The sequence below is a fragment of the Rhizobium leguminosarum genome (genome assembly GCF_004123835.1).
Lineage (GTDB): Bacteria > Pseudomonadota > Alphaproteobacteria > Rhizobiales > Rhizobiaceae > Rhizobium > Rhizobium leguminosarum_M.
This window is the reverse complement of sequence record NZ_MZMU01000003.1, coordinates 336,620-392,873: the sequence shown is the minus strand read 5'-3', so window position 1 is coordinate 392,873 and position 56,254 is coordinate 336,620. Positions and strand designations below refer to the sequence as shown.

The 56,254-nt window shown below is 62.5% G+C and carries 52 protein-coding genes, 2 tRNA genes, 1 pseudogene and 1 riboswitch (2 of these 56 cut by a window edge); of the genes and pseudogenes, 29 read left to right on the top strand and 26 right to left on the bottom strand.

Translation table 11 applies throughout. The features are described from left to right. The 4 genes from B5P46_RS05660 to B5P46_RS05645 form a co-directional block, all read right to left on the bottom strand. Positions 1-907, bottom strand: the beginning of a protein-coding gene (locus tag B5P46_RS05660) for a 3-hydroxyacyl-CoA dehydrogenase NAD-binding domain-containing protein (protein ID WP_129417852.1). Its footprint begins 1,307 nt before the window's first position; the window shows 907 of its 2,214 coding nt (coding positions 1-907); its start codon is at positions 905-907; its stop codon lies beyond the left edge, outside the window. Positions 908-922: 15 nt separating this feature from the next. After that, entirely contained in the window at positions 923-1,306 is a 384-nt protein-coding gene (locus B5P46_RS05655) for a cupin domain-containing protein (RefSeq protein ID WP_129417851.1), read from the bottom strand. 2 nt (positions 1,307-1,308) lie between these two features. Continuing rightward, positions 1,309-2,517 carry an acetyl-CoA C-acetyltransferase gene (locus B5P46_RS05650; protein WP_129417850.1) on the bottom strand — a complete coding sequence of 403 codons (1,209 nt, stop codon included), beginning with the start codon at positions 2,515-2,517 and terminating at the stop codon, positions 1,309-1,311. 100 nt (positions 2,518-2,617) lie between these two features. Further along, positions 2,618-4,414 carry an acyl-CoA dehydrogenase C-terminal domain-containing protein gene (locus B5P46_RS05645; protein WP_129417849.1) on the bottom strand — a complete coding sequence of 599 codons (1,797 nt, stop codon included), beginning with the start codon at positions 4,412-4,414 and terminating at the stop codon, positions 2,618-2,620. Positions 4,415-4,682: 268 nt separating this feature from the next. Here B5P46_RS05645 and B5P46_RS05640 point away from each other — a divergent pair, with 268 nt between their 5' ends. From B5P46_RS05640 to B5P46_RS05610, 7 genes and pseudogenes are all read left to right on the top strand, one after another. Further along, the gene (locus tag B5P46_RS05640) at positions 4,683-5,384 is read left to right on the top strand and encodes an SDR family NAD(P)-dependent oxidoreductase (RefSeq protein WP_129417848.1); all 702 of its coding nucleotides are present in this window, start codon (positions 4,683-4,685) and stop codon (positions 5,382-5,384) included. A 3-nt stretch (positions 5,385-5,387) separates the two neighbouring features. Continuing rightward, positions 5,388-5,495: pseudogene (locus tag B5P46_RS05635) on the top strand (VOC family protein); the annotation flags it as partial. Between the two features lie 335 nt (positions 5,496-5,830). Continuing rightward, positions 5,831-9,613: a peptidoglycan-binding protein gene (locus B5P46_RS05630; protein WP_129417847.1), complete on the top strand. Its 3,783-nt coding sequence runs from the start codon at positions 5,831-5,833 to the stop codon at positions 9,611-9,613. Between the two features lie 558 nt (positions 9,614-10,171). Beyond that, entirely contained in the window at positions 10,172-11,095 is a 924-nt protein-coding gene (locus B5P46_RS05625) for a sulfite exporter TauE/SafE family protein (protein WP_003545257.1), read from the top strand. Continuing rightward, positions 11,095-11,895 (top strand): TIGR02186 family protein, encoded by an 801-nt coding sequence (locus B5P46_RS05620; RefSeq protein ID WP_129417846.1) that lies wholly within the window; start codon positions 11,095-11,097, stop codon positions 11,893-11,895. Before B5P46_RS05625 ends, B5P46_RS05620 begins: the two co-directional genes overlap by 1 nt. Before the next feature lie 201 nt (positions 11,896-12,096). Next, a complete protein-coding gene (locus B5P46_RS05615; RefSeq protein ID WP_129417845.1) occupies positions 12,097-12,654 on the top strand; it encodes a dihydrofolate reductase family protein in 558 nt (185 codons plus the stop codon). Positions 12,655-12,961: 307 nt separating this feature from the next. Then, entirely contained in the window at positions 12,962-13,543 is a 582-nt protein-coding gene (locus B5P46_RS05610; protein WP_129417844.1) for a transglycosylase SLT domain-containing protein, read from the top strand. An 80-nt stretch (positions 13,544-13,623) separates the two neighbouring features. On the opposite strand, the gene pdeM is transcribed toward B5P46_RS05610, so the two are convergent. From pdeM to B5P46_RS05595, 3 genes are read right to left on the bottom strand one after another with little or no spacing between them, the layout of a single operon-like run. Continuing rightward, the gene (pdeM, locus tag B5P46_RS05605; RefSeq protein ID WP_206735311.1) at positions 13,624-14,358 is read right to left on the bottom strand and encodes a ligase-associated DNA damage response endonuclease PdeM; all 735 of its coding nucleotides are present in this window, start codon (positions 14,356-14,358) and stop codon (positions 13,624-13,626) included. Positions 14,359-14,418: 60 nt separating this feature from the next. Beyond that, a complete protein-coding gene (locus B5P46_RS05600; protein WP_129417843.1) occupies positions 14,419-16,929 on the bottom strand; it encodes a ligase-associated DNA damage response DEXH box helicase in 2,511 nt (836 codons plus the stop codon). Positions 16,930-16,976: 47 nt separating this feature from the next. After that, a complete protein-coding gene (locus B5P46_RS05595; RefSeq protein WP_129417842.1) occupies positions 16,977-17,609 on the bottom strand; it encodes a YitT family protein in 633 nt (210 codons plus the stop codon). A 132-nt stretch (positions 17,610-17,741) separates the two neighbouring features. Between B5P46_RS05595 and B5P46_RS05590 the strand changes: the two genes are divergently transcribed. After that, positions 17,742-18,242 (top strand): RrF2 family transcriptional regulator, encoded by a 501-nt coding sequence (locus B5P46_RS05590; RefSeq protein ID WP_003545245.1) that lies wholly within the window; start codon positions 17,742-17,744, stop codon positions 18,240-18,242. 22 nt (positions 18,243-18,264) lie between these two features. Then, positions 18,265-18,726 carry a carboxymuconolactone decarboxylase family protein gene (locus B5P46_RS05585; RefSeq protein WP_129417841.1) on the top strand — a complete coding sequence of 154 codons (462 nt, stop codon included), beginning with the start codon at positions 18,265-18,267 and terminating at the stop codon, positions 18,724-18,726. Between the two features lie 487 nt (positions 18,727-19,213). Here the strand turns inward: B5P46_RS05585 and B5P46_RS34285 are convergent, their stop codons facing one another. The 3 genes from B5P46_RS34285 to B5P46_RS05575 all read right to left on the bottom strand — a co-directional run bounded on the left by B5P46_RS34285 (position 19,214) and on the right by B5P46_RS05575 (position 21,259). Continuing rightward, positions 19,214-19,381 carry a hypothetical protein gene (locus tag B5P46_RS34285; protein WP_164986447.1) on the bottom strand — a complete coding sequence of 56 codons (168 nt, stop codon included), beginning with the start codon at positions 19,379-19,381 and terminating at the stop codon, positions 19,214-19,216. 97 nt (positions 19,382-19,478) lie between these two features. Next, positions 19,479-20,114: a YitT family protein gene (locus B5P46_RS05580; protein WP_064250744.1), complete on the bottom strand. Its 636-nt coding sequence runs from the start codon at positions 20,112-20,114 to the stop codon at positions 19,479-19,481. Between the two features lie 212 nt (positions 20,115-20,326). Then, positions 20,327-21,259 carry a class I SAM-dependent DNA methyltransferase gene (locus B5P46_RS05575; RefSeq protein ID WP_129417840.1) on the bottom strand — a complete coding sequence of 311 codons (933 nt, stop codon included), beginning with the start codon at positions 21,257-21,259 and terminating at the stop codon, positions 20,327-20,329. Between the two features lie 202 nt (positions 21,260-21,461). Here B5P46_RS05575 and B5P46_RS05565 point away from each other — a divergent pair, with 202 nt between their 5' ends. The 3 genes from B5P46_RS05565 (at position 21,462) to B5P46_RS05555 (ending at position 23,659) form a co-directional block, all read left to right on the top strand. After that, positions 21,462-21,728, top strand: a complete 267-nt coding sequence (locus tag B5P46_RS05565; RefSeq protein ID WP_129417839.1) for a DUF6460 domain-containing protein — start codon at positions 21,462-21,464, stop codon at positions 21,726-21,728. 1 nt (position 21,729) lies between these two features. Then, entirely contained in the window at positions 21,730-22,227 is a 498-nt protein-coding gene (locus B5P46_RS05560; protein ID WP_129417838.1) for a CAP domain-containing protein, read from the top strand. 85 nt (positions 22,228-22,312) lie between these two features. After that, on the top strand, positions 22,313-23,659 hold the full coding sequence (locus B5P46_RS05555; RefSeq protein WP_129417837.1) for an MATE family efflux transporter: 1,347 nt from the start codon (positions 22,313-22,315) through the stop codon (positions 23,657-23,659). On the opposite strand, the gene B5P46_RS05550 is transcribed toward B5P46_RS05555, so the two are convergent. Both B5P46_RS05550 and B5P46_RS05545 read right to left on the bottom strand, forming a co-directional pair. Next, a complete protein-coding gene (locus B5P46_RS05550) occupies positions 23,635-24,723 on the bottom strand; it encodes a quinone-dependent dihydroorotate dehydrogenase (RefSeq protein WP_129417836.1) in 1,089 nt (362 codons plus the stop codon). The genes B5P46_RS05555 and B5P46_RS05550 overlap by 25 nt on opposite strands. Continuing rightward, positions 24,720-25,073 carry a DUF952 domain-containing protein gene (locus B5P46_RS05545; RefSeq protein WP_129418839.1) on the bottom strand — a complete coding sequence of 118 codons (354 nt, stop codon included), beginning with the start codon at positions 25,071-25,073 and terminating at the stop codon, positions 24,720-24,722. The genes B5P46_RS05550 and B5P46_RS05545 overlap by 4 nt, the downstream gene beginning before the upstream one ends. A gap of 119 nt (positions 25,074-25,192) precedes the next feature. Between B5P46_RS05545 and B5P46_RS05540 the strand changes: the two genes are divergently transcribed. From B5P46_RS05540 to B5P46_RS05520, 5 genes are all read left to right on the top strand, one after another. Continuing rightward, positions 25,193-25,591 carry a hypothetical protein gene (locus B5P46_RS05540; protein ID WP_129417835.1) on the top strand — a complete coding sequence of 133 codons (399 nt, stop codon included), beginning with the start codon at positions 25,193-25,195 and terminating at the stop codon, positions 25,589-25,591. A gap of 91 nt (positions 25,592-25,682) precedes the next feature. After that, positions 25,683-26,330, top strand: coding sequence for a response regulator (locus B5P46_RS05535; RefSeq protein ID WP_129417834.1), 648 nt, complete (start codon positions 25,683-25,685; stop codon positions 26,328-26,330). 123 nt (positions 26,331-26,453) lie between these two features. Continuing rightward, positions 26,454-27,131 carry a S24 family peptidase gene (locus B5P46_RS05530; protein WP_129418838.1) on the top strand — a complete coding sequence of 226 codons (678 nt, stop codon included), beginning with the start codon at positions 26,454-26,456 and terminating at the stop codon, positions 27,129-27,131. Positions 27,132-27,142: 11 nt separating this feature from the next. Next, positions 27,143-27,853: a thermonuclease family protein gene (locus tag B5P46_RS05525; RefSeq protein ID WP_129417833.1), complete on the top strand. Its 711-nt coding sequence runs from the start codon at positions 27,143-27,145 to the stop codon at positions 27,851-27,853. A 102-nt stretch (positions 27,854-27,955) separates the two neighbouring features. Beyond that, positions 27,956-28,369 (top strand): tellurite resistance TerB family protein, encoded by a 414-nt coding sequence (locus tag B5P46_RS05520; protein WP_129417832.1) that lies wholly within the window; start codon positions 27,956-27,958, stop codon positions 28,367-28,369. Between the two features lie 24 nt (positions 28,370-28,393). On the opposite strand, the gene B5P46_RS05515 is transcribed toward B5P46_RS05520, so the two are convergent. Continuing rightward, a complete protein-coding gene (locus B5P46_RS05515) occupies positions 28,394-29,269 on the bottom strand; it encodes a transporter substrate-binding domain-containing protein (protein WP_129417831.1) in 876 nt (291 codons plus the stop codon). Between the two features lie 741 nt (positions 29,270-30,010). Between B5P46_RS05515 and B5P46_RS35480 the strand changes: the two genes are divergently transcribed. Both B5P46_RS35480 and B5P46_RS05500 read left to right on the top strand, forming a co-directional pair. After that, positions 30,011-32,002 carry a methyl-accepting chemotaxis protein gene (locus B5P46_RS35480; protein ID WP_129417829.1) on the top strand — a complete coding sequence of 664 codons (1,992 nt, stop codon included), beginning with the start codon at positions 30,011-30,013 and terminating at the stop codon, positions 32,000-32,002. Between the two features lie 496 nt (positions 32,003-32,498). Then, positions 32,499-32,777: a hypothetical protein gene (locus B5P46_RS05500; RefSeq protein ID WP_129417828.1), complete on the top strand. Its 279-nt coding sequence runs from the start codon at positions 32,499-32,501 to the stop codon at positions 32,775-32,777. A gap of 23 nt (positions 32,778-32,800) precedes the next feature. On the opposite strand, the gene B5P46_RS05495 is transcribed toward B5P46_RS05500, so the two are convergent. Together B5P46_RS05495 and B5P46_RS05490 are read right to left on the bottom strand one after the other, a co-directional pair. Next, positions 32,801-32,874 (bottom strand) — tRNA-Gly (locus tag B5P46_RS05495). Between the two features lie 59 nt (positions 32,875-32,933). Beyond that, positions 32,934-34,028 (bottom strand): 2'-deoxycytidine 5'-triphosphate deaminase, encoded by a 1,095-nt coding sequence (locus tag B5P46_RS05490; protein ID WP_164986454.1) that lies wholly within the window; start codon positions 34,026-34,028, stop codon positions 32,934-32,936. Between the two features lie 73 nt (positions 34,029-34,101). After that, positions 34,102-34,180: riboswitch (SAM riboswitch) on the top strand. Positions 34,181-34,222: 42 nt separating this feature from the next. On the opposite strand from B5P46_RS05490, the gene B5P46_RS05485 reads away from it, so the two are divergent. Together B5P46_RS05485 and apaG are read left to right on the top strand one after the other, a co-directional pair. Further along, positions 34,223-35,407 carry an O-succinylhomoserine sulfhydrylase gene (locus B5P46_RS05485; protein WP_129417827.1) on the top strand — a complete coding sequence of 395 codons (1,185 nt, stop codon included), beginning with the start codon at positions 34,223-34,225 and terminating at the stop codon, positions 35,405-35,407. Between the two features lie 240 nt (positions 35,408-35,647). Further along, the gene (gene apaG, locus B5P46_RS05480; RefSeq protein ID WP_024321046.1) at positions 35,648-36,040 is read left to right on the top strand and encodes a Co2+/Mg2+ efflux protein ApaG; all 393 of its coding nucleotides are present in this window, start codon (positions 35,648-35,650) and stop codon (positions 36,038-36,040) included. Between the two features lie 402 nt (positions 36,041-36,442). On the opposite strand, the gene B5P46_RS05475 is transcribed toward apaG, so the two are convergent. The 3 genes from B5P46_RS05475 to B5P46_RS05465 all read right to left on the bottom strand — a co-directional run bounded on the left by B5P46_RS05475 (position 36,443) and on the right by B5P46_RS05465 (position 39,682). Beyond that, positions 36,443-37,435, bottom strand: a complete 993-nt coding sequence (locus B5P46_RS05475) for an Hsp33 family molecular chaperone (RefSeq protein WP_129417826.1) — start codon at positions 37,433-37,435, stop codon at positions 36,443-36,445. A 90-nt stretch (positions 37,436-37,525) separates the two neighbouring features. Next, positions 37,526-38,440, bottom strand: a complete 915-nt coding sequence (gene argF / locus B5P46_RS05470) for an ornithine carbamoyltransferase (RefSeq protein WP_064648672.1) — start codon at positions 38,438-38,440, stop codon at positions 37,526-37,528. 42 nt (positions 38,441-38,482) lie between these two features. Next, positions 38,483-39,682: an aspartate aminotransferase family protein gene (locus B5P46_RS05465; RefSeq protein ID WP_129417825.1), complete on the bottom strand. Its 1,200-nt coding sequence runs from the start codon at positions 39,680-39,682 to the stop codon at positions 38,483-38,485. A gap of 421 nt (positions 39,683-40,103) precedes the next feature. On the opposite strand from B5P46_RS05465, the gene B5P46_RS05460 reads away from it, so the two are divergent. Further along, positions 40,104-40,637, top strand: a complete 534-nt coding sequence (locus B5P46_RS05460) for a GcrA family cell cycle regulator (protein WP_011650336.1) — start codon at positions 40,104-40,106, stop codon at positions 40,635-40,637. A gap of 459 nt (positions 40,638-41,096) precedes the next feature. On the opposite strand, the gene phoB is transcribed toward B5P46_RS05460, so the two are convergent. The 7 genes from phoB to phoR all read right to left on the bottom strand — a co-directional run bounded on the left by phoB (position 41,097) and on the right by phoR (position 49,028). Beyond that, positions 41,097-41,780, bottom strand: coding sequence for a phosphate regulon transcriptional regulator PhoB (gene phoB, locus B5P46_RS05455; RefSeq protein WP_010068798.1), 684 nt, complete (start codon positions 41,778-41,780; stop codon positions 41,097-41,099). 132 nt (positions 41,781-41,912) lie between these two features. Further along, the gene (gene phoU, locus B5P46_RS05450) at positions 41,913-42,626 is read right to left on the bottom strand and encodes a phosphate signaling complex protein PhoU (protein WP_003545180.1); all 714 of its coding nucleotides are present in this window, start codon (positions 42,624-42,626) and stop codon (positions 41,913-41,915) included. A 43-nt stretch (positions 42,627-42,669) separates the two neighbouring features. Then, complete coding sequence (gene pstB / locus B5P46_RS05445) at positions 42,670-43,485, bottom strand: phosphate ABC transporter ATP-binding protein PstB (protein ID WP_129417824.1); 816 nt, start codon at positions 43,483-43,485, stop codon at positions 42,670-42,672. 15 nt (positions 43,486-43,500) lie between these two features. Next, a complete protein-coding gene (gene pstA / locus B5P46_RS05440; protein ID WP_129417823.1) occupies positions 43,501-44,823 on the bottom strand; it encodes a phosphate ABC transporter permease PstA in 1,323 nt (440 codons plus the stop codon). Beyond that, positions 44,820-46,301: a phosphate ABC transporter permease subunit PstC gene (gene pstC / locus B5P46_RS05435; protein ID WP_129417822.1), complete on the bottom strand. Its 1,482-nt coding sequence runs from the start codon at positions 46,299-46,301 to the stop codon at positions 44,820-44,822. Before pstC ends, pstA begins: the two co-directional genes overlap by 4 nt. 271 nt (positions 46,302-46,572) lie before the next feature. Further along, complete coding sequence (locus B5P46_RS05430; protein WP_129417821.1) at positions 46,573-47,607, bottom strand: substrate-binding domain-containing protein; 1,035 nt, start codon at positions 47,605-47,607, stop codon at positions 46,573-46,575. A gap of 197 nt (positions 47,608-47,804) precedes the next feature. Further along, a complete protein-coding gene (phoR, locus tag B5P46_RS05425; RefSeq protein WP_129417820.1) occupies positions 47,805-49,028 on the bottom strand; it encodes a phosphate regulon sensor histidine kinase PhoR in 1,224 nt (407 codons plus the stop codon). A 243-nt stretch (positions 49,029-49,271) separates the two neighbouring features. Here phoR and ppk2 point away from each other — a divergent pair, with 243 nt between their 5' ends. Further along, positions 49,272-50,153: a polyphosphate kinase 2 gene (ppk2, locus tag B5P46_RS05420; protein ID WP_129417819.1), complete on the top strand. Its 882-nt coding sequence runs from the start codon at positions 49,272-49,274 to the stop codon at positions 50,151-50,153. A gap of 27 nt (positions 50,154-50,180) precedes the next feature. On the opposite strand, the gene B5P46_RS05415 is transcribed toward ppk2, so the two are convergent. Then, the gene (locus B5P46_RS05415) at positions 50,181-51,365 is read right to left on the bottom strand and encodes a regulator (protein WP_129417818.1); all 1,185 of its coding nucleotides are present in this window, start codon (positions 51,363-51,365) and stop codon (positions 50,181-50,183) included. 285 nt (positions 51,366-51,650) lie between these two features. Between B5P46_RS05415 and B5P46_RS05410 the strand changes: the two genes are divergently transcribed. The 6 genes from B5P46_RS05410 to B5P46_RS05385 all read left to right on the top strand — a co-directional run. Continuing rightward, on the top strand, positions 51,651-52,610 hold the full coding sequence (locus tag B5P46_RS05410; protein WP_129417817.1) for an NAD(P)H-dependent flavin oxidoreductase: 960 nt from the start codon (positions 51,651-51,653) through the stop codon (positions 52,608-52,610). A 122-nt stretch (positions 52,611-52,732) separates the two neighbouring features. Then, positions 52,733-52,808 (top strand) — tRNA-Thr (locus B5P46_RS05405). A gap of 715 nt (positions 52,809-53,523) precedes the next feature. Beyond that, positions 53,524-54,285 (top strand): DUF5343 domain-containing protein, encoded by a 762-nt coding sequence (locus B5P46_RS05400; RefSeq protein ID WP_129417816.1) that lies wholly within the window; start codon positions 53,524-53,526, stop codon positions 54,283-54,285. After that, positions 54,282-54,875, top strand: a complete 594-nt coding sequence (locus B5P46_RS05395; RefSeq protein ID WP_129417815.1) for a Swt1 family HEPN domain-containing protein — start codon at positions 54,282-54,284, stop codon at positions 54,873-54,875. The genes B5P46_RS05400 and B5P46_RS05395 overlap by 4 nt, the downstream gene beginning before the upstream one ends. A gap of 168 nt (positions 54,876-55,043) precedes the next feature. After that, the gene (locus tag B5P46_RS05390; protein ID WP_129417814.1) at positions 55,044-55,412 is read left to right on the top strand and encodes a hypothetical protein; all 369 of its coding nucleotides are present in this window, start codon (positions 55,044-55,046) and stop codon (positions 55,410-55,412) included. Positions 55,413-55,671: 259 nt separating this feature from the next. Then, positions 55,672-56,254: the beginning of an MDR family MFS transporter gene (locus tag B5P46_RS05385; RefSeq protein ID WP_129417813.1), read on the top strand. Its footprint extends 908 nt past the window's final position; only the first 583 of its 1,491 coding nucleotides appear in the window; the start codon lies at positions 55,672-55,674; its stop codon lies off the right edge, out of view.

Sequence of the window (56,254 nt, the reverse complement as noted above, 5' to 3'; positions counted from 1 at the left end):
AACGGATCATCAAGAAGGCTTCGCGGGTCTGCAGCACCTCGGTGAAATAACGCTGCTCGATCTTCAGGCCGGTGTCGAACGGCACCTGCAGGCCTTCGTAGACGCATTTCAGGATGGCAAGGGCTGCCGGATAATTGCCCGATGTTTCCCTGCGCAGGATCGCCGGGGCGGCCGGCCAGAGCTGGGCAGAGGCCGGCGTCCAGATGCCGCCGCCGGGCGCCTTGAAGCCCTTCTCGTCCCAGGGGGCGACCGGCTTCAGGCCATCCTTGATCATCTGCTTGGCGGCGGGGATCAGCTGATCCGGCTCGACCACCTGATGCACGAGGTTCATCGCCTTGGCGCGGGAGCCGGTCAGCGACTGGCCGGTCGTCATCATCTGCAGCGCATCCTGGGCGTTCGCCAGCCGCGGCACACGCTGCGTGCCGCCGGCGCCGGGGAAGATACCGACCTTCACTTCGGGCAGCGCGATCTTGACGCTCTTGGCATTGGAGGCGACACGGCCGTGGCAGGCGAGCGACAGTTCGAAAGCGCCGCCCATGCAGGTGCCGTTGATGGCTGAAACCCAGGGCTTGCCCGATGTTTCGAGCTTGCGGAACAGGCCGCTCATGCGGCCGACCAGACCGAAGAGGTTCTGCACGGCCGTCTCGGGGCTCTTTGCCTTCTCCTCCTGGTAGGAACTGAACATCGACTTGATCATCGACAGATCGGCGCCGCCGGAGAAGGAGGATTTACCCGAGGTGAAAACGACGCCCTTGACGGCCGCATCGGCGGTCGTGGCGTCGATGATGGCGTCGAGTTCGGCCATCACCTCGGCGGTGAAGACGTTCATCGATTTGCCGGGCATGTCCCAGGTGACGAGAGCGATGCCGTCGGCGTCGGTTTCGAGCGTGAAATTGGTGTAGGTCATTGGGTTCCTCCCCGATCAAGCCGGCAAATGGCTGCGCTGCGCGTCTAAGGTCTTCGTCTTTTCGGTGACGACATCGCCGGTATGTTTGGTCTGCGACGGCTCGAAAAGCACGATCCAGCATTCCTCTTGCGCCACCGGGTTATGCTCGACGCCCTTCGGCACGACATGAAAATCACCGGCCTTCAGTTGCACATGCGGGCGGTCGCGATATTCGATGGTCAGCGACCCCTTCCAGATCAGAAAAAGCTCGTCCTCGTCGCGGTGGGAATGCCAGGCGAGCTGGCCCTGGACCTTGGCGAGCTTGACGCTCTGGCCGTTGAGATCGGCGATAACGCGGGGCGACCAGTGCTCGGTGACCTCGGCATATTCGGTTTCGATCGTGCCGGTGTTGAAGCCCATCGTCAGACCCTTTCGATAACCGTTGCCGTGCCCATGCCGGCGCCGATGCAGAGCGTCACCAGCGCGGTGTTAAGGTCGCGGCGTTCAAGCTCGTCCAGCACCGTGCCGAGGATCATGGCGCCGGTGGCGCCGAGCGGATGGCCCATGGCGATGGCGCCGCCATTGACGTTGATCCTGTCATGGTCGATGTCGAAGGCCTGCATGTAGCGCAGCACCACGGCAGCGAAGGCCTCGTTGAGTTCGAAGAGATCGATGTCGGACAGGCTCATGCCGGTCCGCTTCAACAGCTTCTCGGTGACGTCGACAGGCCCGGTCAGCATCAGGGCCGGATCGGAGCCGATATTGGCGAAGGCCTTGATGCGGGCGCGCGGCTTTTTGCCCATGCTCTCACCGCCGGCCTTGGAGCCGAGCAGGACGACGCCGGCGCCATCGACGATGCCGGAGGAATTGCCGGCATGGTGGACATAGTTGATGCGCTCGATCTCGGGATGGGCCTGGATGCCGACCGCCTCGAAGCCGCCCATCTCGCCGGGCATCTGGAAGGACGGATTGAGGGAGGCGAGCGCCTGCATGTCGGTGCCGGGGCGCATATGCTCGTCCTTATCAAGGATCGTCAGGCCGTTCTGGTCCTTGACCGGAATGACCGACTTGTCGAACCAGCCCTTTTCCCAGGCATGGGCGGCACGCTTCTGGCTCTCGACCGCATAGGCGTCGACATCGGTTCTGCTGAAGCCGTATTTGGTGGCGATCAGATCGGCCGAGACGCCCTGCGGCATGAAATAGGCCGGGAAATTTACCGAAGGGTCCATGAACCAGGCGCCGCCGGACATGCCGAGACCGACGCGGGACATGCTTTCGACGCCGCCCGCGATGACGATATCGTCAGCCCCTTGCGCGATCTTGCCGGCGCCGAAATTGACCGCATCGAGACCGGAGGCGCAGAAGCGGGAGATCTGCATGCCGGGCGCCTTGGTGGAGTAACCGGCTTCGAAGGCGGCGGCCTTGGGGATGACGGCGCCGGCATCCATGACCGGATCGACGCAGCCCATGATGATGTCGTCGACCGTTTCCGTATTGAGGCCGTTGCGCTCGCGGATCGCTTCCAGCGTCTTTGCCGCAAGGCGGACGGAGGGCACCTCATGCAGGGCGCCGTCCTTCTTGCCGCGGCCGCGCGGCGTACGCACGTGGTCGTAAATGAAAACCTCGGTCATTGTCTCATCTCCCTGACGGCAATCTATCCTGCCTCAAATCTTGGAGGGAGGAGAAAAGACCCCTCCCCAACCCTCCCCACAAGGGGGAGGGAGAACCGGCTCAAAACGCTTCGGCGGCCAGTTCCATCATCGTGTCGGCGCCGGCCTCGATGCGGGCCTTGCGCAGCGTGGTTTCCGGCATGAGCCGCTCCATGAAGAATTTCGCTGTGATCAGCTTGTTCTTCAGGTAATCCTCGCGGGCGGCATCGCCGGATGCAAGACCGTCCTCGGCGGCTTTGGCCATCTTCGCCCACATATAGCCGAGAATGACGAGCCCGAAGAGGTGCATGTAATCGGTCGAGCCGGCGCCCGCGTTGTCGGGCTTGGCCATGGCGTTCTGCATGAACCACATGGTCGCGCCCTGGACGTCGTTCAAGCCCTTCTTCAGATGCTTGGTGAAGAAGGAGAGTTTTTCGTTGCTGCGGTTCTCCTCGCAGAAATCGCCGATCTCCTTGAAGAGGGCCATGGCGGCGCGGCCGCCGTTCAAGGCGAGCTTGCGGCCGACGAGATCGAGCGCCTGAATGCCGTTGGCGCCTTCATAGATCATGGCGATGCGGGCATCCCGCACATATTGGCTCATGCCGTGCTCTTCGATATAGCCGTGGCCGCCGAAGACCTGCTGGGCCATGACGGCATGATCGAAGCCCTTATCGGTCATCACGCCCTTGAGGATCGGGGTGACGAGGCCGAGAATATCGTCGGCCGTCTGGCGCTCCTTCTCGTCGCTAGCGCGGTGGGCGATATCGGACTTGAGCGCGGTCCAGAGCAGGAAGGCGCGGCCGGCCTCGTTGAAGGCGCGGATGGTCATCAGCGTGCGGCGAATATCCGGATGGACGATGATCGGATCGGCCTTCTTGTCCGGCGCCTTGGGGCCGGACAGCGAGCGGCCCTGGATGCGGTGGCGGGCGTAGCTGGCGGCATTCTGATAGGCGATCTCGGAAATGGCGATGCCCTGCAGGCCGACCATCAGGCGAGCCTCGTTCATCATCACGAACATGGCGTTGAGGCCGCGGTTTTCGGCGCCGATCAGGAAGCCGGTCGCCTCGTCGTAATTCATCACGCAGGTGGCGTTGGCGTGGATGCCCATCTTGTGCTCGATCGCGCCGCAGGAGACAGCGTTGCGGGCGCCGAGCGCACCGTCCTTGCCAACGAGGAATTTCGGGACGATGAACAGCGAAATGCCCTTGGTGCCCTCGGGCGCACCCTCGATGCGGGCGAGCACCAGATGGACGATATTGTCGGCCAGGTCGTGTTCGCCGGCGGAGATGAAGATCTTCTGGCCCGATATCTTGTAGCTACCATCAGCCTGCGGCACCGCCTTGGTCCGCAGCATGCCGAGATCGGTGCCGCAATGCGGCTCGGTCAGGTTCATGGTGCCGGACCATGCGCCGTCGACCATCTTCGGCAGATAGGTGGCCTTCTGCTCATCGGAACCGTGGACGAGGAGTGCCGCGATCGCACCCTGCGTCAGGCCCGGATACATCATCAGCGACATGTTGGCGGCCGACGTATATTCGCCGACGGCGGTATGCAGCGTATAGGGAAGGCCCTGGCCGCCGAATTCTTCCGGCACGGCAAGGCCGATCCAGCCACCTTCGCGATAGGCTTTATACGCCTCCTTGAAGCCCTTCGGCGTCGAGACGCTCGCATCGTCGTGACGCGTGCAGCCTTCCTGGTCGCCGGAATAGTTCAGCGGAAAGAGAGCTTCCTCTGCAACCCTTCCGGCCTCGCCGAGGATCGCTTCGATCATATCGGGGGTCGCATCGGCAAAACCCGGCAGATTGTTGTAGCGTTCGAGACCCAGCACGTCGTTGAGGACGAAGAGCGTATCGTTCACCGGGGCCTTGTAGACTGGCATCTCTCAAATTCCTCCCATTCGGCTGACCGGGTCGCGCCGGCCTTGGGCACTGTCTTACAAAATATTGACGTTTGCGTAAACGTCAAATTTTGCGCTTGCGACGTCTTTCTTGAAAAAATTCGAGAGCACGAATCCGCCGCGATGACGCACTGAGGAGCAGACGCCATCTCATCTTGCTTGTCCATCGCAGAACAGAGTATCGGCCGGGCAGTGGCGCAAGTCGTTCCGACGTCTTACGTCTGTCGGACGATCCATCGAGGAAGACATCATGACCGACTTTCCCTATGAGAGCGCGCTCATCGTCGGCGCGGGCTCCGGCATCAGCGCATCGCTTGCCCGGCGCTTGTCGGCGCAGGGCGTCAAGGTCGGGCTCGCCGCCCGCAATATCGAGAAACTGCAAGGGCTCATCGAGGAGACCGGCGCCAGCGCCTTTACCGCCGACGTCACGCAGCCGGCGAGCGTCGCAGCACTGTTCGAAGAGGCTGCCGCCGCAATCGGCGGGCCTGACGTGGTGATCTTCAATGCCAGCGCTCGTCAGCGCGGCCCGCTCGCCGAACTCGATCCCGCCGAGGTCGAGAAGGCCATCGCGACCACCGCTTTCGGCGGGTTCCTGGTGGTGCAGCAGGCAGCGCGGCGGATGATCCCGCGGGGCCGCGGCGCCGTCCTCATCACCGGCGCGTCGGCAAGCGTGAAGGGCTTTGCGCAGTCGGCCCCCTTCGCGATGGGCAAGTTCGCCTTGCGCGGCCTTGCCCAGAGTGCAGCCCGCGAACTCGGGCCGATGGGCATCCATGTCGCGCATTTCGTCATCGACGGCGCGGTGCGCTCACAGATTCGGCCGGACCGGGTGGAGAAGCCGGATGGCACGCTGCTGCCGGATTCGATCGCCCAGACCTATATCGACGTGCTTCGCCAGCACCGCAGCGCATGGTCGCTGGAGGTGGAAGTCCGGCCCTGGACGGAGAGCTTCTGAGCCCTGCCGGCGGGCGGCTATCGCTACGAATATTACGATATTCCCGACACCGATCTCGGCCAGGTCTTCGTCTATGGCCCTGACGGCGTGAAGATCGAGCTGCAATATCCAGGCCGGCCTGAGCGCGAGCGGCCATTCGATATGACGCGTTCGGGGGCAATTGCCGCCAAAAACGGCGTTTGGAACACAAACGTTAAAAAATTCCCATCGGCATTAACGGCTTGTTTACCACGTTTCGTGAAAGGTGCGGATTGAGCAGTAGTGATCCGCATCCTTTCCCCAGTCTCGCGTTCCCTTAGGATGCCGCTACATCGTTCAGCTTGAGGAAAGTCTAATTGACTATCGTCTTATGAATGGTGCGCTCCGGTCCGCTTAAAGCGGGCAGCAGACGAAAAGCCAAAGATCGAGCTCTGACGAGAGGTCGAGCAGTCGAAGCGAGCAAGAAGATGAACGGATCGCGATCAAATCCTTCCCGACAGTCCGACAGGACCTCGCTCGATGCGCTGAACCGCACGATCGAAGGGCTGGAGGCGCGCATCGAAGGGCTGATGGGCAGCGGGCGCGAACAGCGGCCGCGCACGGCAACGGCCGAGCGCGATCCTTATGCCGCTTCCCATGCTCCCCGGCCCGCAAAGGCCCCGCCCGAGCCGCGGCCGGATCCGCTCGCCGAAATTCGTCAACGCCAGCGCGCGCTTGAAGCCGGCCGCGAGCGGCCTTACGCACGCGAGCAGGCTCCGCAGCTTCGTGAACCTGCGCCACGCGCCGCTGCCCCAGTGCCGGCACCCGCCTTCCGCGCGGGCGACGACACGATGACGGAGATCGCCCAGGCGCTCGTCAATCTGCGGCAGGACCTGAAGCGCGACATTTCCGAGGGCGTCACCCGCGAGATGAACGCGCTGCGCGCCGAGCTGCGCGAAATCAAGACAAATGCCGGAGACGGCCGCTTCGCCGACGATATGCGCGCCGATATGGGCCGCCTTGCCCAGAGCATCACCCAGCTGACCGGCCGCTCCGTCGCACCCGAGGCTGCCGGCCTTCGCGAGGATTTCGAAGAGCTGCGCTCATTGATGGACGGGCTGGCGCGCGAAGAGTCGCTGCGCCATTTGGAAAACCGCTGGGATGGCTTCGAAAACCGGCTTGCGGCGCTCGATACCGAGGGGTTGCAGGAAGAGCTCGTTTCGCTCGCCTATCGGCTCGACGATATCAAGCGCCATATCGGCGGAATGGGCGAAAGCCCTGCTGTTCGGGCGCTGGAAGACAAGCTCATCTCAATCGCCACGGCGATGGAGCATTTCGGCAATATGATCCAGCCGCACGACCGGGTCATGTCCGAGCAGTTCGCCGCCATGGACATGCGGCTCGACGAGATCAGCCGGGCAATCGCGGCAAGCGGCCGCACCGCCACTGCGAATGATCCGGGTCTGATGCAGCGGCTGGAAAGCCGGCTTGCGGCGCTCGCCGACCAGATCGACCTGATGAGCCATGATGCGGCCGGCCGCGTGAACCCGGCCGACGAGCTGGCGATGCGGCTGGAGGCGCTGACGGGACGCGTCGAGGAACTGACGAAGGCGGAATCGACGTCGCGGCTCGACGAACGGCTGGAACATCTTTCCTATCTGCTGGAGCGCACGCAGGAGACTGCGCCGCAGGCCGACCTCACCGGCACGCTTTCCGACATTTCCCGCAAGATCGACGCGCTTGAGAACGGCGCCGTCAACGATGTGCTGGCCCAGCGGCTCGACCATCTCGCCCGGCGCATCGACGAGATGGCCCATCAGCAGCAGGCGCCGGCACCGGCCGCGGTAGTCGACGACGGCGCCTTCCTGCGTCTCGAAGGACGGCTGAGCGACATTGCCGCCCGGCTGGAAGAGAGCACATCGGCAGCGCCGACCGATCCGCGGGCGCTGAAGAACCTCGAAGACCAGATCGCCAATCTTTCGGCGCTGATGAGCGCGCCGCGCGAAAGCGCTGTAATACCCCCCGAACTCGACCAGCGCATGGGCGCGATCGAAGATTACATGGCGACGAGCGATGAATATATCATCGAGGCCGCACGCCAGGCGGCAGAGGCCGTCGTCGAAGCCTATTCGCGCCATGGCGGCCCGCAGGGTGTCATGCCCGCCGCCGACATGTCGGCGCTGACGGCGCTGGCCGAGGATCTGCGCCACCTCGAGGATCTCAGCCGCGACAGCGAGGAACGCACGCACAAGACTTTCCAGGCGCTGCACGAGACGCTGGTGCATATCGCCGATCGGCTCGACGGCATGGAAGATCGCGGCCGGCCGGCCGCGCAGATGCCGATCGCCGACGTCGATTTCGATGTCGATCCCTATGCGCTGATGGTGGCCGAAGCCGAGATGAACAGGACGCCGGCCGCTGCCCCGACAGCGAAGGCTTCTCCTGTTATCCGCACGGCCGAGGTCGCCGCCGAACCTGCCGCCCCGGCGCAAGCCACCGCCATGAGCGGAACGAGCGCGATCGCCATCGAAGCCGCGACCAGGACAACGGAGACAGCAGCGACATCGGCAGGGACACAGACACCGGCAAAGGCCAGCCTGCTCGCCAACCTCGGCAAGCGGCTGCTGCCCGGCAAGAAAGCCGAGAGCCGGGCGACCGAACGTCCGATGATCGACCCCGCGCCGTCGATTGACCCCACCGACGTGGTGCCGACCGATGCGGCAAACGAACTGCTCGAGCCCGGCTCGGGCGCGCCTGACGTTAAGAAGATCCTTGAACGGGTTCGCGCCAGCCAGAGTGCGGCGCGCGGCAAACCTGCCGGCGAAACCGATCGCGCCGATTATATCGCTGCCGCGCGCCGTGCGGCGCAGGCTGCCGCGATGGAGGTGGATGCCAATCCGAAGCAGGCAGCCGTCAAGGCCGAGAAGAAGGGCGCGAATGCCGAAAAGGCCGGCAAGACTTCTGACAAGACGGGCAAGACCAGCGCCTTTTCGCGCTACCGTCGGCCGATCCTGCTGGCGGTCGGCGCCGTGCTGCTCGCCATCATGGCCTTTCCGCTTGCTCGAACGCTGACGAGCGGCGAGCGCGCGCCGCAGCCGCCGGCGGAAGTCTCCGCGCTGACCGGCGCGGCGGAAAACCCGTCGCCGGCCTTGCCTGAAGCAACACCCGCCCAGCCGGATGCCGCCGCTCTCGGAACGACCGCTCCGGCAGCGGATGCTGTACCGCCCGCCGCCGAACAGGCGCAGCCGCAAGCGACCCCGCCGGTTGCCGGCGAGCATCTGACCGACGTGACGCCGCTTGATGGCGAAGGGGCTGCGACATTTTCCCCTCCCGCCCCGTCCGGCGCAGCACAGGAGACATCGGGCTTCGTTCCAGCACCCGCACCGCAGGCGGCCATCACCATTCCCGACACCGTCCAGCCGAAATCGCTTGCCGATGCGGCGAGCGGCGGCGATGCGCTGGCGCTGTTCGAAATCGGCGCGCGTTATTCGGACGGTCGCAACGGCATGACGGTCGATCAGAAGCAGGCCGCAGGCTGGTACCAGCTTTCGGCCGACAAGGGCTTTGCGCCGGCCGAATACCGGCTCGGCAGCATGTACGAGAAGGGCAACGGCGTCGAACGCGACATCGCCAAGGCGAAGGGTTTTTACGAGCAGGCGGCAAACCAGGGCAATGCCAGCGCCATGCACAATCTCGCTGTCCTCTACGCCTCCGGCGCGCTCGGCCAGCAGGATTATGCGACGGCCGCCTCTTGGTTCACCAAGGCTGCGAACCTCGGCATCACCGACAGCCAGTTCAACCTGGCGATCCTCTGCGCACGCGGCAACGGCGTTCCGGCGGATCTCGAAGAATCCTACAAATGGTTTTCAATCGCCGCCAAGGCCGGCGACAAGGATGCGGCGCAGAAGCGCGACGAAGTGGCCAACGCCATGAAGCCCGACCAGCTCGAACGGGCACGCGCCAAGGCCGATCTCTGGAAGGCGGAGCCGGTCGACCATCGCACGAACGCCATCGACATCCCCGATGAATGGGCAGGCACCGGCGCGAAGACGGCGAGCGTCGATATGAAAAAGGCGATCCGCAACATCCAGGCGATCCTCAACAATAACGGCTTCGACGCCGGCGTGCCGGACGGCGAAATGGGCGCGAAGACCGTGACGGCGATCAAAAACTTCCAGAAGTCCGTCGGGCAGGAGCCGGACGGCAAGGTGACCGATGCGACCGTGAAGGCACTGCTCGAACGCAACAAGCAGGGCAGCAAGGCAATCTGAGGCGCGGCCTCTCGACTCCCTCTTCTCCCCTCGGGGAGAAGGTGCCCGTAGGGCGGATGAGGGGGCCGCAAAGCTGGTCTTTTCCTCATGCGGGCTTCGACCATATCGGCATCGTTTCGACCATCGGCGTGCCGGAATAGGTGAATTACGTGAAGGATGTGCCGTGTGGCCCCCTCATCCGCCTGCCGGCACCTTCTCCCCGAGGGGGAGAAGAGGAGATGCGGCGACCTCTCCATTCCCCGCTCACGTCTCGCAAGGCCCAACACCGGTAGGTTAAGGTGAGAGGCAGCTATCGGCGCGGGCCTGGCGGCACTATGCCGCAAGGCTTTTTCCAATTTTGCCGTCGCCTGTCACAAAACCTGAAAAAAGCCGGATTATGCCCGGACATATCGATCCGCGCATCCGGCGAATCCTGCCACCGATCTCTCCGTCAATCTCTATGGCTAATCACGGGGCCGATCGAAAGCCTCTGGCAACGATTTCACAGTATGGTGCGCATTCGAACGGGGACGTGCCAAGAAACCGCCCGGCAGGAGCGGTCATCATTCGGGGTCGGCTGTGACAATCTATCTGCCCATCGCAGAATTGTCGGTGAACATCTTCATCATTCTCGGCATGGGGGCGGCCGTCGGATTCCTGTCTGGAATGTTCGGCGTCGGCGGCGGTTTTCTCATCACGCCACTGTTGATCTTCTACAACATCCCCCCCGTCGTCGCCGTCGCGACCGGCGCCAACCAGGTTGTGGCGTCGTCGATATCGGGCGCGATCACGCATTTCCGGCGCGGCTCGCTCGACGTCAAGCTCGGCACGGTGCTGCTGGTCGGCGGCCTTGCGGGTGCGACGGTCGGCATCTGGATCTTCTCTTTACTGCGCGCCATCGGCCAGCTCGATCTCATCATCTCGCTGATGTATGTCATCTTCCTCGGCACCGTCGGCGGACTGATGCTGCTCGAAAGCGTCAACGCCATGCGGCGGGCAGCGCGCAACGAGCCGCCGGCACCGCGCAAGCCCGGTCACCAGCACTGGGTGCATAAGCTGCCGCTGAAGGTGCGTTTCAAGAAATCGAAGATCTTTCTCAGCGTCATTCCGATCGTCGCGCTCGGCTTTGCGATCGGCATCCTCACCTCGATCATGGGTGTCGGCGGCGGCTTCATCATGGTGCCGGCGATGATCTACCTGCTGCGTATCCCGACGAATGTCGTCGTCGGCACCTCGCTGTTCCAGATCATCTTCGTGACCGCCTATACGACGATCGTGCAGGCGGCGACGAACTTTTCCGTCGACATCGTGCTCGCCTTCATCCTGATGGTAGCGGGTGTCATCGGGGCACAATACGGCGTGCGCGTCGGCCAAAAACTACGCGGCGAACAGCTGCGCGCCCTGCTCGGCCTGCTGGTGCTCGCCGTCGGCGTGCGTCTTGCGATCGCGCTGGTGGTGACGCCGGCCGACGTCTATTCGGTGGTGATGGGAGCGGGCAATTGATGCGCCTGGCTGCCGCTGTCATCGCATTGCTTTGCCTGCTGCCGGCCTCTGCCGGAGCGCAGTGGTTGCCGGGGCAAGCAACAGAAGCGGTGCGTGAAGGGTTGGAAATCGGCACGTCGACCAGCGAAATCGCCATCACCTCGGATTTCCACGGCGCGGATCTGACCATCTTCGGGGCGCTCTCGAATACCGACCAACTGCTACTCGCCATCGGCCAATATGACGTGGTCGTGGTGCTGGAGGGCCCGCGCGAGGATGCGACAGTGCGCAGGAAGGAACGCGTCTTCGGCATTTGGGTGAACACCCGCTCGATGACTTTCGAAGCGGTGCCGCATTCCTATTCGATGTCGAGCTCACGCATGATCGACGATCTGACGACACCGCTCGAGCTGACCGATCAGGGGATCGGCATCGACCACATTCCGCTGACGCCGGTCGGCTTCGTCGGCGACGGCAGCAATCTCGGCGAGTTCCGCGACGCCTTCCGGCGACTGCAGCAGGGTGGCGGGCTCTACGACCGCAACCCGAGCGGCGTGCGGTTCGTTTCCTCCAACCTCTTCAAGGCGAGCCTGCGCCTGCCGGCAAACATTCCGAACGGGGTGCACACAGTGCGCGCCTATCTGTTCAAGAGCGGGCTTTTCGTGATCGAGAAATCGCTGCCGCTGCGGGTCATCAAGACAGGCATCGAGCAGACGATCACCGATGCGGCGCATGAGCAGCCGATCCTCTACGGCTTTGCGGCCGTGCTGCTCGCCGTCATCACCGGCTGGGGTGCCAGCCTGATCTTCCGCAAGGACTGATCCACAGCCAAGGCGCTCAGGATTTCTTCCCGAAAATAGGCTCGGCAAGGCGCTGAGCACGAAGGCCTGCGGGAGCAGCTGCTTGCCCGAATGTTCTGCTCCAAAAAAACCGCTTGCATTTTGCTATCAGTCGGCCTAACTTTCAACCAGTTGTTATACGCAACCAGTTTTGATGGACGGCAATTCAGAAGGAGGATGGAAATGAGAAAGCTTATCGTCTGGAACCTGATGACGCTCGATGGTTATTTCGAAGGCGCGAAGCCTTGGGATATCGACTTCCACAATTTCGCCTGGGGACCTGAGCTGCAGCGCTATGCCGAACAGTTCGGCAGGGAAGGCGATCTGCTGGTGTTTGGCCGCAAGACCTATGAGGGCATGGCCGCCTACTGGCCGACCGCCGAGGGCGAAGGTGAGATCAAAGCCTATATGAACGGCATCGCCAAGATCGCCGTGTCGCGGACGATGAGCGAGCCCGGCTGGAACAATGCCCGCGTCGTCAGCGATCCGATCCCCGAATTGACGCGGCTGAAGCAGGAGGACGGCAAGACGATTTTCATCTTCGGCAGCGCCGAGCTTGCCGACAGTCTGCTGAAAGCCGGCCTTATCGACGAAATCAGGGTTTGCCTGGTGCCGGTGATCCTCGGCGGCGGCAATCCGCTTTTCAAACCGGCAGAGGGCCAGGTGCCGCTGAAGCTCATCGAATCCTCGACGACGGAAGGCGGCGCGGTGATCCTGCGCTACGAGCCCGTTAAAGCGTAGTGGGCTGGACTATGTGATGAACCGGCGGTCTTTTCTGATGGCTGCCCCTCACCCTAACCCTCTCCCCGTAAAAACGGGGAGAGGGGACGTGCCCTGCGAGAGGTGAGCGAGGGACGGAGGGTGCGGCATATCCCCTTCGCCCCGTTCAAGGGGTCCGAAGGACGGGTCGAGACACGTGGCTCGACCCCGGTTGGTGCCGGCAGGCGGATGAGGGGCAGGTGCCGGCTAGAGCGAAGTTCGCATTCGACTAAAAACCGGTTTTTAACATTTACGAGTTAGTAATCTCTCGGAAACGAGAGGTTTTGTCATGCGTACTCGTATCGTTCTGACGGCCGTGGGTTTCGCGCTGCTTGCCGGCTGCGCGACGGCGCCGAAGCAGACGAGGAACATCTGTGCCGTCTTCGACGAGCGCGACGGGCTCTTCTCCAGCTGGCAGAGCGCCGCCGAACGGACGGAGAAGAAATACGGCGTGCCCGTGCCGATCCTGATGGCGACGATGTATACCGAATCCGGCTTCCAGCCCTATGCGCGGCCGCCGCGCACCAAGCTGTTCGGCTTCATTCCCTGGACCCGGCCTTCGACGGCCTACGGCTATTCGCAGGCGCTCGACGGGACCTGGGATCACTATCAGTCGCAGACCGGGAACTGGACCGCGCGGCGGGCGAACTTCGCCGACGCGATCGATTTCATCGGCTGGTATCACTACCAGAACAGCGTGGAGACCGGCATTCCGCTGAACGATGCCTATAATCTCTATCTTGCCTATTATTCCGGGCCGACGGGATACAAACGCGGCGACTGGCGCTCGAACGGGCAATTGCAGCAGACGGCGCAAAAGTTTGCGCGGATGGCAGGGACCTATCAGCGGCAACTGCAGGAGTGCGATTGAGTTTAGGTGGTGCCGTGTCCGCCCCCCCGGGCCCGGCAGGGCAGAGGGGGCTGAAGCCCGCCGACCTGGAATAACAGGCGTTATCCCCACAAATTCCCGTACCTGACCGAATAAATCCGATCGCGCCCCAACAGATGCGCCACCAGCATAGCCTTGTCGAACAGGCCCTTCATCGCCTGATGGCCGAGATCCAGACCGCCGCTCATGACGCCGAAGGCCGGCATCAGAAGGCGGGCGCCGTCGGTGGCAAAGCACGGGCGGCGGACGGATTTCTCGCGGCGGCGCACGGTCGCCGAGGGGTGCAAGTGGCCGGCGATCTCGCCGCTCTGCAAGCCGTTCTTCGGCTCATGCCGGAAGGTCAGGCCGGCATAATGCATCTCGTCGGCAGATGTGCCCGGCAGATCGACGATGCCATCCGGATCATGGTTGCCATTGATCCAGATCCATTCGCGGCCGCGCGCCATCTCGACGATCAGGGCGCGAAAATTCTCCGGCAGATGCTTCGAACCGATGCGGTCGTGGAAATTGTCGCCGAGCGAGATGACGAGCTTCGGGTTATAGCGGGAAATGACGGCGGCAAGGACGGTCAGCGTCGCCAGCGTATCGTAAGGCGGCAGCATCATGCCGCGGCGCGCAAAGGCTGCGCCCTTTTCCAGATGCAGGTCGGAGACGACGAGAAGGCCGGCATCCGGCAGATAGAGGGCGCCGAGCGGATCGCAGACGGCGGCAATGCCATGGACCGATGTCTCGATGCCCGGCATCGCCAGTCCTGATATGTCGCGCGCCAGCGTCAGGCGGTTCATCACGGTCGTCATTCCTAAATCGTCGTCAGGCCTAAATCGTCAGGCCCTAATTCTCATCAGGCCCGATTCTCGTCAAGCGAGCGCTTCGGCGATCAGATCGTCCGCCGCCTCGGCCAGGAGTGCGTCATGGGCTTCGCCCGGCACCGCCTCGCGTCCGATTTCCAGCATCACCGGCACGGCGAGCGGGGAAATATGGTCGAGGGCGCGGTGGGTAATGTGGCCCCTGATTCGCCTCAGCATATCGCCAAGCCGGCCAATATCCAAAAGTCCCGTCGCCGCATCCTGCCGCGTCGCCTGCAAGAGGATGTGATCCGGCTCGTGGCTGCGCAGCACGTCGTAGATCAAGTCGGCGGAGACGGTGATCTGCCGGCCGCTCTTTTCCTTGCCCGGATGGCGGCGCTCGATCAAGCCTGCAATCACGGCGCAATTGCGGAAGGTGCGTTTCAACAGGAAGGATTCGTCCAGCCAGGCTTCGAGATCGTCGCCGAGCATATCCTCGTCGAAGAGGTCGGAGAGGCTGAGCCGGCCATTGCCGATCATCAGCCCCATATCCTCGAGGCCCCAGATGGCAAGCGAATAATCGGTGGCGACGAAACCGAGGGGCTTGGCGCCTATCCGCTCCAGCCGGCGGGTGAGCAGCATGCCAAGCGTCTGGTGGGCGAGACGGCCTTCGAAGGGATAGGCGACCATGTAGCCGCGGCTGCCGCGCGGAAAGGTTTCGATCAGGAACTCGTCACGCTTCGGCAGCATCGACTTGTCGCTCTGCAGCGACAGCCAGTCGCGCACCTGATCCGGCAGGTGGCGCCAGCGATCGGGATCGGCGATCATCGCCCGCACCTGCTCGGCGAGATAGGTCGACAGCGGAAATTTGCCGCCATTATAGGAGGGGATCTTCGGATCGAGCGAGAAGGCCTGCGAAGCGAGGCACTCATTTTCACGGATGCCTTCGAAGCGCAGCACCTTGCCGGAGAAGACGAAGGTATCGCCCGGCGACAATTGCTCGAGGAAATATTCCTCGACCTTCCCCAACGTGGCGCCGCCACGGCCGATCCTGCCACCCTCGCCGCGCTTGACCATGCGGATATTCAACATCGGGCTTTCGACGATGGTGCCGAGGTTGAGGCGATATTGCTGGGCGATCGCAGGATTGGAGACGCGCCAGCGGCCTTCCGCGGTTTTGCGGATACGGGCGTAACGCTCATAGGTGCGGAGCGCATAACCGCCGGTCGCGACGAAATCGACGATGCGCTCGAAGGTCTCCCAGCTCAGATCGGCATAGGGCGAGGCGCTGATGATTTCATCGTAGAGTTCCAGCATGTCGAAAGGTTCGGCGCAGGCCATGCCGAGCACATGCTGGGCGAGCACGTCGAGCGCGCCGCGGCCGACCGGCGGGGTGTCCTGCGCGCCGATATAATTGGCGTCGAGGGCGGCCTGGCACTCCATGACCTCGAAACGGTTGGCGGGCACGAGGATCGCCTTCGACGGTTCGTCCATGCGGTGGTTGGCGCGGCCGATGCGCTGGGCAAGGCGCGAGGCGCCCTTCGGCGCGCCGACATGGATGACGAGATCGACATCGCCCCAGTCAATGCCGAGATCGAGGGTGGAGGTGGCAACGACGGCGCGCAGCCGGTTTTCGGCCATCGCCGCCTCGACCTTGCGGCGCTGGGCGACATCGAGCGAGCCGTGATGGAGCGCGATCGGCAGGTTGTCGTCATTGATCGTCCAGAGCGCCTGGAAAAGCATTTCGGCCTGGCTGCGGGTGTTGACGAAGAGCAGTGTCGTGCGATGTTCGACGAGCTTGTTGTAGACATCGGGAATGGCATATCGGGCGGAATGGCCGGCCCAGGGAATGCGCTCTTCGGTCGACAGGATCGAGATATCGGGCTTGGCGCCGCCTTCGACGACGACGAGGCCGGCATGATGTTCGCTACCCTCTTCCTGGCCGACCAGCCATTTCTGCAGGTCCATGGGCTCGGCGACGGTGGCCGACAGACCAATGGTCTTGAGGCCGGGGGCAAGGCGGCGCAGGCGGGCAAGGCCGAGCGAAAGCATATGGCCGCGCTTGGAGGTGACGAGCGAATGCAGTTCGTCGAGGACGATATATTTCAGGTCCTTGAAGAAGCGCTCGGCCTCCCGGTTCGCCAGAAGCAGGGCGACCTGTTCGGGCGTCGTCAGCAGAATATCCGGCGGGTTGAGCTTCTGGCGCTGGCGCTTGGCGTTCGGCGTATCGCCGGTGCGGTTTTCGACGGTGACCGGCAGGCCCATCTCCTCGACCGGCTTCATCAGGTTGCGCTCGATATCGATGGCAAGCGCCTTCAGCGGCGAGACATAGAGCGTATGGATGCCGGTGAAGGCGGAGCCGGGCGGGATCCGGCCTCGGCGGGTGAGATCGGTGAGCGAGGGCAGGAAACCGGCGAGCGTCTTGCCGGCTCCGGTCGGCGCAATCAGCAGCGTGCTGTCGCCGGCCTCGGCGCGGGCAAGCAGCTCCAGCTGATGGGCGCGCGGTCGCCAGCCCTTTTCCGCGAACCAGCGGGTAAAGGCGGCAGGAAGCAGGGCACGGGCTTCGGAATCGATCTGGTCCACGCCCTGAAAGTAGTCAAACGCCAGGGAAAAAGAAGAGCGGCGGCTTTTCACATGGCGATATAGCGGTCCTTGCGGTGGTTGATGGCAATCGTGAGGTTGAGAACGATCGCACCGAGCACCGAGCAGGCGATGATGAAGGGGCTTGCGACGAAGAAGGAGAGCGCCAGGATGATGCCGTCGAAGCCGAGCTGGACGAAGCCGGCGCGCCAGCCGAAGCGATCCTGGATATAGAGGGCGAGAATGCCGATGCCGCCGAGGCTGGCGCGGTGGCGGAAGAGCGCCAGCATGCCGGCGCCGATGACGAGGCCGCCGAAGAGCGCGCCGGCGATGGGATCGACATGCGCCATGCTGATGAAGCCCGAGACGAATTCGGACAGGACCGACGTCAGCGCGATGGCGGCGAAGGTCTTGATGGTGAAGGCGAGGCCCAAACGGCGGAAGGCGAGATAATAGAAGGGCAGGTTCACGACAAAGAAGCAGAGGCCGAAGCCGAGACCCGTCGCATAATGGGCGAGGAAGGCAAGGCCCGCCGTGCCGCCGGCAAGCAGCCCGGCGCCGGAGAGAAGCGTTACGCCGAGCACGGCGAGCATGCTGCCGGCGACGATGCCCTGGGCGTCGTCGAAGAGCGAATGACGGTCGGCGCTGGAATTCAGAAGGCCTGCAAAAGCGTTGGATGCCATGTTGTTCCCCTGTCGGCGTTTCCGTCTTCTATCCGCGGTCGGGATAAAGGCAAGGGGCAGCAGCGAGGACACCTCTTGACAGTTGGCATAATCGTGGATATTTTTTATCCACGAATTGAGGAGGCCGGATGCATGAAGATGGGCGATGGGGTCGAGCAGGCCATTCACAGCGTTGCGATGCTTTCCGGCCTCTCCGAAGGCGGCGTGCTTTCGGCGGCCGCGCTGGCGGAATTCCACGGCGTCTCGACGAGTTATCTGCTGAAGCATCTGCAGGCGCTGTCGGGCGCCGGCATCCTCGATACCGTACCGGGGCCGAAGGGCGGATATCGGCTGGCAAAAGCGCCGAAGGAGATTTCGCTGCTCGACATCGTGCTCGCGGTCGAGGGGTCTGCACCGGCGTTCCGCTGCGCCGAAATCCGCCAGCGCGGACCGAACCCGGTCTCCGATCGCTTGTTCGCCCAGCCCTGCACCATCAACGCCGCGATGCTGAAAGCCGAACGGGTCTATCGCGCCGAACTCGCCAAGACGAGCCTGGCCGATATCGGCATCGAACTTGCCGCCGTCGACGACGGATCGATCGCAGCTAGAGGCTGCGCCTTCCTTGAAATCCATGAACGCAAGACGGCTCGTTGAGCCATAACAAAGGAGAAAGAGCATGCAACCACGTTTCAACTTCGCCAAAGCCGCTCCCGATGCCTACAAGGCAGTCGCCGCGCTCGAGCAATATGTCCAGTCCTCCGGGCTGGAGCGCCGCTTCATCCACCTGATCAAGCTGCGCGCGTCGCAGATCAACGGCTGTGCCTATTGCGTCGACATGCATGTGAAGGAAGCCCGCCATGATGGGCTCTCCGAACAATGGATCAACCTGATGTGCGTCTGGCGGGAATCCCCGGTCTATGACGCCCGCGAACGGGCGCTGCTCGGCTGGGTGGATTCAGTGACCAATATCGCCAAAACAGGCGCGCCGGATGCCGACTACGAGACGCTGAAGGCGCATTTTTCCGAGAAGGAGATGACTGAGATTACGGTGGCGATCGGCGCGATCAACGTCTGGAACCGCCTCGCGGTCGGCTTCCGCTCGCAGCATCCGATTGATCAGGCAACGAAGGCTGCTTGAGGCTAGTCCTTAGTTTCCTCCCCCGGACAACCCTGCAGTAAACGGGGGCGAGGGAACGTGCCATACCAGCAATGGCAGGGGACGGAGAGGTTGCCGCAAATCTCTTCTCCCCAGCGGGGAGAAGGTGCCGGCAGGCGGATGAGGGGGCCACACGGTACATCCTTCACGTAAAATCTATTACGCCACGCTGACGACAACGTCGTGCTGCGGCGCCCTGAACACGATCCAAGTCCACATGGGAATTGTGAGAAAGACCGGCTTCGCCGGCCCCCTCATCCGCCCTACGGGCACCTTCTCCCCGCTGGGGAGAAGAGGGAGTCGAGACGTTGCGGGCATGTCCCTTCGCCCCTTGGGAACCGACGGACGGGGCTCTACCCAGGCAGAGGTGGCGGCAGCCGGATGCAAGGGGCTGGTCTCGGCACGGTGATTGATGGCGGGAACCATCCTGGCAACCGACCCGAAAATCTCGGGTCGGTCGAATATCGGGTCACTCGTGATCCCTGATGGCCCGTACGGCAACGGCGTCGAACCGATTGCCCGAGAGGTCGATGCTGTTGAATAGGTCGCGGACGACTTTCGCAATTTCTTCTGCGGAAGCACCCTTGGCATATTCTTCCTGCATACGGCGTCTCACAAGTTTTTCCAAATCCGACATAGCTCACCTCATCAAATCCGGCGCGAGAGGAGTTTCGCGCCGCCGCTGATCACAGGCAAGTTACGTTTTGTTTAGAATGGCTTACCGTTTTGTAACGTTACAGCGCGATGTAGCGATCAGCGCGGTGATTGATGGCGACGAAGAGGTTGAGGACGACGGCGCCGAGCACCGAATAGAAGACGACAGGCGGCGTGGTGACGAAGAAGGCGGCGGCGAGCACGCACATGTCGATGGCGAGCTGGACTAAGCCAGCGCGGATGCCGAAACGCTCCTGCAGGTAGATGCCGAGTATGCCGACGCCGCCGAGGCTGGCGCGGTGGCGATAGAGCGCCAGCAGGCCGAAGCCGAGCAGCAGGCCGCCGAGAAGGGCCGCCCAGGCCGGATGAATGCTCGAAATGGACAAGAAGCGCGACTGCACATCGGCAATCACCGAGGTCAGGCCGATGGCGATGAAGGTCTTGATGGTGAAAGCCATGCCGAGGCGCTTCCAGGAGAGATAGAAGAACGGCAGGTTGAGCAGGAAGAAGGCAAGGCTGAAATTGACGCCGAAGGCATAATGCAGGAGGAAGGCCACGCCGGCCGTGCTGCCGGTAAGAAGGCCGGCGCTGGCGAGCACGTAGAGGCCGAGCGCGGCAACGAGGCTGCCGGAGAATATGCCCTGCACGTCTTCGATCGGGGTGTGGCGCGTCGCAGTCGTATTCCAGAAGCCAAGGGCATTGATGAGCTGTGTCATGTCGCCAGTCTCCACGGCAGACGAGTTCAAGAACGCGCTTGGGAAGACCCCGGGCGCGGCGGAATTTTGGATGATGAAAGGAGCCCGAGCGCCTCGGCGTAATATTGCCGGGCTCTCTGCCGATGTGGTGCAGTATCGGGTTTTTCGGTCTTCCGATCAAGCGAAATAGGTAAGCAATACTGACCTATTGCAAAATCGCAAGAAGTGTTCGCTCACGCGGGCTTCTGCGCAAGGAACAGAATGCCGGAAACCGGTTTTCCGCCATCTTTGCGAATGACCGACTTGACGGTCTTCAGGATCTCCAGCCCGTGACGGGCAAGAAGCATCCTGACATAGCTTTCCGAATGGGCATAACGCAGCGACGGAGCGAGATGGAAACCCTCGCCGTCTCCTGCATCCTCGACGGAAAAGGCGATATCGGCGCCTGATGCAGCGAGTTCTCCGACGATGGCAAAGACGCTCTCGAGATTGCCGAGATACATCAGCACATCGGCTGCCGTCACCAGATCGGCGCGATGGCGCGCCGCATCGGCAAAGAGGCCGGAGAGATCGGGCGCGAGCGAGAGATCGGCCTGGGCGAGGCTGTCATAGACCTGTTTCTCGACAGCCTTGGACAGCATCTTCTGGGAGAGATCGAAGCCTTCGAGGCGGCCGACACGGCCGCGGATTTCAGGGCCGAGCAGACCGGTGCCGCAGCCGAGATCGACGGCCAGTTCGTAGCGCCTGCCGGTGGAGGCGACGAGCGCTGCGAGCTTCTGCGGGACGTTATAATCGAGTTTGTCGACAAGTGCTGATTCGAAACGGTCGGCATAGTCGTCGAAGAGGCGCTCGACATAGCGGCTCGGCGGCTGGTCGGGCGTGGCTGTGTCGCCGAGAAGGGCGAGCTTGAGGGCGGCGCCGAAAATGTCATCGGGACCGAGAGCAAGCGTCCTGCGATAGGCCTCGATAGCGGCCTCGCCCCTGCCCGCCTTTTCGCGATAGGTGGCGAGGCGATACCAGCCGGCGGCCCAGGCAGGCACGAGCTCGAGGGCCTGTTCCATCAGCTCGGCGGCCGCTTCCGGCTCGCCGCCTTCTTCGAGCATCCTGGCATAATCGGCGCGGCGGTCGGCGATGACGTCGCCTGAGGAAAGCTGGTGAGGCTGCATGAAAGGACCTGTCAACTCTTTCTTTTACGCATGTCGTTGCCGCAAAACCGCTGCACACTTTTGCGCGACATGCGTCGGCCCGCATCTGGCGGCGGCCACAAAAAAACTCAAGTCCTATTTCAGAGGCGAAGCGGCCAATTCCGGAAAGGGCTTGCGGGCGCCGCGCCGCGACCTTATTCCAAGGGCAAACAGGAGATGGCTTATGTCCGATCAGGCGAACAGGTTCCTCGGCGATTCAATCGGTCGCACATTGATAAAGCTTATCGTGGTGTCGCTGATCGTCGGTTTCGTCATGACCGTCTTCGGCCTGACGCCGTGGGGCATCATCTACGGCATACGCGATTTCGTCCTGGAGATCTGGTACCGGGGCTTCTCGGCGCTCGGGCGCGTCGGCGACTATCTCATCCTCGGCGCAACGATCGTCATCCCGCTCTTCATCATCCTTCGTCTTTTCAGCTACCGCCGGTAACATGACATCCATCGATTTTTCCAGGCGCAGCCTGCTGCGCCTATCCGGACTTGCGCTTGCCGCCGGCATCGCCGGCTGCACCACGACCCCGCGGATGGCAGGCACGCCTTCCGACGGCGAGGACGAGACGGCGAGCGTGCTGCCGCTCGTCAACCAACTCAGGGCCAAAAACGGCCTGTCGCCGCTTGCCGTCGATCCGGCGGCGAGTACTGCCGCCTTGTTCCAGGCGAAACGCATGGCGAGTGCGGGCAAGATGGCGCATCTGATGGGTATGACCGACAGTTTCGGCGCGCGCGTCAAGGCGAGCGGCGTGCGGTTGCCGGCAGCGGAAAACATCGCCTCCGGCCAGCAGAGCGTCGATGCCGTGGTGACGGCCTGGATCAACTCGCCGCATCATCTGGAAAACATGCTCGGTCGTTATGGCGGCCTTGGCGTCGCCGTCGCCCACAATACATCTTCCAGGAACCTGCCCTATTGGGCCATGGTGCTTTCCAGCTGAGGTGATTCCGCCTGCAGCAGTTCAAGTGATGCAGCGTCTTTTGCGCGTCTGAAACGACGTGTGGCGATGCCACGACGAGGCCGGCATGGATACACGCAGCAATCACAACGCGCTTGCATTCGACGTGACGCACCGGATGGTGCTGTCGATCGCCATTCCGATGACTCTCGGATTCATGACGACGCCGCTGCTCGGGCTGACGAACACCGCCGTCGTCGGCCGGATGGGCAATGCGGAAGCGCTGGCCGGGCTGGCGATCGGCGCGATGCTCTTCGATCTGATCCTCGGCAGCTTCAACTTCCTGCGCGCCTCGACGACCGGGCTGACGGCGCAGGCCTATGGCCGTCACGACCAGCACGAGCAGCAGGCGGTCTTTTCCAGGGCGATGATTTCGGCGCTCGGCTGCGGGCTGGCGCTGCTCTGTCTTTCGCCGCTGCTGATGGCGGCGGGGTTGAAGCTGATGGGGGCGGAAGGCGCGATCGCGCAGGCGACCAGCACCTATTTTTCCATCCGCATGCTGGCAGCACCCGCGGCACTGGCCAATTATGCCATCCTCGGCTTCGTGCTCGGGCGCGGACAGGGCAATATCGGACTGCTGCTGCAGGCGATCATCAACGGCATCAACATCCTGCTTTCCATCTATCTCGGCCTGACGCTCGACTGGGGCGTTGCGGGGGTCGCCTGGGGAACGATGGCCGGTGAAACCGTGGGCGCGCTCGCCGGGCTTTTCATCGTGCTGCGCGGCTTCGGCAAGGCAGCCCGGCCGGCATGGTCCGAGGTCTTCTCCCGCCACCGGCTGGCCGAGCTTTTCGCGCTCAACCGCGATATCCTGATCCGGACTTTCGTGCTGATCGGCGCCTTCACCATCATGACGCGGATCGGCACCAGCTTCGGCGCAGTGACGCTTGCCGCCAATGCCGTGGTGATGAATTTCTTCCTGCTGTCCGGCTATTACCTCGACGGGCTTGCCAATGCCGCCGAACAGATCATCGGCCGGGCAATCGGCGCGCGCTACCGGCCGGCCTTCGACCGCGGGCTGAAGCTGACGATCTTCTGGTCCTTCGGGCTGGCGGCGCTCGGCTCGGCCTTCTTCTTCCTCGCCGGACCCTGGCTGATCTCGGTGCTGACGACCTCACCAGAGGTGCGGCAGGCGGCCGAGACCTATCTGCCCTGGGCGGCGGTCACCGGACTGACCGGCGCGCTCGCCTTCCTGATGGACGGGGTCTTCATCGGCGCCACGTGGTCGGCCGACATGCGCAACCGGATGCTGATCTCTTTTGCCGGCTATCTCCTGATGCTCGCAATCTTCGTGCCGCTCTTCGGCAATCACGGCCTGTGGCTGGCGATGAACGCCTTCCTGCTCGTTCGCGGCTTCTTCCTGGCGATGCTGGTGAAGCGGCGGGCCGATCAGACCTTCCGCGCTGCCCAGTAATCCAGCCTGGTATCGCGCAGCTCGCGGATGGAGGCGGCCTTTTCGCGGTCCAGGAGTTTCGAGAGGCCGCGGACGATATCGCCGGCCAGACCGGGGCCTTCATAGACCATGCAGGAATAGAGCTGGACGAGATCGGCGCCCGCCCTGATCTTCTCCAGCGCGGTCTCGGCCGAGGAGACGCCGCCGGCTCCAATGATCGGCAGCGCCGGGCCGACGCGCTTGCGCATCCTGGCGAGCACCGCCGTCGACTTTTCGAACAGCGGCACGCCGGAAAGGCCACCCGCCTCCTTCGCCTGGCGCTGATCCTTAAGGCCGTCGCGCGACAGCGTGGTGTTGGAGACGATCAGGCCATCAAGCGCATGCGAGAGCACTTCCGCGGCGATATCGTCCATGCCTTCCTCGGTCAGATCAGGCGCGATCTTCAGAAAGACCGGGATCTTCCGGCCGGATGCCGCCGCCATCTCGTCGCGCGCAGCAAGCACGGCTGATAACAGCACCGCAAGGCTTTCGCGCCCCTGCAGGTCGCGCAGGCCAGGCGTGTTCGGCGAGGAGATGTTGGCGGTGAAATAACGCGCGACGGAATAAAAGCGCCGGATGCCGGCGACATAGTCGGCGATACGGTCCTCGCTGTCCTTGTTGGCGCCGATATTGACGCCGACCATGCCACCGCCCCTTAGTGCGGCGAGGCGCCCGAAAGCGGCATCATGGCCTTCATTGTTGAAGCCGAGACGGTTGATGACGCCTTCATCCTCCACCAGGCGGAAGATGCGCGGCCGCGGATTGCCGGATTGCGGCTTCGGCGTCACGGTGCCGATCTCAGTAAAGCCGAAACCGAGCTTCAGCAGCGCCTCCGGCACCTCGGCATTCTTGTCGTAGCCGGCAGCCATGCCGAGCGGATTTTCGAAGGTAAGGCCGGCGACGGTCTGGCGCAGGCGGGGATCGGGCTTCAACTGGCAGGCGGGCACGAGGCCGGATTTCAGCGCGGCGATCGACATGCCGTGCGCGGTTTCCGGATCGAACAGGAAGAGACCCTTGCGGGCGAGACGCTTGAAGGGATCGATCATGGCTGCAGCTCCGGGAAGATATGGGCGCCGGCTTCGTCGAGCGGCAGCGGCGCCTCCCAGAGCACGGCGGCAAGCGGCAGATCGGCGAAGAGATGCGGGAAGAGATCGCCGCCGCGCGAGGGCTCGAAGACCAGTTTGTCGGCGAAGCGGCTGCCATCGACGGCAATCAGCAGCAAGCCGGACTGGCCGGCAAAATGCAGGGCGGCGGTCTGCTTCACCTGCTTCGCCGTCGAGAAATGGATGAAGCCGTCCTTGAGATCGATGCCGGCGCCATGAAAAGTGCCGGTTTGTCTGGCTTGCTGCCAGAGCGTTTCCGTCACGATCTTGTAAAGGGTCGGTGTCAGGGTCATCATGGCCTCACGATAGGCTGTTCCTCGGTCACGAGGGCTTTGCCGGAAAGAGGCGGCGATGTCCACGCCCCGGCGCCGAAAAACGGGACAGCAACTGGCAAAATCCGGAGGATGAGACGATGAAGGTTTTGGTTCTCACGCTTAGCGTTACTCTCCTGCCGCTTGCGGCCGCGGCCGTCGAACCTGATGCGGGCCGCTTCCAGCTGGAGAAGAGCGGCGATCATTTCGTCCGGCTCGATCGGCAGACGGGGTCCATGTCGATCTGCCAGGACAAGGATGGCGCCCTCGTCTGCCGCATGGCCGCCGACGAACGGGCGGCCTATGAGGACGAACTCGACCGGCTGGCAAAGCGGGTGACGGCGCTCGAACAAGGCGGGGTCATCCAGCGCGCGCTGCCGAGCGATGCCGAGGTCGACCGTTCGATTAGCATCATGGAGCGGATGATGAAGAGTTTCATGGGGATGGTGAAGGAGTTCCAGGCCGAGGAAAACACCAATCCCCTTCCGCAGAAGACCTGATCTGATATAGTCAGTATGAGCAAGCTGGTGTGCAACGCGGAGGGGCGGAGGCACATGCCGGCATGATCGGGCTCTTGGGAGGGAGTTTTCGATGCAGGAACAGACCATCATCATTGCGGACGATCATCCGCTTTTCCGTGACGCGCTGCGCCAGGCGGTGATCGGCATGGAAGGCCGGCAGTCGATCGTCGAAGCCGGTGATTTCGCCGCCGCGCGCCGGGCTGCCGGCGCCCATGCGGATGCCGACCTGATGCTGCTCGATCTTGCAATGCCCGGCGTCAGTGGCTTTTCCGGCCTGATGGCGCTGCGCTCCGAATTCGCCAGCCTGCCGATCGTCATCGTCTCGGCAACTGACGATGCGACGACCATCCGCCGGGCGCTGGAACTCGGCGCTTCCGGCTTCATTTCGAAATCCTCCGGCATCGAGGACATTCGCCGCAGCATCCAGACGGTGCTTGCCGGCGACATCGCCACGCCGGAAAGCTATCGCGACGGGCAGGAGCAGGATCCCGATGTCGCCGACCTGATCCACCGCCTGCATACGCTGACGCCGCAGCAGAGCCGGGTGCTGACCATGCTCGGCGAAGGGCTGCTGAACAAGCAGATCGCCTACGAACTCGGCGTCTCCGAGGCGACCATCAAGGCGCATGTCTCGGCGATCCTGTTGAAACTCAACGTCGACAGCCGGACACAGGCAGTGATCCAGCTCGGCAAGATCAATATGGCGATGGTCGCCTGAGGGGTGGCACGCCTGATGTGACAGGATTTTATTCCTCTTTTATCTTTACTCGGACGGCACGGTCGATTAATATTCCGCCGGGTTGAAGCGCGGCGTTGAATGAGCCGCGACGGAATCGCGCGCATGCTGTCACACGACCAGATCTGGGAAGCGCTCGACAGGCTTGCCGAACGGCACGAGCTGACGCCATCCGGTCTTGCGCGGCGCGCCGGGCTCGACCCGACCTCCTTCAACAAATCGAAACGGCTTTCCGCCGACGGACGGCTGCGCTGGCCCTCGACGGAATCGATCGCCAAGGTGCTCGACGCCACAGGGGCGAGCATGGAGCAGTTTCTGGCCTTCATGCGGGCCGACGCCGCCCCCTCCGAGCAGCAGGCCAGGCAGCAGGAAAACGCGTTTCAGCCGCAAGGCGGCTCCATTCCGCTGCTCGGCTTCGCTCAAGCCGGCGCCGGCGGCTTCTTCGACGATGGCGGCTTTCCGGCCGGCCAGGGCTGGGACGTGGTGGAATTTCCAGCCGCTCCGTCGCAAAAGGCCGGCGTCTATGCGCTGGAGGTGCAGGGCGAAAGCATGATGCCGCTCTACCGTGACGGCGACGTGCTGATCGTCGAGCCGGGCGCCCAGGTGCGCCGCAACGACCGCGTCGTCGTGCGCACAAACGAGGGCGAAGTGATGGCCAAGGTGCTGCTTCGCCAGAGCCCGCGGTCGATCGAGCTGATATCGCTCAATCCCGAACATCCCAACCGCACCCTCGAGCTTTCCGACGTCGACTGGATTGCCCGCATCATCTGGGCCAGCCAATAGGAAGATATTCCATGCGCCCTGCCGCCTTCATCACAGGTATCACGGGGATGGCGGTGGTGGCCGGCCTGCTGCTGGCAGGGCAAGCAAGGCTTGGCGGCGGAACGGCCGGGGAAGAAACGGCGTCCGCAGAGGAGACGGCGACGGCAGCGGCGGATGCTGCTCCCAAAGCCGGCGAACGTGCGACAATCTCGGACGACCGTGCCGAAATGATCGCTCGCTCAGTGGAGCCGGCGGCTCCGCCCTCTCAGGCGCCAAACGACGGCGGGACATCCAAACCGGCCGATGCACCGCAACAAGCGGAAACGCCGGCCGGGGAAACGGCACGTCCCACTGCGAAAAAGGCGGTGGAGCTGGCGCGGCCGGTGGTCGAAAATGCCGGCATTCTTTCCTTTGGCGAGCGCCGGCTTCTGCTTGCCGGCATCGTGCCGACGCCGACCGACAGGATATGCGGCCCGACGGGCCGGCAATGGCCCTGCGGCATGATGGCAAAGACGGCGCTGCGCCTGCTGTTGCGCAACCGCAGCGTCAGCTGCGATCTCGAGACGGTGGAATGGAAGGAAACCGTAACGACTGCCTGCCGGCTGGGCACAGAGGATCTCGGCTCATGGCTCGCCGAAAACGGCTGGGCGGAACCGACGGCGGGTTCGCCGCTTACATCCGCCGCCGAAAAGGCCAGGCAGGCGGGAAAAGGCCTCTACGGCGACGATCCACGCCGCAATTAAATCGGCAGCCATGACAGCAGTCGGACAGTCCCGGATCGGGCCGATCCCTTGTAATGGCTGTCGCCAGTTCCTAATCTGGGCTGACCGAAAAAGGAATCAGAGATGAACAAGCCGCTTTCCGCCCATGATGCGCTGATCTACGTGATGGTGATGGCATCCGCCGTCGACAGCACGATGAACGACAGGGAGATGACAAGGATCGGCCAATTGATCGGATTCCTGCCCGTTTTCCGGGATTTCGATGACGACAAACTGATTGCGGCGGCGCGCGACTGCGCCGCGTTGCTGGCGGGGCCGGAAGGTCTCGACGTCGTCCTCGAAACCGTGCGCGACACCCTGCCCGCAAAGCTCTACGACACGGCCTATGCGCTGGCCGTCGAGGTGGCATCCGCCGATCTCTCGGTCAAGGCGGAGGAATTGCGGCTGCTCAGCCTGCTGCGCGATCGGCTCGGCCTCGACAAGCTCACCTGCGCGGCGATCGAGCGCAGCGCGATTGCGCGCTTCCGCAAGGGCTGAACGAGCGCAATTTGGACTGCGGCTTCAATAAAGCCCGTAGGGGAAATACCGCAGATAGATTTCCTGGAGGCGGCCGTTGCGCGACAGCGTGGCGAGCGCGTGGTCGATGGCTGATGTCAGCACGCTGTCCTTCTGCCGCAGCATGATCGTCATGCCCTCGCCGAGGAAATGCTCCGAGAGATAGGGGCCATCGAACAGCGCGCAGCATTTGGCTGAGGCCGGCGAGGAGACCCAGAAGGAAAGCTGCAGCGCATCGGCAAAGGCGGCATCCACCTTGCGGTCCTTGAGCGCCGCAAGCAGGGCGTCCTTCGTGTCGAACGGCTCGGCCTTCAGCGTGGGGAAAAAGGCTGCCAGCATCGACTCATGCACCGTCCCCCTGACGACACCGACCGGATGGCTGGAAAGCGCGGCAGCGGTCTTTCCGTCGAGCGGCACGGCGAGATTGCGCACGAAGCGCGCCGGCAGCATCAGATAAGGCCTGGAGAAGAGGAATTGTCGGCGCAGCTCCGGTGTCACGGCAAAACCGGCGATGACGGCATCGCCCTGAGAGGCGGCGAGCGCATCCCTGAGGTCGGCGAAGGGGATCGCCTGGATCTGGCACTTATCCGATATTTCCAACTCGCTGCAGATTTCGCGGGCGAGGTCGACATTGAAACCGGAAAGCTTGCCGTTCTGATCGGTGAAATTGAAGGGCGGGAAATCGACCGACGTCAGGAAGCGCAAGCGCACCAGCGAGGAGAGATCGGGCCTGGCAAGGCGCTCGCGCGCATCGAAGAGCAGCGGCAGCGAGGGCGCCGCCTGTTGGGCCGATGCGGCGAAACCTGAAAAAAGCGCCCCCAGCAACAGCCCGAACGCGAAAAAACCCTTCAGAGTCAGGGATGCCAGCTTGGATTGCATCATCGTGATTGTGGTCTCTGGGTTAAGAAGCGTTGCGGCGTTGGCGAGATGTATCAGAGTCATGCGGGGTGGGGAATATGCGTGGGAGTGAGGAAGGCTTCGGTTTCAGACGCGAAGGGGATATGCCGCAACGTCTCGATTCCCTCTTCTCCCCTCGGGGAGAAGGTGCCCGTAGGGCGGATGAGGGGGCCGGCGAAGCCGGTCTTTTCAACAACGCTTACGCGTGCTTCGACGGCGCTGGCATCGTATCGACCGTGTTTAGGGCGCTGGAGCACTGCATTGCCGTCGGCGTGGCGGGATAGGTTATTGCGGGAGGGGTGCCGTGTAGCCCCCTCATCCGCCTGCCGGCACCTTCTCCCCAAGGGGAGAAGAGATTTGAGGCGCCCTCTCGATTCCCCTTCTCCCGTCGGGGGTCCGGAGGACGGGTCAAGACGAGTGGTCCGACGCCGGTAAAGTTAGAGTGAGGGGCAGCCATCAACGCACACCGAGCATCCGTGGCGACGCACCCGAGACGACAGTCCCTAAAAATCACAGCCAACCGCCGTCCGTTGTTAGCGCGGAATTAAAGAATATCGCCTCTTATTTGTTGCGACGACATCGGACCCCGCCAGCCGATCGCATGATGCAAGCGTCAGCCCAAACGTAATCCCTAAACCGCGATATTGAAGCAGCACTTTTTCTGCAGCAATTGATTTCAAAAGCACCGGGCGCGCGAGCACGCCCCGTCAATCGGGTGACATTTCCATGCTGAAACATCTGAAAATCCGCACAAAAATCATATCGGTGGTGGCGCTCCTGGGGCTGATCACGATGGCCGGGCTGATCTACGTCATTTCCGAGTTCCGCCGTGCGGACGCCGCCTACAGCGCCTTCATCGATCATGAGGCGCAGGCCTCGATGCTGAGCGCGCGCGCCAGCGCATCGGCGGTGGCCTCGGTGCTGCAGGTAAGCCTGCTTGCCGACATGAAGCCCGATACGCCCGAATTCCAGACGGCGCTCGCCACGCCGAGCAAGCTGCCGCAGGCGCGTGACCGCATGAAGCAGGCGCTGGCGCTGGTGCCCAGCCGCAAGCCGGCGATCGATGAAATTCAGGCGGGCATCGATGAGATCGAAAAGCTGGCGAACAAGATCATCGAACAGAGCAAAGCCAAGGACGGCGCCGGCGCCCAGGCGAATGTTGCCCTGATCAATGCCAAGCTCGATGCACTGACGCCGAAGATGATTGCCAACAATGATGCGATGATGGCGATGCTCAACGATGGCGGCGACGCGCTCTCGGCTTCCGTCAACGAACGGATCGTCTTCTGTCTCGTTCTGATCGGCATCGCCGTTCTCGCTGCCGTCGGCTTCAGCGTGGTCGTGGCCCAGATAGGCATCGCCGGTCCGATGATGCAGCTGCGCCAGCGCATGACGCGGCTTGCCGAGGGCGATACGACAAGCGATGTCAGCGGCCTTGATCGCGGCGACGAAGTCGGCCAGATGGCAAAGGCCGTTTCGGTCTTCCGCGGCAATGCGATCGAGCGTGCCCGGATCGAAGCGCGCGCCGAAGCAGACCGCGACGTCAGCGACAGCGAGCGCCGCGACCGCGAGGCGCAGAAGGCCCGCGAAGCATCCGAACTCGACCGCGCCGTCACCGCACTCGGCGACGGCCTGCGCCGCCTTGCCGCCGGCGATCTCGCCTCCCATATCGCCGAGCCCTTCGTCGCGCATCTCGATGCGCTACGCGAGGATTTCAACAACTCGGTCGAGAAGCTCAACGAAACCATGCATACGGTCGGCGCCAACGCCCGGGCGATCGGTGCCGGCGCCAATGAGATTCGTTCCTCCGCAGACCAGCTTTCCCAGCGGACGGAACAGCAATCGGCCTCCGTCGAAGAAACGGCAGCGGCGCTCGAGGAGATCACCACGACGGTGCGCGACGCCGCCAAGCGGGCCGAGGAGGCGAGCCAGCTCGTCGCCCGCACCCGCCTCGGCGCCGAAAAATCAGGCGAGGTCGTCCGCAAGGCCGTCTCCGCCATGCAGCAGATCGAGAAGTCGTCAGGTGAAATCTCCAACATCATCGGCGTCATCGACGACATCGCCTTCCAGACCAATCTTTTGGCTCTGAACGCCGGCGTTGAAGCGGCCCGCGCCGGCGATGCCGGCAAGGGCTTTGCGGTCGTCGCCCAGGAAGTGCGCGAGCTCGCCCAGCGCTCGGCCAAGGCTGCCAAGGAGATCAAGGCGCTGATCAGCACCTCCGGCTCGCATGTGCAGACCGGCGTCTCGCTGGTCGGCGAGACCGGCAAGGCGCTCGACGCGATCGTCCAAGAGGTGCAGGAAATCAACCAGCACGTCCACGCCATCGCCGAAGCCTCCCGCGAACAGTCGATCGGCCTGCAGGAGATCAACACCGCCGTCAACACCATGGACCAGGGCACGCAGCAGAATGCGGCGATGGTCGAAGAATCCACCGCCGCCAGCCACAACCTGGCAACGGAAGCTGCAGCGCTCAACAACCTGCTCGGCGAATTCAGGCTGACCGGCACCGGCGGCTTCACCACTAGTGCGCCAACCGCCACTGCAGCACCACGCGCGCCCACGCGCCCGGCAGCCAGGACGCCGGTCCGCGTCGTCCGTGAAGGCACCGCCCGCCCGGCCGCCTCACCGGCCCGCGCACTCGGCCAGAAAATCGCCAACGCCTTCGGCGCCGGCAGCAGCACATCGTCAAGCCAGGATCCCGACTGGACGGAATTCTGAGCCGACCTCGCCACGAGGCACGGCTGTCCGGTTCGCGCAGATGGCTGCCCCTCACCCTAGCCTGCGAGAGGTCGGCGAGGAATGGAGAGGTCGCGGCATATCCTCTTCTCCCCTCGGGGAGAAGGTGCCGGCAGGCGGATGAGGGGGCCACACGGCACATCCTTCACGTAAAACCTATTCCGCCACGCCGACGGTAACGCCGTGTCCCGGCGCCCTGAACACGGTCCAGATGATGTCATCAAAGCCGAAACCCCGCATGGGCGTTGCTGAAAAGACCGGCTTCGCCGGCCCCCTCATCCGCCCTACGGGCACCTTCTCCCCGCTGGGGAGAAGAGGGAATCGAGACGTTGCCGCATGTCCCCTTTGCCCCGTTACTCCGAAGGACGGATTGATACCCATGGTTCGGCCCCGGACGGCGGGGCATGGGCATTCGTGTCGTGAACTCTATCCGGCAAGGCGTAGAGTGATACAATTCACGGCATTGGGAGGGATGGACATGAAACCTGCAATCATCGGCCTCGTCGGCACGCTCGTTCTCGCGGGATGCAACACTGTCAGCTACAGCGGACCAGGCCTCGAACCTATCCCCGGAAGCATCACCTATAGTGGCCAGCCGCGCACCAAACTCACCAAATCCCCGCCCGGCTCCAGCTTCCCGCATGATTTCATCGACCAGTACGGCCGGCAGGTGGAGGAAACCTATATCATCCAGCCCGACCGAAGCCTGATCATCGCGCATCGGCAGTACAAGCCGATCCGGTTTTTTGGGGATTAGAAAGATATCGCTAGAAGGGCAGCTGGAGCGGGTGAAGGGAATCGAACCCTCGTATTCAGCTTGGGAAGCTGCTGCTCTACCATTGAGCTACACCCGCGACGATGCGAGATTTCCAACAGATAGGGGCGGCTGTCAAGTCGCGACCGCCGGGAAGGCTCAGATGCGGAAGTGCTTCGAGAGCTTGAGGCCCTGGGCCTGGTAGTTGGAGCCGAGGCCGGAGCCGTAGAGGCTTGCGGGCTTTTCCTGCATGTGCTCGTAGACGAGGCGGCCGACGATCTGGCCGTCTTCGAGGATGAAGGGCACTTCGTGGCTGCGCACTTCGAGCACGGCGCGGCTGCCGCGCCCGCCGGCGGGCGCATGGCCGAAGCCCGGATCGAAGAAGCCGGCATAATGGACGCGGAATTCGCCGACCAGCGGATCGAAGGGGGTCATTTCGGCGGCATAATCCGGCGGCACGTGCACGGCCTCGCGCGAGACGAGGATATAGAACTCGTCGGGATCGAGGATCAGCTCGTTGCGGCCGCGGCTGTGGAGCGGTTCCCAGAAATCGAAGAGGTCATGCTCGGCCTTCTTGTCGACATCAACGACGGCGGTGTGATGTTTGCCGCGATAACCGATCAGGCCGTCCTTGTCTCCGGCGAGGTCGATCGACAGCGCGATGCCGCCGCCGGAAACGTTGGGCAGCTTGCTGGCGACCAGCGTCTCGCTTTCATGCAGCTTCAAAAGTTCCGGCTCGCCGAGCAAGGCCTGGCCGACGCGGAAACGGATCTGCGACAGACGCGAGCCGCGGCGCACGACGATCGGGAAGGTGCGCGGGCTGATTTCGAGATAGAGCGGGCCGGAATAGCCGGCCGGGATCTTGTCGAATTCCTGGGCGTAATCGGTGATGACGCGGGTGAAGATATCCAGGCGCCCGGTCGAGCTCTTCGGATTGGCCGAGGCCGACATGTCGGCCGGCAGCGCGAGGCTCTCCATCAGCGGCACGATATAGACGCAGCCGGTTTCGAGCACCGCCCCCTCGGAGAGGTCGATCACGTGCAGGCTCAGCCGGTCGAGCTTGTCGGACACCAGATGCGAGGGGCCGGGCATGAAGCTGGCACGCACGCGAAAAGCCTTGCCGCCCAAGCGCAGGTCGAGGCTTGCCGGCTGGATCTGGTCGCGGTCCAGCTCCCGCTCGGAGAGCAGACGCTCCGTTTCGAACAGCGCGGAGATCGCGCGATCCGCCAGAATTCCCGTTTCGCGAGCCATCATGCCTCATCCATCATTTGCCGCCGACAAAACCAAACTCGGGGAATTGACGCAAGCAGCTAACAGCAGTATTGCAGAATTATCCCGTGGTGATTTGGCCGGTCGGCTTGCAGCCACGTTAAACAAGTGGCTAAAAAGACCGGGTTGAAACCGGTCTGCTTTTGCGACCGGTTTTTTTGTTATGTGAAGGTGATGGCATGAGCAAGACCTGGCGCCCGGCAACCCAACTCGTTCACGGTGGCACGCTGCGTTCGCAATATGGCGAGACGTCCGAGGCAATCTATCTCACCCAAGGGTTCGTCTACGAGACGTCGGAGGCGGCCGAAGCCCGCTTCAAAGGCGAGACGGAGGGCTTCATCTACGCCCGCTACGGCAGCCCCACCAACGACATGTTCGAAAAACGCATGTGCATGCTCGAAGGCGCCGAAGACGCCCGCGCCACCGCTTCCGGCATGGCGGCCGTCACCGCGGCGATCCTCTGCCAGCTGAAATCAGGCGACCATATCGTCGCCGCGCGTGCCCTGTTCGGCTCCTGCCGCTGGGTCGTCGAGACGCTGGCGCCGAAATACGGCATCGACTGCACGCTGATCGACGGCCGGGATCTTGCGAACTGGGAAAAGGCGATCACCCCGAAGACCAAGGTGTTCTTCCTGGAAAGCCCGACCAATCCGACGCTCGAAGTGATCGATATTGCAGGCGTTGCCAAGCTCGCCAACCAGATCGGCGCCAAGGTCGTCGTCGACAACGTCTTCGCCACGCCGCTCTTCCAGAAGCCCTTGGAGCTCGGCGCCCATATCGTCGTCTATTCCGCCACCAAGCATATTGACGGCCAGGGCCGCTGCCTCGGCGGCGTCGTGCTTTCCGACAAGGAATGGATCGACGAGAACCTGCACGATTATTTCCGCCATACCGGCCCGGCGATGTCGCCGTTCAACGCCTGGACGCTGTTGAAGGGCATCGAGACGCTGCCGCTGCGCGTGCGCCAGCAGACCGAGAATGCGGCGAAGATCGCCGACTTCCTGGCCGAGCAGGGCAAGGTCGCCAAGGTGATCTATCCGGGCCGCAAGGACCACCCGCAGGCCGATATCATCGCCAAGCAGATGACCGGCGGCTCGACGCTGGTCGCCTTCGAGCTGAAGGGCGGCAAGGATGCGGCCTTTGCGCTACAGAACGCGCTCGAGATCATCAAGATCTCCAACAATCTCGGCGACAGCAAGAGCCTGATCACCCATCCGGCAACGACGACGCACAAGAACCTGACGGAAGAGGCGCGCGCCGAACTCGGCATTTCTCCGGGCACGGTCCGCCTTTCGGCCGGCATCGAGGATACCGACGACCTGATCGAGGATTTCGCGCGGGCGCTTGCCAAGGTCTCGGCCTGATCAACGGCATTGGCGGCCGGACCCATTCGCGGTTCGGCCGCCGCCGGACCTCACTCGGTGACGCCGGGGGAACAAGTTCGCCCGCGCCGGCGTTCGGAAGTAAAATTAACACTGACAATTAGGCTTAACGATCGAAAACTCTTCGATCATGAGCGTTTCATCGCTGATCAACGTTCCGTTCCTTGACGGACAGGGCCTCTTATAAGATACGGGTAACATATCTTGACTAAGGTGCAAGGCATGTATCGCGCCCTCACAAGAGAGATCGAAGTCGTCGTCGAGCCGTTCTATCTGGAGGAGCAATCCGATCCGGAAGACGACCGCTATGTCTGGGGTTACCGGATTGTCATCAGCAACAATTCCGGCATAGCCGTTCGGCTGGTCAATCGTTACTGGAACATCACCGACCAGAACGGCCAGGTGGACGAGGTGACCGGCCCCGGCGTCGTCGGCGAACAGCCGCGGCTCAGCCCCGGCGACACCTACGAATATTCCTCCGGCTGCCCGCTCGACACGCCCTCAGGGCTGATGTTCGGCCATTACCAGATGGAAACGGACGAAGGCGAGATGTTCGATGTCGACATCCCCGCCTTCTCGCTGGATTCCCCGGGGCTGCTGCGCGTGCTTAACTGACGTGTAACGCCGAAATCGACCGTGCCCGCTCAAGAGATTGCCGTGGCCCGCCCCTCCTCCGCCTGCCGGCACCGTCCTTCGGACCCGTAAACGGGGCAAAGGGACATGCGACCTCTCGACTCCCTCTTCTCCCCAGCGGGGAGAAGGTGCCCGTAGGGCGGATGAGGGGGCCGGCGAAGCTAGTCTTTCCCAACAACACCCTTGCAGGTTTCGGCAGGATGACATCGTCTCGACCGTATTCAGGGTGCGCTGGGGAACGGCGCTACCCTCGGCGTGCCGGAATAGGTTTTGCGTGAAGGATGTGCCGTGCGGCCCCCTCATCCGCCTGCCGGCACCTTCTCCCCGAGGGGAGAAGGGGCTTGAGGCAGCCATCGGCGCGAACCGGACAGGGGCAACAATCCACTATTCGGCCGGTTGAAGTTCGGCCGGCTCGAAGCGATAGGTGGTCGAGCAGAATTCGCAGGTCACGGCGATTTCGCCATCTTCCTGGCTGGCCTCGATCTCCTCGGCCGAAAAGCCCTTGAGCACGCCTTTGATCTTGTCGCGCGAGCAGCTGCAGCGGTCGAACACCGCGCGCGGTTCGTAGACGCGCACGCCGCGCTCGTGGAACAGGCGGAAGAGCAGCCGCTCGGTGCCAACCAGCGGATCGGTGAGTTCATCGGCATCGATGGTCTCGACCAGCGAACGCGCTTCGACCCAGGCATCGTCCTCGCCATGCGGGCGGCTGCCGGTGTCGCCGTCGCCGCCGTGGAGATCCGGCTGGCGCATGCGCTCCGGCGCTTCCGGCAGGAACTGGGCGACGAGGCCGCCTGCCCGCCAGCGGTGGCGCGGCTTGCCCGCATCGTCGCGATCGAAGAGCTCGGCCGCGGCAAGGCGCACGCGCGTCGGGATCTGCTCCGACTGCCGGAAATAGACGCCGGCAATTTCTTCCAGCGTGGTACCGTCGAGCGGAACGATGCCCTGGTAAGGCTGGCTGAACTTGCCCTGGTCGATGGTGAAGGCGAGCACGCCCTTGCCGAGCAATTGCTCCGGCTCGGTTTCGCCTGATTCAACCGCCTTGTTGAGCAGCGCCTGATCGAAACGGGCATAGGCGCGGACATTTTCCGGCGTCGAGAAATCGGCGACGAGAAGATCGACCGGGCCATCGCCCTTGGTCTGCACCGTGAACTTGCCGTCGAACTTCAGCGAGGTGCCGAGCAGCACCGTCAGCACGACGACTTCGGCAAGCAGCCGGGCAACGGGTGCGGGATAATGATGGCGCTCTAGGATCGCATCGAGCATCGGGCCGAGCTGGACGGCGCGGCCGCGCACATCCAGCCCCTCCACCTGGAAGGGGACGACATGGTCATCGCCGGCGAAATCGAACTGGCCGAGGGCGGCTGCAGCTTCTGCCATGGCTTTCACTCCTAGTTTTCAGAGCGATGGGCCAACGTGCCCTTCGCTCACGCGGTCGCGAGTTTGTGACTCGCGACGTCCGATTATGGTTCAGATCGCGCCCAGGCACCAAGCAAGAATCGACTTCTGCGCATGAAGACGGTTTTCCGCTTCATCGAAGACCACGGATTGCGGACCGTCGATCACTTCGTCCGTCACTTCCTCACCGCGATGGGCGGGCAGGCAATGCATGAACAATGCATCATTGCCGGCTTTGGCCATCAAGGCCGCGTTGACCTGATAAGGCTGGAAGACGTTATGACCCCGGGCCCGATGTTCCTGATTCATGGAGACCCAGGTATCGGTCACCACGCAATCGACGCCGGCGACCGCACGGTCGGCATCATGGCAGAGCATGATTTCGGCGCCCTCATTGCGGGCCCAGTTCAGATAGTGATCCTTGGGCTCGGAGCCAAGGGGCACGGCCATGTTCATGCGGTAGCCGAAACGCGCGGCACCCTCGACCAGCGAATGCAGCACATTGTTGCCGTCGCCGGTCCAGGCGATGGTCTTGCCCTTGATCGGGCCGCGGTGCTCCTCGAAGGTCATGATATCGGCCATGATCTGGCAGGGATGGGTGTCATCCGTCAGCGCATTGATCACAGGCACGGTCGCATGCTGGGCAAGCTCCAGCAGCCGCGAGTGCTCGGTGGTGCGGATCATGATCGCATCGACATAGCGCGACAGCACCTTGGCGGTGTCGCCGATCGTCTCGGCGCGGCCGAGCTGCATCTCGGTGCCGGACAGGAACAGCGTTTCGCCGCCGAGCTGGCGCATGCCGACGTCGAAGGAGACGCGGGTGCGCGTCGACGGCTTCTCGAAGATCATCGCCAGCATCTTGCCGGCGAGCGGCTTGTCGCCCGTGCCTGCCTTGAAGGCCTGCTTGCGGGCGAGCGCATCGTTCATGATCGTTCTGAGATCGGCGGATGTGACCGCCGAAAGATCGAGGAAGTGTTTAGGGCTCATATCGTCTTCTTACCTGTGCTGCGCCCGAAGGCGGCAATTTCTTCAAGCCGTCTTCTTGACCTTGGAAGCACGGATGCTCTCGGCGGCGCGCTCAATGCGGGCAAGCCCCTCGCGGGCTTCCTCGGCGGTGACCACGAGCGGCGGAAGAAGGCGGATGACGTTGTCGCCGGCGGGTACGCCGAGCAGATGGGCGGCGCGGATCGCCTGCAGCAGTTCGGCTGAGGGAACGGCGGCCTTGATGCCGAGCAAAAGGCCTTCGCCACGCACATCCTCGATCACATCGGGATAACGATCCTTCAGCGAGGCAAGGCCCTGGCGGAAGACAAGTGCTACGTCGCGCACATGCTGAAGGAAGCCATCGGCAAGGATGATGTCGAGCACGGCCTCGCCGACGGCCATGGCCAGCGGATTGCCGCCATAGGTCGAGCCATGCGTGCCGGCCTTCATGCCGGAGGCGGCCTCTGATGTGGCAAGGCAGGCGCCGAGCGGGAACCCGCCGCCGATGCCCTTGGCGACAGCCATGATGTCGGGGGTGACGCCCGACCATTCATGGGCGAAGAGCTTGCCGGTGCGGCCGACGCCGGTCTGGACCTCGTCGAGGATCAACAGCAGGCCGTTGTCGTCGCAGAGCTGGCGAAGCGCCTTCATGAACTCAGGCGTGGCAGGGCGGACGCCGCCCTCGCCCTGTACCGGCTCGATGAGGATGGCGGCCGTCGCCTCGGTGATCGCGGCGCGGACCGCGTCGATATCGCCGAAAGCCACCTGATCGAAACCCGGCGCCTTGGGACCGAAACCTTCGAGATATTTTTCCTGGCCGCCGGCGGCGATCGTCGCCAGCGTCCGTCCGTGGAAGGCGCCTTCGAAGGTGATGATATGGAAGCGCTCGGGATGGCCGTTGGAAAACTGGTAGCGGCGCGCCGTCTTGATCGCGCATTCGAGCGCCTCGGCGCCTGAATTGGTGAAGAACACCTTGTCGGCGAAAGTGGCGTCCGTCAGGCGTTTTGCCAGGCGTTCCTGGCCGGGGATCTCATAGATGTTCGACAGGTGCCAGACCTTGTCGGCCTGCTCCTTCAGTGCGCCGACCACATGCGGATTGCTGTGGCCGACGGAGGTGACGGCGACGCCGGCGCCGAAATCGAGATATCGCTCGCCGCTTTCGGTGATCAGCCACACGCCCTCGCCTCGCTCGAACCGCAGCGGGGCACGAGAATAGGTGTCATAAAGCGGCGCGGCTTCAGCCATGGCGCGATCTCCATCAAAGTTACCGGGCAATTGACTCCGGCTAAGGAAACCAGGCCCGAAAAATCAAAAATGCCGCCTTGCGGCGGCGAGGGGCACTATTTCCTTTTCGCGCTGCAATGTCAACAAAACTGCGCCCTTAGCGTATGCAGCAAGGGTGTACAGCGGCATTTTCAGTCTTCAACAGGCATTATTGCAGAAATGACACGCAGGGGCAGCAAGTTGGGGAAAACTACGAATTCGATTCATCCGGATTCATGCGACTCTTGTCACGGAGTCAGCCTCACACTAGGTTAAAGATCAATTACTAGACTGCATGCGGCGGAACTAGTCACCAAAATTGATCAAGCGTTTCTTGTTTCGGGGCTCCCGGGACAACGGTGAGGGATTCTGCCATCACCAACGCAAAAGGTGGAGACAGGGCATGAACTGGACAGACGAGCGGGTCGAGAAACTCAAGAAGCTCTGGGCCGAAGGACTGAGCGCCAGCCAGATCGCGGCACAACTTGGCGGGGTCAGCAGAAACGCGGTCATCGGCAAAGTGCACCGGCTGTGCCTTCCCGGCCGCGCCAAGGCCGGCGGCACCAACACCGCGGCACGAACGCCGAAGCGCAACACATCGGCGCCGCGCGCGCCGAACTACGCCTCACGGATCACGACCCGCACCGTTACCCGCCAGCAGGGCGCGACGATGCTGAAGGAAGAGATCGAGATCGAAACGATCGAGGAAATGGAATATGTGCCGAGAGGCAATGTGGTGGTGCCGATTTCGCGCCGCCTCGGCCTGACGGAACTGACCGAGCGCACCTGCAAGTGGCCGGTCGGCGATCCGCTGAAGGACGACTTCCATTTCTGCGGCTGCGAGTCCCCCGACAATTCGCCGTATTGCAGCTACCACCAGAAGCTCGCGTACCAGCCGGTGAATGAACGCCGCCGGGCAGCGGCGCGGGCCAGCTGAACGCGGGCATAAGCGTCAGAATGTAGAAAACGGGCCGAGTGGCCCGTTTTTTTGTACTTATTGGTTCGCGCCGATGGCTGCCCATCATCCGCCTGCCCGCACCGACCGGGGTCGAGCCACGGGTCTCGCCCCGTCCTTCGGACCCCCGCTTGCGGGGAGAGGGGACAGGCCGCAACGTCTCGATTCCCTCTTCTCCCCAGCGGGGAGAAGGTGCCCGTAGGGCGGATGAGGGGGCCGGCGAAGCCGGTCTCTCCCAACAACGCCCATGCGGGTTTCGACCGTGTTCAGGCCGTTCGCCGTTGATGTGGTGGGATAGGTAATGACGGGAGGGGGGTGCCGTGTGGCCCCGTCATCCGCCTGCCGGCACCTTCTCCCCGAGGGAGAAGAGATTGTGCCGCACTCTTTCCATTCCCCAGCAACCTCTCGCGAGGCACGTCCCCTCGCCCCCGTTTACGGCCCTCAGGCTTCCATCGAATAACCGGCGCCGCGGACGGTGCGGATGACGTCCTGCATATTGGAGAAATTCAGCGCCTTGCGCAGGCGGCCGACATGGACGTCGACGGTGCGTTCGTCGACATAGATATCGTGGCCCCAGACGCCATCGAGAAGCTGCGAGCGGGAGAAGACCCGGCCTGGCGACGACATCAGGAATTCCAGCAGGCGGAATTCGGTGGGGCCGAGGCGGACTTCGCGGCTCTTGCGATGGACGCGGTGGGTTTCGCGGTCGAGCTCGATATCGCCGCATTTCAGCACCGTCGACAGCACCTCGGGACGGGCGCGGCGCAGCATCGCCTTGACGCGGGCAACGAGCTCGGGGGTCGAGAAGGGCTTGACGACATAATCGTCGGCGCCCGTCGAAAGCCCGCGAACGCGCTCGCTCTCCTCGCCGCGCGCCGTCAGCATGATGATCGGCAGGCGCTCGGTTTCCGGCCGCATGCGCAGGCGCCGGCAGAGCTCGATGCCGGAAACGCCCGGCAGCATCCAATCGAGGATGAGCAGATCGGGCGTGCGCTCCTGAAGCCTCATTTCGGCTTCGTCGCCACGAAGGATGGTATCGACCTCGAAGCCTTCCGCTTCGAGATTGTAGCGAAGAAGCACGCTGAGGGCTTCCTCGTCTTCAACAACTGCAACTCTCGGGATCATGCGTGTCGGTCTCCTCGCGCATGATCCTTAAACCAGGGTGATTTAAGCAATGCATCCTGCGCAAATTCAGAAATTGGCTGCGACCTCTTTGCGCGCCCGGACGGGCGCGCACGCAATTGACTGGTGTGGGCGTTATTCGGTGACCGCGCCGACGGTGTTGGCGCTGTCGTCCTTCGGACGATCGCCTTCCGGCTGCGCGCCTGTCGCCATGTAAAAGATCGTCTCGGCGATGTTGGTGGCATGGTCGCCGATGCGCTCGATGTTCTTGGCGCAGAAGAGAAGATGCGTGCAGCTGGTGATGTTGCGCGGATCTTCCATCATGTAGGTCAGGAGTTCGCGGAACAGCGAGGTGTACATCGCGTCGATCTCGTTGTCGCGTTCACGGATCGCATTCGCCTTGTCGGCTGAACGATTGGTGTAGACGTCGAGCACTTCCTTGAGCTGGACGAGCGCCAGCTCGGACAGATGCTCGAGGCCGCGGGCGAGCTTGCGGGGAACGCCGGTGCTCTGCACGGCGATGACGCGCTTGGCCGTGTTCTTGCCGAGGTCGCCGACGCGTTCGAGATCGGCGGCGATGCGGATCGAACCCATGATTTCACGCAGGTCCGAGGCCATCGGCTGACGGCGGGCGATCGTCACGATCGCCTTGTCGCCGATTTCGCGTTCGGCGTGATCGAGGATCACATCGTCCGAGATGACCTTCTGCGCCAGCGCGGTATCGCCGTTGACGAGGGCGCGCACGGATTCGCCGACCATCTGCTCGGCCAGGCCGCCCATTTCGGAAATCCGCCTGGACAGGAACTTCAGATCATCATCATAGGCAGAAAAAATATGTGTCGATGCCATGGGCTTTATCCTCGAATAACGGGAAGGCTTCGTGTCGCCAAAATCAACCGAAGCGACCCATGATGTAGTCCTGGGTACGCGGATCGTCGGGATTGGTGAACATCTTGTCGGTATCGTTCTCCTCGACGAGATTGCCGAGGTGGAACATGGCGGTGCGCTGCGAGACGCGCGCGGCCTGCTGCATGGAGTGGGTGACGATGACGATCGTGTAGTTCTCGCGCAGCTCGTGGATCAGTTCCTCGACCTTGGCGGTGGCGATCGGGTCGAGCGCCGAGCAGGGCTCGTCCATCAGGATGACTTCAGGGCTGACGGCGACGGCACGCGCAATGCAGAGGCGCTGCTGCTGGCCGCCCGACAGGCCGGTGCCGGATTCGTGCACGCGGTCCTTGACCTCGTTCCAGAGACCGGCGCGCTGCAGGCTGGTCTCGACGATCTGGTCGAGGTCGGCCTTCGACTTGGCAAGGCCATGGATGCGCGGGCCGTAGGAGACGTTTTCATAGATCGTCTTCGGGAACGGGTTCGGCTTCTGGAAGACCATGCCGACGCGGGCGCGAAGTTCGACGACGTCGATATCGGGATCATAGACATCGTCGGTATCCAGCGTGATCTTGCCGGTGACGCGGCAGCCGTCGATCGTGTCGTTCATGCGGTTGAGGCACCGCAGGAAGGTCGACTTGCCGCAGCCGGACGGGCCGATCAGGGCGGTTACGGTGTTTTCGCGGACGTTCAGGTTCACATCGAAAAGCGCGCGCTTCTCGCCGTAGTAAACCGAGACATCCTGGCCGATCATCTTATAAGGGACGTTGCTCATCTTGCGATCCAGCGCCTTTTCAACTGCAGCTTCCGTCAGCATATTCATGATGTTTAACTCCGTTTACCAGCGGCGCTCGAAGCGACGACGCAAGAGGATGGCGCCCATGTTCATGACGATCAGGAACAGGAGCAGGACGATGATGGCACCCGAAGTACGCTCAACGAAGGCACGTTCTGCCTCGTTGGCCCACATATAGACCTGTACGGGCAGAGCCGTCGAGGGATCGAGCGGTGTCGTCGGCGCGTTGGCGACGAAGGCGACCATGCCGATCAGGAGCAGCGGCGCGGTTTCGCCGAGCGCGTGCGCCAGGCCGATGATCGTGCCGGTCAGGATGCCCGGCATGGCGAGCGGCAGCACATGGTGGAACACCATCTGCATCTTCGAGGCGCCAAGGCCGAGCGCTGCGGCGCGGATCGACGGCGGCACGGCGCGCAGTGCCGCACGCGTCGCGATGATGATCGTCGGCAGGGTCATCAGCGTCAGCACCAGGCCGCCGACCAGCGAGGCCGAGCGCGGCAGGCCGATGAAGTTGATGAAGACGGAAAGACCGAGCAGACCGTAGACGATCGAAGGGACCGCGGCGAGGTTGTTGATGTTGACCTCGATCAGGTCCGTCAGCTTGTTCTTCGGCGCGAATTCCTCGAGATAGATCGAGGCGGCGACGCCGATCGGCAGCGCGAGCACGAGGACGATCAGCATCAGGTAGAGCGAGCCGATCAGGGCGACTCCCAGGCCTGCGGCCTCCGGACGGCTGGAATTGCCGTTGACGAAGAGGCCGGTGTTGAACTGCTTGTGGAGAGCACCACTCGCCTTCAGTTCGTTCATCCAGCCAACCTGCTTGTCGTTGACCTTGCGGTTCTTCTCATCGACAGAGAGGTCGATCTGGGCCTTGTTGGCGCTGTCGACATTGGCGTCGGCGAGCACCGTGACATTGACCGTCTTGCCGATGATCGACGGATCGGCGATCACCATATCGCGCAGCTGGATCGGCGCACTCTTCGACAGCATGGCGGATGCATCGCGCACGTCGGGACGGCTCGAGGCATTGATGTTCAGCTGCTTGACGATCGCGTCACGCAGGAGAACCGGATAGTTGGCGGCGATCAGCGCCGAGGGATCGGTCGCACGCTTGTTGTTCGGGTCGATCGTCTTCTCGGAGAATTCGATCGGCAGAGTGATCGCCGTCTGCTGGAAGGCGGTGTAGCCGTTGCCGATCACCGTCCACAGCAGGATGAAGAGGAAGACGAGACCGAAGGTGATGGCGGCGATGCCATAGGCCTGGAACCGGCGCTCGGCGGCGTAGCGCCGCTTGATACCGATATCGCGGCGGGCTGGCGCCTTGGAAACGGTGACGCCGGCGGTGGGAGAAACAATATCCGTCATTCGTACTGCTCCCGGTATTTGCGCACGATGTAGAGCGCATAGATATTGAGGCAAAGCGTGATGCAGAACAGCGTGATGCCAAGGGCAAAGGCAACCAGCGTCTGCGGCGAGGTGAACTCAAGGTCGCCGGTCAGCTGGTTGACGATCTTGACGGTCACCGTCGTCATCGGCTCGAAGGGGTTGATCTGGATGCGGGCAGCAACACCGGCGGCCAGCACCACGATCATGGTTTCGCCGACGGCGCGCGAGGCAGTCATCAGCAATGCGCCGACGATGCCGGGAAGGGCTGCGGGCAAGACCACCTTCTTGATGGTTTCGGAGCGTGTGGCACCAAGACCGAGCGAACCGTCACGCAGCGACCCCGGCACGGCGGTGATGATATCGTCCGACAGCGAGGACACGTAAGGGATCAGCATGATGCCCATGACGATACCGGCTGTCAGAACGCTCTGCGCCTGAATGAAATTGCTGTAGTTGCCGGACAGAAGGCCGCTGACCTGGGCGGAGAAATCGCGCAGGAACGGGCCGACGGTGACGAGCGCGAAGAAGCCGTAGACGATCGTCGGAATGCCGGCGAGCACTTCGAGGAGCGGCTTGGCGATCGAGCGCACCTTCATCGAGGCGTATTCGGCCATGTAGATGGCGGCAAAGAGGCCGACCGGCACGGCGACCAGCATGGCGACCAGGCCGATATAGATCGTGCCGAGCAGCAGCGGGATCAGGCCGAACTGACCGAAGGACGAGCTGCCGGCTCCGGCAAAGCGCGGATCCCAGACGGTGCCGAAGAAGAAGTCCATGGCGGGAACAGCCGTAAAGAAGCGGGCGGCTTCCGACAGCATGGAGAGCACGATGCCGATCGTCGTCAGAATGGCGATCGAGGAGGCGAGCAGCAGGCCCCAGAGCATGACGCGCTCGACCCGGTTGCGGGCGCGGAAGCGCGGAGCGATGGAGCGCAGCGCATAGAAGGCGCCGGCAACGGCCAGGATGAAGACGACCGCCGTCATGGCGATGCGGCTCGTCATGCTCATGGCGTTGAGCGTCCTGGCGGCGTCAAGCATGTAAGGCAGCGGCTGGCTGGCAAGCGGCACGCCCTTTTCGAGGAGCTTGGCCTGCAGCGCAGCCGGATCGTTGCCGACCGCCGCAGTTTCATCCGATGTCAGCATCGTCAGGCCACGGGCGACAGTCGCCACCGTCGAATAGCCAAGATCCTGCTCGACCGAGACTTGAGCCCTGATGTCTTCGGGAAAAGCGCCGCGAACCGAAGACTGGGTGATGCCGGGGCTGATGGAGAGCCAGAGGCCAAGGACGATGAGGGCGGGAAGAACTGCCCAGATCGCCGCATAGGCGCCGTAATAGGCCGGCCGTGAATGCAGTGAGGAGGATCTGCCTCCGGCAAGCGCCGTGGCACGGTTGCGCGCGACCAGATAGGCGGCGACTCCGATCACCACAAGGCACAAAAGTATGATGGATGTGCTCATTCGTTACGTCCCCAGGCCCATAGCCCCAAAAAGCCCGGCAGCTTGATCAGCCTGCCTTCAGCTTCCAATCATGGAGAAGGAATTCCAACCCTGCAGCTCCGGAACCGCCGGCGCGCAGGGCATAAGCAATGCCGGCGCGGGCCTCTACAGCGCCGCGCGTCTTTTCAGACGCGCAAAGGACGCTGTAGCACTTTGAAGTGCTGCATAATTTTATCCTTAAATCGATTCCGATTTAAGGAATTATGCAGTAGGCACCGCGCCGGCAAAGTCATTACATAGCCTTACCGGCTTCGACGTCCTTGCGGATCGCTTCGCGCTCAGCATCGGGAGCGGCAACCAGGCCGTATTCGACGAGCGGGCTGTCAGGGCCGATCATCTGGTCGGATACGAAGAAGTTGACGTATTCCTTCAGGCCCGGAACGGCGCCGAGATGTGCCTTCTTGACGTAGAAGAACAGCGGGCGGGAAACCGGGTAGGTGCCGTTAGCGATCGTTTCGGTGGACGGAACGATACCGCTCATGCTCGCAACCTTGAGCTTGTCGGCGTTGTTTTCATAGAAGGAAAGGCCGAATACGCCGAGGCCGGTCTTGTTGGCGGCGATGCGTGCGAGGGTCTCCGGATAGTCGCCGTCGATGTCAACGGCGACGCCGTCCTTGCGGACTGCGACGCAGGCCTTGCCCTGGGCAGCCTTGTCGGCGATTTCCTTGGCGATGACGTCGGTTGCGCCAGAGGCCTTGCAGCCGGCAGCGAGAACGTTCTGTTCGAAGACTTCGCGGGTGCCGTGCTTTTCGCCCGGAATGTAGGCGGCAATATCAACAGCCGGAAGCTTCGGGTTGACTTCCGACCACTTCTTGTAGGGGTTGGCGACGAGCTTACCGTCGACGACGACCTGGGCAGCGAGGGCCTTGTAGATATCGGCAGGAACGTAAGCGACATCAGGGTTGGACGCGTCGGTTGCGAAGACGATTCCGTCATAACCGATCTTGACTTCCTGGATGTCGGTTACGCCGGCAGCCTTGCAGGCTTCCACCTCGTTCTTATTGATCGGACGCGAGGAATTCGCAATGTCGATGGTGTCTTCGCCAACGCCCTTGCAGAATTCCTTCAGGCCAGCGCCCGAGCCGCCGGATTCGACGACCGGCGTCTTGAAGTTGGTGAAGGTTTCGCCGAAGGACTCGGCAACGATCTTTGCGTAAGGCAGGACGGTGGACGAACCAGCAACCTGAATCTGGTCGCGGGCGACGGCAGCGCCAGCGAAAGCAGCAGTTGCAGCGAGCGCGGCAACGGTGAGCTTGAAGGTGTTCATTAGAAATCTCCCGGCATTTGGGCTTGTGTGAGTGCGGCCATTAGAGAGGCCCTCGCAGTGCCTTTTTTCATCGGCGGGACTCTCTTAGCTCTTGAAGCCTCGTCCTTTTATGTCAAATCGATGAAACATTTGTGACAATATAAGTTATTGATTTGAAATGATAAAATTATGCAACGTAAAAGTGTTGCGACATATCGTCAAAAACGGACGGTAAACTCGGTGCCCTTGCCGACTTCCGACTTGACGATCAGCCGCGCCCGGTGGCGGGTGAGGATGTGTTTGACGATGGCAAGGCCGAGGCCGGTGCCCTTCTTCGAGCGGCTGTCCTCGATGCTGACGCGGTAGAAGCGCTCCGTCAGGCGCGGCACATGTTCGGCCGGGATGCCCGGGCCTTTGTCGACGATGCTGACCTCGACCGGCTGGCCGGTGCCGTTCTTCAGCCAGACATCGACGATCTCGCCCTCCTGGCCGTATTTGCAGGCATTTTCCATCAGGTTCTCGAAGACCTGGACAAGTTCGTCGCGGTCGCCCAGCACCTCGACCTTGCCCTCTGGCAGATGCAGGTTGATGTCGACGCCGACATCCCTGGCCAGCGGCACAAGCGCATCTCTGACATGGCCGAGCAGCGGCACCAGATCGATCTTCTCATCCGGCGCAATGTGCGATTTCAGCTCCAGGCGGGAGAGCGACAGCAGGTCGTCGACCAGCCGGCTCATGCGCGTCGTCTGGTCGAGCATGATGTTGAGGAAACGCGCCTGCGCCTTCAGATCGTTCTTCGCCGGCCCCTGGATGGTCTCGATGAAGCCGCGCAGCGAGGCAAGCGGCGTGCGCAGCTCATGGCTGGCATTGGCGACGAAATCCGACCGCATGCGGTCGATGCGGCGGACCTCCGATATATCGCGGAAGGAGAGGATGAAATAGCGCTCACGCGGACCGTCATCGGCCGCGAATTCGACGGGGGCGCTGCGCACGATATAGACGCGCTCGGACGGCAGCCGCTCGGCATGCTCGATCTGGTTCGGCGCATTGGTGGCGATGGTTTCGCGCACCATGTCGAGCACGCCGGGCGAGCGCAGGCGGGCCGATATATGGGCGCCGAGCGCCACTGTGCCGAAGGCCTTTTCGGCAGCACGGTTCTGGAAGAGCACCGAGGCATCGTCCGACAGCACCATGACGGGGATATCGAGGCCGGCAAGCGTGGCGGAAACTTCAGGCAGGCGGCTGGGCGGCAGCTCCGGCTCGATCTCGGCCGGCTCGGCGGGTTCCGCCTTGATGATGGGCGCCTCGTTGAAAAGCGCGGTGAGGATCATCATAAGCAGCAGGACAAGCACAACCCACTTGTTCATGCCGGCGGCAAGCGCGGCGAGCGCGCTGAGGATTGCCGCAATCAGCACCGGCCGTTCGCGCCGGATGCGCGCCAACAGGCTTTTTCTCCATGGAGTTTCGTCTGGCAAGTGCCCTCGCGGCGTCGATTCGTTTTTCTTATATTGGAACTCTGCCTGATAGCGGCAATTCATGACAGAAGTTTTCGGGCTAGCGCGTCTCAAGCGAAAGGCCGCAGCCGAAACCCACGAAAAAATGCCGGTCAATAGCGAGAGATTTGATTTTCAACGATAAATATGTTCGCTTGCAGGAAGAGAAGCGATCGGGCTGTGGAGGCTGATATGGACGAGGACGTCGAAAACAGGGCGGTGGAGCTGGAGATCCGCGGAAAGAAGCGCATCTTCGATGTCGACGATCCCACCCTGCCGGCCTGGGTGGAGGAACGCGCGCTGGAATCCGGCGACTTTCCCCACAAGAAGAAGCTCAAGGAGGAGGACTATCTGGAGCAGCTGGAAAAGCTGCAGATCGAACTCGTCAAGGTGCAGTTCTGGCTGCAGGCGACCGGCAAGCGGGTGATGGCGCTGTTCGAAGGGCGCGACGCTGCCGGCAAGGGCGGCGCGATTTCGGCCTCCTCGGCGAATATGAACCCACGCCTTGCGCGGGTCGTGGCGCTGACCAAGCCGACCGACCGCGAGCAGGGACAATGGTATTTCCAGCGTTATGTCGCGCAGTTTCCGACAGCCGGCGAATTCGTGCTGTTCGACCGCTCCTGGTACAACCGCGCCGGCGTCGAGCCGGTCATGGGCTTCTGCACGCCGCAGCAATACGAGGATTTCCTCAAACAGGCGCCGCAGCTTGAAAAGATCATCGCCCATGAGGGCATCTTCTTCTTCAAATTCTATCTCGATATCGGCCGCGAGATGCAGCTCAAACGGTTCCACGACCGCCGGCACGATCCGCTAAAGGTCTGGAAACTGTCGTCGATGGATATCGCGGCGCTGACGAAATGGGACGATTACAGCGACAAGCGCAACCGGATGCTGAAGGAAACCCATACGGATTTCGCGCCCTGGACGGTGATCCACGGCAATGACAAGCGGCGCGCGCGCCTTGAACTCATCCGCCACATGCTGAACAGGATGGATTATGACGGCAAGGACAAACAGGCGCTCGGCACGGTCGACCAGGAGATCATCGGCTCAGGGCCAGGCTTTCTGAAATAGGCTGGCTTCCCGGAACCGAAGTTGGCCTCACTGCCCCGGCAGGATGCGGATGGCGAAGAGGTTGATGCCGCGCGCCTTGCCGTCGAGATCGCTGTTGATCGTCAGCGTGCCCGGCGAATTCGGCGCGAGCGAGCGGTCGAACTTCACCTGCAGCAGCGCATCCGTCTTTTCCCGAGTAACGTTGAAGCGATGGCGGGCGCAATTGCCGAGCGTCTGGAAATTGCATTCGACGGTGATCTGCGTCGGCTCGTCGGTGGTGGATTGCAGCGTCAGCGCGATCGTCGAGGATTTGCCGGCCAGCTGCTGCAGCACCGACGGCGGCACGCTGATCGAGACATTGCCATCGGCTGCACCGCTTTCGGAAATCAGCCGGACGGCGGGGCCGTCGTTCTCGGTGATTTTTTCGGTGCGCGCCCGCGGGCCGCTTTGGATCTTGTCGGCGTCCTCAGGCTTGAACAGCGGGATCCAATCGGCCGAGAAACTGTTCTGCGGATCGATGGTCACCGGCTGATCGGTGTGAGAGCCCGCATTCCCGGCGCTCTCGTCATTGCCGGTAAAATCCTCGGGCTGGGTGCTTGCCGGCGGATTGGCAACGCTGGTGTCACGCTCGGCCGCCGTCATCAGCAGGCCCGATGTATGCGCCCACCAGGCGCCGATGCCGATGAAGGCCAGCAGGACGCACCAGACGAGCAGCCTCGAAAAGAATTTGCGCGGCTTGCGGCGACCCGCCGCCCGCTCCGGGCGGAAATCCATATTGGTGGCGCGCTGGCCGCGGGCAAGGCGTTCCTCGCCGACAGGGGCGGCAGCCAGATGATCGGCATTGCCGGCATGCACGTCGTCGAGGCTGGACTCATCGCCGCGATGCATAAGCTCGGGCGCGCGGGTCTCCCCTGATACGACGGGGCCGTCGAACTCATCGGCTTCGGCTTGATGAACCGGTGGCGCCGGCATTTCCACGACCGGCGGCACGGGCACTTCAGGCGGCCTCTGGCGGGGGTGAAGACGGTCGCGCTCCTCGCCTTCGATGGCGTGGATGGTGCTTTCCAGGCGATGGCGATGATGGGCGACGATCTCGGAGTCGGTGATATCCTGCTTGCGCAGGCCGGCTTCCAGCGCCTGGCGAGCCGACTGATAGATCCTCGCTCGAACCTCCGGATTGTCGCGATCGGAATTTTCGAGCGCTGTTCTGATGGCCGTTTCTAATCCGCTCACATTCAGTCCTTCACCTTGAATTCGGCATCGGACTGCAATCCCCGCCGTTCTCCATCAAAATTCGGTAGCGGCAAGTGCGGCAAACCGCAAGCCTTGCAGGCCCGGCCCCGGTCGATCGGCGGGGATATCGGCAGCTTTCACCGCTTACGGGCCTTATTCTATTAGCTTTCTCGGACGTATATATTCGGGCCGAAATCGACGAAGGCATGGCAGCCGGTCTTTTATCGCCTTTTCATCTCTGTTATGAGATTGACGTTTTCGTAAACGTCAATGGAGGTGATGACCATGGCCCTGCCCCCGATCCTGAGGGATAAACTGAGACTGCCGGTCATCGGCTCGCCGCTGTTCATCATCTCGCATCCGGCGCTGACACTGGCGCAATGCAAGGCCGGCATCGTCGGGGCGTTTCCGGCACTGAACGCCCGGCCGGAAAGCCAGCTCGACGAATGGCTGGCTGAGATTACCGAGGAGCTCGCCCGCCACGACGCCACCCATCCCGAGCGGCCGGCTGCGCCCTTCGCCGTCAACCAGATCGTCCACATGTCGAACAAGCGGCTGGAGCACGACCTCACGCTCTGCGTCAAATACAAGGTGCCGATCGTCATCTCCTCGCTCGGCGCCGTGCCGGAGGTCAATGCGGCCGTGCATTCCTATGGCGGCATCGTGCTGCATGACATTATCAACAACCGCCACGCCCATTCGGCGATCCGCAAGGGCGCCGACGGGCTGATTGCGGTCGCCGCCGGCGCCGGCGGCCATGCCGGCACGCTGTCGCCCTTTGCGCTCGTCCAGGAAATCCGCGAATGGTTCGACGGGCCGCTGCTGCTGGCCGGCGCAATCGCCACCGGCGGCGCGATCCTCGCCGCAGAAGCGATGGGCGCCGACATGGCCTATATCGGCTCGCCCTTCATCGCAACGCAAGAAGCCCGCGCCGCGGACGCCTACAAGCAGGCGATCGTCGAAGGGGCGGCCAGCGACATCGTCTATTCCAACTATTTCACCGGCGTGCACGGCAACTATCTCAAGCCTTCGATCGTGGCTGCCGGCATGGACCCCGACAACCTGCCGCTTGCCGATGTCTCGAAGATGGATTTCGAGCAGGCTGTCGGCGGCGCCAAGGCCTGGAAGGACATATGGGGCAGTGGCCAGGGCATCAGCGCCATCAAGGCCGTCGAGCCGGTGGCAAAACTCGTCGACCGGCTGGAGGCCGAATACAGGGCGGCGCGGACCCGGCTGGCGCTCTGAGGCGCGCCTTCTTGGCCCCGCCCCTCTTTTTTGCCAAAGCCATGACAGGGTGCTTGAAATCTTCAGACAATGGCTGTATCAGCGCCATGCAAATCGCAGGCCGCATGCTTCGGCCGTGAAACGCCGCTTTAGCTCAGGTGGTAGAGCACATCATTCGTAATGATGGGGTCGCAGGTTCGAGTCCTGCAAGCGGCACCATTTTCTTCTTTGTCCTTCGGTTCATTAATCATTCAATGATATTAATGTTTCGGTAGCTTTCTCCTGCATGAAGATCACAGCCCGCCTGATGGTGAGGCGATCCTGGATGAAGGCAGCGAGCGCAGAGTGCCCATCCATCCCGCCGTATCGCTGACGGCTTTCTCGCGTTCGTCAAGTCAAGGGAAAGATCCTCTCTCCTACAGGGAGGTGTCCCGCAAAGCAGCGAGGGCCCGCGGCGATGACGCCAGCCGACACAAAAGCAAAGCAACGGCGAACCGCTAGCTGAAAGGGTTCGTAGGATCGGCATCACCGATCCACGTAAGGCTCCGTCTCACTCTTGGAGATATTGGGAGAAGACAGCGCTGCGGTGACAAGGCATATCCGATCGAAGTCGGCAACGGCTGGCTGTCAGCCGACGCCAACAGACAAGCAGTCGCCCTACGACGCTCGATCTTGCGGCTTTAGCCAACAGCGTGCCTGAGGCTGAACTGCGCGCGCTGTGGCTTCAAAGCCAGAATAGTTTATGCGACAGGGAACAATGACCGTTTGTAGGCCAGAGCGGTCATGTATCTCAGCTGCGGTTTCCATCAGTCCGGATTGATATTTCCTTGCTCATTGAGCTAAAGGCGGGGATTTATTTGACGATACCGTAGCAAGATGCGCGCGAATCACTAAAGATGTACTATTAAATTAATGCAACTTGCTGGGGGGCGAAATGGCTGATGACGAAGAAGTAGCGCCGAGAGCGGAACCGCGCCGCAGGAGAGAGCCGGTGAAAGTCACCTCAGAGGCCATAGTCTCAGTAACGCCTGAAATAACTGAAGCGCAGCTACAGAACACTGAACCTACCCGAAGAAAAATACCGGGGAACATTCCGTACACCGTCAGCCCTGGTGTGCTTAAGCGGGTTCTGGAAAAGATACCCAATGCCGAAAAGCCGCCAGTCTTCAGTACTGACTTCCTTAGCACTGTCTTAGAGGCGTCCGGTGGCGCTGCAAGGCCCATTATTCCCATCTTGAAGACAACTCAAATGCTGAATCAAGGCGGCGTTCCGACCGAACTTTACGCGCAATTTCAGACCGAGGGCGGAAGACCTACGGCTGCTCTTCAGGCCATGCGAAATGGCTTCGCTGAAGTCTTTCGGCGAAATAGCTACGCACACAATGCCACGGAGAGCACACTCACCGACATCTTAGTCGCCATTACTGGCCTGACCAAGAACGACCGCATTCTTAAATTTATGCTGTCAACTTTTCAGTGCTTCCAAGAGTACGCAAAAGGCGTGAAGACAGAGGCGCATCACGTTGAGGCTCAGACTGACCATGGGACTTCCAGCGAGGACGCTCCACGGTTTGCTGCTAACCAAAGCAAGCCGCTGCAACTAGTTTACAATATCAATGTGGTCCTGCCCGAGACGACCAACGTTGAGGTCTTCAATGCGATTTTCAAGAGTCTAAAAGGAAATCTCTTAAATTGAGTGAGCACACCATTGAGCTTTTCCTATTGAAATGCGCTGTCATTGAGTCAGGTCTCAGAGACGCTTTGGAGGAACATAATCCCGGCGCTAGAAGGCGCGGCGGTACCTTCATTGATGAGCGCATGGAACCGTTCATTAAGCAGTTTGAACTCGCCAATCGTAACAATGCATCCAAGATGTCGATGTACTACGAGGTGTTCTACATGCTTGAAAACGATATTCGCCGCCTTATCATCGATACGATGGAAACCGCGCATGGGGCTGGATGGTGGGACACTCATGTTCCTCAAGCGGTGCGGGACGAGGTGAAGAAGAACCGAGACCGCGAAGATCAAGCTGCGTGGACCATGCGTTCTAATGCGCTGATTGACTACTCCACATTTGGGCAGCTAGCAGACATCATGCGGGCCAACTGGTCGGACTTCGCAGGAATGCTACGAGGCGTCGACTCGATGAACCGCGTGTTGCATGGGCTGAACATGTTACGAGGGACAATCGCGCATTGCGGAGTGCTCGCGGATGACGAGGTTGACCGCCTTCAGATGTCAATACGCGACTGGTTCAGAGTTCTAGAGGGGCCAAAGGCGTAAAGGCCCCCATCGAGAAGGTCGAGGAGCGCTATGAGTTTCTCGGTGCGACTTCGAGCTCGGAGCGGTGGAAAATGACCAATCAAACGAACGTGAAAACCGCAACCCCGACAGGAACAATGCCGCCCCCGTGCCGGTTTTCTCCCTGAGACAACAAGCATGGAGAAAATCATGTCCTGCAAGTTCATCGCGATATCACTGCTTTCGATCGGTCTGGCCGGCTCCGCGCTGGCGCAGACGGCCGGGGGTGCGGATGCCAATGGGCGGCTTTCGGTGGCACCGGTTATCGGCGGATCGGGGAGTTCGGGTACCGGTTCCGCAGGCGCCGGGTCGGCCGGCACTGGTTCTGTCGGCGGTGGTGCGACGGGCACCGGGTCTGTGGGCACCGATTCCGGCACCACCGGCAATGGCGGCGTCAATCTCAACAGCGGCCGCAGTACGATCAATCCCGGCGGGGTCAATCCTAATCTGCAGCAGACGCCGGGTTGCACCAGCGGAAGCGCGGATACCGGTTCGCTGGGTGAGGCATGCCCGCAATGAGGATGAGGCGATGTTCGCCTTTCCTTCTGGCAAACCGAAGGCCCGGATCGGAAATGGCGCCGGGCCTTCGCCTTCGACCGAAACTTCCCTGACATTACGCGAAACCAATGGCTGCTGTCAGAAACCGGTCGCGGCCTGCTTTACCGTTCAGCCCTGAGGTCGTAAAAGGACGGCATCACTCCGCAAGCGGCGCATCGCCCCACATCTCGCCAGCCTGCCGATATTTCCGGCATCTGCGGAGCACCCGAAGAGGATCGTCATGTCGAATGCAGCGCAACGCTCGAACCGCGTGCTTATCGTCGCCACCATCATGCTCGCGACCTTCATGGTGGCGATCGAGGCGACGATCGTGGCGACCGCGATGCCGCGCATCGTCGGGGAACTCGGCGGCTTTTCCTATTACAGCTGGGTGTTTTCGGCCTTCCTGCTGGCGCAGTCGACGACGACGGTCATCTACGGCAAGCTTTCCGACATTTTCGGGCGCAAGCCGGTGCTGATCGGCGGCATCCTGATCTTCTTGGTCGGCTCGGCTCTCTGCGGGCTTGCCTGGTCGATGATGTCGCTGGTGCTGTTCCGGCTGCTGCAGGGGCTCGGCGCCGGCGCCATCCAGCCGGTGACGATGACGATCATCGGCGATCTCTTCAAGCTAGAAGAACGCGGCCGCGTGCAGGGCGCGATGGCAACTGTCTGGGCGACCTCGGCCGTCGTCGGGCCGCTTGCCGGCGGCATCATCGTCGACAACATCTCCTGGGCCTGGATCTTCTGGATCAACCTGCCGATCGGCGTCATCTCGATCATCGCCTTCATGATCTTCCTGAAGGAGGATGTGGCGCACAAGCAGG

Bases quoted from the DNA above. Each gene is read 5' to 3' on its own strand.
- B5P46_RS05655 (WP_129417851.1), bottom strand. From the start codon at position 1,306: ATGGGCTTCAACACCGGCACGATCGAAACCGAATATGCCGAGGTCACC.
- B5P46_RS05650 (WP_129417850.1), bottom strand. From the start codon at position 2,517: ATGACCGAGGTTTTCATTTACGACCACGTGCGTACGCCGCGCGGCCGC.
- B5P46_RS05645 (WP_129417849.1), bottom strand. From the start codon at position 4,414: ATGCCAGTCTACAAGGCCCCGGTGAACGATACGCTCTTCGTCCTCAAC.
- B5P46_RS05640 (WP_129417848.1), top strand. From the start codon at position 4,683: ATGACCGACTTTCCCTATGAGAGCGCGCTCATCGTCGGCGCGGGCTCC.
- B5P46_RS05630 (WP_129417847.1), top strand. From the start codon at position 5,831: ATGAACGGATCGCGATCAAATCCTTCCCGACAGTCCGACAGGACCTCG.
- B5P46_RS05620 (WP_129417846.1), top strand. From the start codon at position 11,095: ATGCGCCTGGCTGCCGCTGTCATCGCATTGCTTTGCCTGCTGCCGGCC.
- B5P46_RS05615 (WP_129417845.1), top strand. From the start codon at position 12,097: ATGAGAAAGCTTATCGTCTGGAACCTGATGACGCTCGATGGTTATTTC.
- B5P46_RS05610 (WP_129417844.1), top strand. From the start codon at position 12,962: ATGCGTACTCGTATCGTTCTGACGGCCGTGGGTTTCGCGCTGCTTGCC.
- pdeM (WP_206735311.1), bottom strand. From the start codon at position 14,358: ATGACGACCGTGATGAACCGCCTGACGCTGGCGCGCGACATATCAGGA.
- B5P46_RS05595 (WP_129417842.1), bottom strand. From the start codon at position 17,609: ATGGCATCCAACGCTTTTGCAGGCCTTCTGAATTCCAGCGCCGACCGT.
- B5P46_RS05590 (WP_003545245.1), top strand. From the start codon at position 17,742: ATGAAGATGGGCGATGGGGTCGAGCAGGCCATTCACAGCGTTGCGATG.
- B5P46_RS05585 (WP_129417841.1), top strand. From the start codon at position 18,265: ATGCAACCACGTTTCAACTTCGCCAAAGCCGCTCCCGATGCCTACAAG.
- B5P46_RS34285 (WP_164986447.1), bottom strand. From the start codon at position 19,381: ATGTCGGATTTGGAAAAACTTGTGAGACGCCGTATGCAGGAAGAATAT.
- B5P46_RS05580 (WP_064250744.1), bottom strand. From the start codon at position 20,114: ATGACACAGCTCATCAATGCCCTTGGCTTCTGGAATACGACTGCGACG.
- B5P46_RS05575 (WP_129417840.1), bottom strand. From the start codon at position 21,259: ATGCAGCCTCACCAGCTTTCCTCAGGCGACGTCATCGCCGACCGCCGC.
- B5P46_RS05565 (WP_129417839.1), top strand. From the start codon at position 21,462: ATGTCCGATCAGGCGAACAGGTTCCTCGGCGATTCAATCGGTCGCACA.
- B5P46_RS05560 (WP_129417838.1), top strand. From the start codon at position 21,730: ATGACATCCATCGATTTTTCCAGGCGCAGCCTGCTGCGCCTATCCGGA.
- B5P46_RS05555 (WP_129417837.1), top strand. From the start codon at position 22,313: ATGGATACACGCAGCAATCACAACGCGCTTGCATTCGACGTGACGCAC.
- B5P46_RS05550 (WP_129417836.1), bottom strand. From the start codon at position 24,723: ATGATCGATCCCTTCAAGCGTCTCGCCCGCAAGGGTCTCTTCCTGTTC.
- B5P46_RS05545 (WP_129418839.1), bottom strand. From the start codon at position 25,073: ATGACCCTGACACCGACCCTTTACAAGATCGTGACGGAAACGCTCTGG.
- B5P46_RS05540 (WP_129417835.1), top strand. From the start codon at position 25,193: ATGAAGGTTTTGGTTCTCACGCTTAGCGTTACTCTCCTGCCGCTTGCG.
- B5P46_RS05535 (WP_129417834.1), top strand. From the start codon at position 25,683: ATGCAGGAACAGACCATCATCATTGCGGACGATCATCCGCTTTTCCGT.
- B5P46_RS05530 (WP_129418838.1), top strand. From the start codon at position 26,454: ATGCTGTCACACGACCAGATCTGGGAAGCGCTCGACAGGCTTGCCGAA.
- B5P46_RS05525 (WP_129417833.1), top strand. From the start codon at position 27,143: ATGCGCCCTGCCGCCTTCATCACAGGTATCACGGGGATGGCGGTGGTG.
- B5P46_RS05520 (WP_129417832.1), top strand. From the start codon at position 27,956: ATGAACAAGCCGCTTTCCGCCCATGATGCGCTGATCTACGTGATGGTG.
- B5P46_RS05515 (WP_129417831.1), bottom strand. From the start codon at position 29,269: ATGATGCAATCCAAGCTGGCATCCCTGACTCTGAAGGGTTTTTTCGCG.
- B5P46_RS35480 (WP_129417829.1), top strand. From the start codon at position 30,011: ATGCTGAAACATCTGAAAATCCGCACAAAAATCATATCGGTGGTGGCG.
- B5P46_RS05500 (WP_129417828.1), top strand. From the start codon at position 32,499: ATGAAACCTGCAATCATCGGCCTCGTCGGCACGCTCGTTCTCGCGGGA.
- B5P46_RS05490 (WP_164986454.1), bottom strand. From the start codon at position 34,028: ATGATGGCTCGCGAAACGGGAATTCTGGCGGATCGCGCGATCTCCGCG.
- B5P46_RS05485 (WP_129417827.1), top strand. From the start codon at position 34,223: ATGAGCAAGACCTGGCGCCCGGCAACCCAACTCGTTCACGGTGGCACG.
- apaG (WP_024321046.1), top strand. From the start codon at position 35,648: ATGTATCGCGCCCTCACAAGAGAGATCGAAGTCGTCGTCGAGCCGTTC.
- B5P46_RS05475 (WP_129417826.1), bottom strand. From the start codon at position 37,435: ATGGCAGAAGCTGCAGCCGCCCTCGGCCAGTTCGATTTCGCCGGCGAT.
- argF (WP_064648672.1), bottom strand. From the start codon at position 38,440: ATGAGCCCTAAACACTTCCTCGATCTTTCGGCGGTCACATCCGCCGAT.
- B5P46_RS05465 (WP_129417825.1), bottom strand. From the start codon at position 39,682: ATGGCTGAAGCCGCGCCGCTTTATGACACCTATTCTCGTGCCCCGCTG.
- B5P46_RS05460 (WP_011650336.1), top strand. From the start codon at position 40,104: ATGAACTGGACAGACGAGCGGGTCGAGAAACTCAAGAAGCTCTGGGCC.
- phoB (WP_010068798.1), bottom strand. From the start codon at position 41,780: ATGATCCCGAGAGTTGCAGTTGTTGAAGACGAGGAAGCCCTCAGCGTG.
- phoU (WP_003545180.1), bottom strand. From the start codon at position 42,626: ATGGCATCGACACATATTTTTTCTGCCTATGATGATGATCTGAAGTTC.
- pstB (WP_129417824.1), bottom strand. From the start codon at position 43,485: ATGAATATGCTGACGGAAGCTGCAGTTGAAAAGGCGCTGGATCGCAAG.
- pstA (WP_129417823.1), bottom strand. From the start codon at position 44,823: ATGACGGATATTGTTTCTCCCACCGCCGGCGTCACCGTTTCCAAGGCG.
- pstC (WP_129417822.1), bottom strand. From the start codon at position 46,301: ATGAGCACATCCATCATACTTTTGTGCCTTGTGGTGATCGGAGTCGCC.
- B5P46_RS05430 (WP_129417821.1), bottom strand. From the start codon at position 47,607: ATGAACACCTTCAAGCTCACCGTTGCCGCGCTCGCTGCAACTGCTGCT.
- ppk2 (WP_129417819.1), top strand. From the start codon at position 49,272: ATGGACGAGGACGTCGAAAACAGGGCGGTGGAGCTGGAGATCCGCGGA.
- B5P46_RS05410 (WP_129417817.1), top strand. From the start codon at position 51,651: ATGGCCCTGCCCCCGATCCTGAGGGATAAACTGAGACTGCCGGTCATC.
- B5P46_RS05400 (WP_129417816.1), top strand. From the start codon at position 53,524: ATGGCTGATGACGAAGAAGTAGCGCCGAGAGCGGAACCGCGCCGCAGG.
- B5P46_RS05390 (WP_129417814.1), top strand. From the start codon at position 55,044: ATGTCCTGCAAGTTCATCGCGATATCACTGCTTTCGATCGGTCTGGCC.